Raw genomic sequence first — 57,671 nt, 5'->3', positions numbered from 1 at the left:
GCATCTGCATTTTTAATTTCAATTACTTTAACTTCAACTTTTAAATTTCTATCTTTAGCAATTTTTTGAACTGCTTTTGCGATATTAGTTACGTTTTTTCCTTCTTGACCAAGCACGATAGCTGGACGAGCAGTTCTGATTATTAAAGTAATATTTGAAGTTGTTCTTTCAATTTTAATTTTTGATACTGCTGCATCTTTTAATAATTTAAGAACTCCTTCACGGATTTTGATATCTTGATCTAATCATTTAACGTATTGATCTTTTTCAGCATATCAAGTGTCTTCTCAGTCTCTAACGATTCCTAAACGTAAAACATTAGGTGATACTTTTTGTCCCATATTCTATCTCGCCCTTCCTATTTTCTTTCATCACTAACAATAATTGTTATATGTGATGTTCTTTTTAAAATTTCATACGCTCTACCATGAGCTCTTGGTCTAAAACGTTTTAAAGTTGGTCCTTCATTAACAAAAATTGACTTAACAAATAATTTATCTGCGTCCATTCCATTGTTGTTAACTGCGTTTGCGATTGCTGAGTTTAATAATTTTAATACTGGCTCAGCTGATCTTTTATCTAAGTTGTATAATGTTGCAATTGCTGTTGCAACTGGTTTGTTTCTGATTGTATCTGCTACTAATCTAACTTTTCTAGGAGAGATACGAATCATATTTAAATAAGCTTTTGCTTCCATATTGTCATCCTACCTCTTCTATTTTTTACCTTTGTCGTCTCCGTGTCCACCGAATTTACGAGTTGGAGCAAATTCACCTAATTTGTGTCCAACCATATCTTCTGTTACATACACGGGAATAAATTCTTTACCATTGTATACTCCGAAAGTTTTACCGATGAATTCAGGGAAAATAGTTGATCTACGTGATCAAGTTTTTATAACTTCTCCATCTTTTGCAACTTCAGCTTTTTTAAATAAGTTTTCGTCTACAAATGGTCCTTTTTTTAATGATCTTGCCATGTCTTCTATTCTCCTTCCCTATTTCTTAGCATTACGCTTTCTTACGATAAGTTTTTCAGATGGTTTTTTAGTATTTCTTGTTTTTACACCAAGAGCTGTTTTACCTCATGGAGTAACAGGGTTTTTACGTCCAATTGGAGTACGTCCTTCCCCTCCCCCATGTGGGTGATCGTTCGGGTTCATAACTGATCCACGAACTGTTGGACGAATACCTCTTCAACGGTTACGTCCAGCTTTTCCTCAATTAACTAAGTTGTATTCTTCGTTTCCAACTTCCCCAATTGTTGCATAACAATCAGCTAGAACTTTTCTTACTTCTCCAGATGTTAAACGTAAAGTTACATATTTACCATCATCATCTTTCCCTAAGATTTGTACTGATGTTCCAGCACTTCTAGCCATTTGTCCACCTTTTCCAGGTTTTAATTCAACGTTGTGAACTAAAGTCCCTTCAGGAATGTTTTTTAATGGAGCGGCGTTTCCAATTTTAATATCTGCATTTTCAGAAGCTACAATTTTCATTCCAACTTTCATTCCTTTTGCAAATAAGATGTAACGTTTTTCTCCATCTAAGTAATTAATTAAACAAATAAATGCGTTTCTATTTGGATCATACTCTATTGTAGCGATTGTTCCAACAACATCTCTTTTATTACGTTTAAAGTCAATAATTCTGTATTTTTGTTTATGACCTCCGCCTTTGTGACGAGTAGTAATTAAACCACGGTTGTTACGTCCGGCTTTGGCATTTTTAGCTGCTAATAATGATTTTTCAGGAGTACTTGTTGTTAAAGTAGCCTTGTAATCAATAGTAGTCATATTTCTACGACCATTTGTCGTAGGTTTATATTTTTTGATTGCCATAATATCCCTTTCTATAGCTTAAATTTGTTTGATTTATAATAGTTTCGCCTATGGGCTAGGTTTTTTCTATAAATCGCTTAAAATGTCTAATGTTTCACCATCTTTTAAAGTGATGATTGCTTTTTTATAGTTGTTTGTTTTTCCAACAAATCTTCCCATTCTTTTTTCTTTTCCGTCGTAGTTCATTGTTCTTACTGATTCAACTTTAACTTCAAAGATTTCTTCGAATGTTTTTTTAATTTGAACTTTATTAGCTTTTCTGTCAACTAAGAAAGTATATACACCGTTTGCGTGACCTAAAAATGATTTTTCAGTTAACACAGGTTTTTTAATTACTTCTGTTAAATGCATTATGCGTATACCCCCTCAACTGCCATTGCAGCTTCTTCAGTCATAACTAATTTAGTTGCGTTTAAAATGTCAAATAAGTTTAATTTAATAGTTGGTAAAGTTTTTACCCCTTTAATGTTATTTGAAGATTTAATTACGAACTCTTCATTTTGTTTAGTAATGATTAATGTTTTTTGATCATCAATTTGTAAATTTTTCATTACGCTAATCATTTCTTTTGTTGATGGTTTAGCGAAATCGAATTTATCAACGATTACAAGATTTTGTTCATTAGCTTTAATTGATAATGCTGATTTAAATGCTAATGCTCTAACTTTTTTGTTTACTGATTTTTTATAGTTAATATCAGGTGTTGGACCAAAAGTAACCCCTCCACCTCTTCAGTGTGGTGCTCTAATTGATCCTTGACGTGCACGTCCAGTTCCTTTTTGTCTTCAAGGTTTTTTACCACCACCACGTACTTCAGCACGAGTTTTAGTTTTTTTAGTTCCTTGTCTTAATGCAGCTTGTTGAGCAATAACAGTATCATAAATAGCTTGTTGATGTGGAGTCACATTTCAAACACTATCGTTTAGTGAAATTGTTTTAACTTCTTGTCCTTGGACATTTAATACTTTTAATTCCATGATTTTCTCCTTATTACTCTTCTGTTGAAACTGCTTCTTCAACTACTGGTGCTTCAACTGGAGCTTCAGTAGCTACTGGTGCGTTTCTTACTAATAATTCTGCTGCTTGTGTGTTTGCTAGACCTTTAACATTAGATTTAATTGTTACAAAACCTTTGTTTGGTCCTGGAATTGAACCTTTAACTAACATAATGTTGTTATCGATTGCAATTACTTCTAAGTTTTGAACTGTACGTTTAACATGTCCCATGTGACCTGCCATTTTTTTAGATTTGAAGATACGGTTAATAATAGCTCCCATTGAACCTATACCACGGTGGTATCCTGACCCATGAGCCATTGGTCCTCTTGAGTAGTTATGTCTTTTGATTGCACCTGCAAATCCTTTTCCTTTTGAAATTCCTGTAACGTCAACGTATTGACCAGTTTCGAAAATGTCTGATGCTGAAATTGTTGTTCCAACTTCAAACCCTTCCATGTTTCTGATCTCTTTTACGAAGCGCTTAGGAACTGAGTTAGCTTTTTTAAATTGTCCTAATTCAGGTTTGTTTACTAAGTTTTCTCTTTTGTCGAATACTCCTAATTGAGTAGCAACATAACCGTTTGAGTCAAGAGTTTTAACTTGTAAGATAGTGTTTGGTTGAACTTCAACTACAGTAACTGGTACTAATTTTCCACTTTGTGTGAAAACTTGAGTCATTTCAACCTTACGTCCTAAGATTCCTTTCATCTTTTTATCCTCCTAATTGATAATCATGTATATTTCGTTACTTAAATTTTGTGTTTTTGTATTTTTTATAATTTGATTTCGATGTCTACACCACTTGGTAATTGAACTCTTTTTAAAACGTCCATTGTTGTTGGTGTTGGATTTAAAATCTCTAATAATCTTTTGTGTGTTCTCATTTCGAATTGTTCACGTGAGTCTTTGTACTTGTGAACAGCTCTTAAGATGGTAATCACTTGTTTATCTGTTGGTAGTGGGATTGGTCCTCTGACTTTTGCCCCAGTTCCTTCAGCAGCTTCAATAATTTTTGAAATGCTTTGATCAATAATTGCGTGATCATAGCCTTTTAATTTTATTCTCATTTTTTGTTCTGCCATTGTAACCTCCATTTTTTAATAAATATTTTTCATTCATCAACAACCCCTACCGGTGTGTTGTAAATGAGCACACAAAATACACATGCTAAAATATTATATTCTATGACCTATATAAAGTCAAACAAAATTCCCTAATTAATCTAAAATCCATAAATAAACAACATTTATTACGCATTTTGCTTTAACTATAACTATTAAATTAATTATCTTTAAAATAAATAAAAAAACGCTTGTTTTTAATAACTCGCGTTGTTTTCTTCACCATTTATAATTGCTACGCCACCACTTGTTCCCAAACGGTCTGCACCAGCTTCAATCATTTTTTTAGCATCTTCAAAAGTTCTAACTCCACCAGCTGCTTTAACTAGTGCTTTATCTTTGACAACTGATTTCATTAATTTTACATCATCAAAAGTAGCACCTGACTTTGAAAATCCTGTTGACGTTTTAACAAATTCCAATCCAGCTTGAACAGCTAACTCACATGCTTTAATGATTTCTTCTTTTGTTAATAGACAATTTTCCATAATGCATTTTACAACATGATCACCTGCAGATTTTTTAACAGCTTTCATATCTTCTAATACTAATTCATAATTCTTATCTTTTAATGCTCCAATATTTAAAACCATATCAATTTCGTCAGCTCCATCTTTAATTGCTTGTTCAACTTCAAAAGCTTTTGTTGCAGTTGTGCATGCTCCCAATGGAAAACCAACAACATTGGTAATTCCAACATTGCTCCCTTTTAATAATTCTTTACAAAAACTAGTTCAGTAAGAATTAACACATACTGTTGCAAAATCAAACTTTAGAGCTTCCTTACATAATTTTTCAATTTCAATTTTTGTTGCATCTTGTTTTAATAGAGTATGATCTATATATTTATTTAACTTCATTTGCTCTCCTATATATTCATTTTGGCTTTAAGCTCTTTAATAATCTCTTCAACTTTAATTTGTGCTTCTTTCACATTTTCACCCACACCAATAAAATAAATTTTTAATTTAGGTTCTGTTCCACTTGGTCGCACTGCAAATCAAGATTTATCTTCTAAATAAAATTTCAGTAGATCTTGTCCAGGCATATTGTGCATTCCATCAATGTAATCTTCAACTTTTATAACTTTAAGAGCTGCAATTTCACTAATTGGATTAGCTCTTAAAGATTTCATTAATGGTTCAATTTTTAATTTCTTTTCTTCTGGTCTAAAGTTTAGATTTAATGTATAAGTATAATAAGCTCCCATTTCTTTAAATAAATCTTCTAAATAATCAACAAGAGTTTTATTTTTCTTTTTATAATATCAAGCTGCTTCTGCTATCAAAATAGAAGCCTGGATTCCATCCTTATCTCTTGCTGAGTCATCAATAACATAACCATAACTTTCTTCATAAGCAAAAACAAAGTTTAATCCATTTTCAACTTCTTTTGCAATTTCTCTACCCATTCATTTGAAACCTGTTAATGTTTTGACAATATTTACACTATATTTTTCTTTAGCAATTCTATCTCCTAAATCGCTTGTTACAAAACTTGAATACAATGCTGGGTTTTTAGGCATTCTATTTAGGCGCTTTAAATTTGCTAATTTTCAATCAATTAAAATTGGTCCTGTTTGGTTTCCATCTAGTCTTATAAATTCTTTGTTATGTTTAATTGCCATACCAAAACGATCAGCATCAGGGTCATTCATGATTATAATGTCTGCATCATATTTATTTCCATACTCTAATGGAATTTTTCAAGCTGGATCAAATTCAGGATTTGGATTAACAACATTTTTAAAAGTTTCATCTTCAAAAGCATGTTCAGCCACTTCTATTACATCATACCCAGATTCACGTAATATTTGAGGTGTAAACTTAGTTCCTGTTCCATTAACTGCACTAAAAACAATTTTTAAATCTTTTTTTGATTCTTGTTCGTTTTTATAAAACTCCAAACTCTTAATCATTTCAACATAATTGTTAATTACATCCTGACTAACAATTTTTATTAAGTCTGTGTTTACTGTATATTCTCAATTTAAAATATCTGAAATTTCATCCATTCTTTTTGCAATTATTGCTGTTTGCTCATCTTGTAGTTGACATCCAAATGGATCATATATTTTATAACCATTATATTCTGATGGATTATGTGAAGCAGTTATTACTATACCACCAATGCAATTTAAAGCTTTTGTTGCATATGAAACAACTGGTGTTGGCATCATTTCATTTTCCTTAAATAAGTATGCTTTAATTCCAAAACTTGTTAGGACTTCTGCGACACATTGCGCAAAAGCTTTTGAATTATGACGATTGTCATGTCCAACAACAACACCATCATTTAATCTGCTTGGATAATTTTGTTTTAATAACTCTGCAAAAGCTATTGTTACTTTTTTAACAGTATATATATTAAAACGTCCAGGTCCAGCACCAAGAACTCCTCTAATTCCTGCAGTTCCAAATTCTAGTTCAATTCCTTCAAATGCCGAATGTAACTCTTCATCACTTGCACTTGCAAGTAATTGTTTTAATTCATTATCTAAACTTTTTGTACTAATTCACTCAGAATAAATTTTATTGCTTTTATTAAAAACCATTTTTAGCTCCTTATTTTAGTATTCTATTTATTATTATAATATAAAATATATTTATAACATTAATGGGTTTATACATTATTTTAATTGACCCTAATAAAGGAGCATAAATGAAATATAGTTTTAGCGAAATAATTGAAAAAAAGAAACATAAAATAGAGCTAACAAGTGAAGAAATTAAATGATTGATTAACAGTTATGTAAATAATCAAGTTACTGATTATCAAATGTCTGCATTTGCAATGGCCATTTACTTTAATGGAATGACTAAGGCAGAAACTCTTGCGCTAACTCAATCATATGTTGAATCTGGTTATGTTTATGATGTTAGCAATGTAAAAGGGCTAAAAGCAGATAAGCACTCAACTGGTGGGGTTGGAGATAAAACTAGTTTAGTTTATAGTCCACTTGTTGCAAGCTATGGAGTTAAGGTTTGTAAGCTTTCTGGTAGAGGGCTTGGAGTCACTGGAGGAACAATAGATAAATTAGAATCTTGTAAGGGTTGAACTAGTGAATTAACAAAAGAGGAATTTATCGACACAATTAATAAAGTTGGAATGAGTATTACTGGACAATCAAATGACATTGTTCCTGCTGATAAAAAAATGTATGCACTAAGAGATGTAACTGGAACAGTTGATTCTATTCCTTTAATTGCTGCTTCTATTATGAGTAAAAAGTTAGTTATTGATAGTGATAGTTTAATTCTTGACGTTAAAGTTGGTGCTGGTGCTTTCATGAAAGACATTAGTGTTGCAGAACAATTAGCAAATGAAATGATCCAAATAGGACATGGATATAAAAGAAAGGTTTCTATTTTACTAACTGATATGCAAAAACCACTAGGTAAAGCCATTGGAAACGCAATTGAAGTTAAAGAAGCCTGAGATACTTTAAACAATAATGGTCCTGATGATTTAAAAGAAGTTGTTTGTACAGCTGCTGGACTAACACTAACCGACTTAGGAATATTTGATAATCTTCAAGAAGCAATTAAAGATTGTTATAAAAAACTTGAAACAAAAGAATGTGCTCATTATTTAAAACAGTTTATTGAAGCCCAGCATGGTGATTTTAGTTTGATTGAAAATTATAATAACAACTTTACTACAAAGCACAAAATTGAAATTAAGGCTAACTCTAATGGATTTATTACAATTCAAGATGCAGAAATAATTGGTTTATTATCAATGGAGCTAGGTGCTGGAAGAAAAACAAAAGAAGATGAAATAGATTTTGCTGCGGGTATTTATTTAAATAAAAAAATAGGTGACACTGTAAAAATAGGTGACACTGTAATGACACTTTATACTAATTACAATATTAATGAAGAATGAATAAATAAAGCTCAAAGCAGTTATACAATATCAAATAATTTAAATAAAATTGAAAATATAATTAAAATAATTAGATAAAAAAATAGAGAATCAACAACTCTATTTTTATTTATTAAAAATTGGTTTTTTACTTGGTTCCCACTTATGAGTACCTGTAGAAAAATTTTCATAATATTTAACGTTTTTAACATTTCATTTACTTAAATCATGATTATATATTTCAGCGCTTTGAAACATTGATGTCATATCAATAACATTACTTACATTTCATTTGCTTAAATCAATATTAAAGTTAATTGCATAAGCAAATGTGAAACTCATATTAATAATATTTGAAGTATCTCATTTTGCAATGTTGTGATCACCTTCAAATTTTCTTGATTGATGAAACAGCTTAGCAAGCGATGTTATTTCCTTAGGTAAAAATCTTGTGACTTTGTTGACATCTGTTGGGAACTTTATTGCTGTAACTTCATCTTTAGCAGTTTGTGCTCCTATTTGATAAACTATAATATCTTTATCATTTACCTTATCATTAGGATTAGTAACATTTAAATTTCCAGATGCATTTTCAGTAATCATACTTTGATTTTTATTATTTTCACTTATTTTAAATTTATTAAATTCAATTTCTTTATTCCCGCCTTTAAGTGAAAAGCGGTTTTTATATTCATCCTTAACTTTTAAAGTTATTTTTACATTTTCTTGATTTTCAACAAGTGTGAAGTCTAAAGAATTATATTGTCTTTCAGTTAAATTTACTGCGGCTATTGACTTTGCTAAATCAATTAGTTTTTCTTTACTACTAACAAAAAACTCTAAATTTAAAAGTTTATCATATAAAGAATAAATTTTTGAAGTATCAATTTCGTCCATTAAAACAATTTTTTCTGAAGTTATCAAGAATTCTCCATTAAAATCAGGATCATCTCAATGGTGATCATCATGTAATTTTGTTGTAACAATAAAAGTTTGTTTATGATAAATTTTTGACTTTTGTTGTTTTTGTACAGTTATAATATCCAATCCATCAATATTTAAATTTTCAAGAATTTCAATTGCCTCGTCTTCAGTTAATTCTTTATTAATTTTGTTAGTTAAAAGTTTTTGAACATCGTCTTTATGTAAGATGTCTGTTTCACCAATTCTTGGAGCAAAAACTATAAAGTCTGTTTTTGTAATTGTATGGTTTTCTTCATCAATTACTACTTGCACATCAAAATATTTTGTTTCGAAACTATCTGTTTCGATTTCACTAATTGTTGCTTTAATTGATGTTAGACCATGATATGGAACACTTTCTAAAGCATTAATTGCTTCTGACTCTGTCATATCAACTGAAACAGTTTCATCTAAAACTATTTGCAAGTCATCTTCATCGATTGGGTCCTTTTCTCCAATTCTTGGAGCAACAATTTCAAAAACCTTACTTGTTATATAATAGTTTTCTTCATCAATAGTTATTTGAATAATAAAAGCAATTTCTTCAAATGCTCTTGATGATTTCTTATTAACTTCAACTGATTCTACACCATCAGGTTTCTCAACTGATTCTAATGCTTCAATTGCTTCCAACTCTGTCATATCTGATGTTACTGCATTATTTAAAACTTGCTTAAAGTTATCATAATCAATTTCATCTTTTTGACCAATTCTTTGTCCACTAACTACAAATGTATTTTTTGAAATTTCATAATTTGCTTCATCAATGAAAACTTTAACATTAAATTTCGTTTCTTCAAATACTTTTATATCTGGCGAATTAACAGAAGCTTCAAGCCTAGTTACACCTGTAAATATTACAGCTTCTAAGGCTTCAATTGCTTCTGACTCTGTCATATCACTTGCCACAGCTTTTTCTAATTCTGCTTGCAATAAAACTTCATCAATAGAATCTTTCTCTCCAATTCTTGGAGCAACAATTTCAAAAACCTTACTTGTTATATAATAGTTTTCTTCATCTATTGAAATATTAACGATAAAAATTTCTTTTTCAAAAGCTTTAGCTAACTTTTTTTCTGCCTTTATTGATTTTACACCATTAGGTTTCTCAACTGATTCTAATGCTTGAATTGCTTCTAACTCTGTCATATCACTTGCAACTGAATTAGTCAAAACTTGTTTAAGCCCATCATAATCAATTTCATCTTTTTGCCCAATTCTATTTCCTGTAATTAAAAATAGATTTTTTGATATTTCATAATTTTCATTATCAATAGAAACTTTAACATTAAATTTCGTTTCTTCAAATGCTCTTGAGGCACCAAAATTAACATAAGCTTCAAGCTTAGTTACACCAGTAAATGTTACAGCTTCTAACGCTTCAATTGCTTCTGACTCTGTCATATCATTTGCCACAGCTTTTTCTAATTCTGCTTGCAATAAAACTTCATCAATAGAATCTTTCTCTCCAATTCTTGGAGCAACAATTTCAAATTCATTACTTTTAATAAAAAAGTCTTTTTCATTTATTGTTATATCTACAATAAAAATCATTTCTTCAAATGCTTTTGTGTTTTTAACTGCTTTAATGGTTTTTACACCATCAGGTTTATTAACTGCTTCTAACGCATTAATTGCTTCTTGCTCGCTCATGTCTTTTGAAACAGCTTTTTCTAACTCAAACTTAAATCCATCATAATCGATTTCATCTTTTTGTCCAATTCTGTTTCCGGTAACTATGAATGTGTTTTTTGAAATTTTATAATTTATTTCGTCAATAAAAACTTTAACTTCAAATTTCTTTTCATTAAATGCTCTTGTTGAAATTGAACTAACCGATGCCTCAAACCTAGTTACACCAGTTAAACTTACAGATTCTAAAGACAAAATTGCTTCTGACTCTGTCATATCACCTGAAACAGCTTCTTCTAACATTGACTGCAATAAAATCTCATCAATAGATTCTTTGTCACCAATTCTTGGAGCAACAATTTCAAATTGAGTACTTATAATAAAATAATCATTTTCATTTATTGTTATGTCTACAATAAAAATCATTTCTTCAAAAGCTTTAGTTTCTTTTCTAGTTGCCTTTATTGTTTCTATACCATCAGGTTTTTCAATATTTTGTAGAGCTGCAATTGCTTCGCTTTCTTTCATTTCAAATGACACTGAATTAGTTAGTGTAGTTTTAAATCCTTCATAATCAATTTCATCTTTTTGACCAATTCTGCTTGCACAAACCAGAAATGTATTGTTTGAGATTGTATAATTTTCCTCATCAATTGAGATCTTAACATCAAATATATTTTCTTCAAAACCTCTTGTTAAATTTGTACTTACTGATGCCTCAACCTTAGTTACACCAGTAAATGTTACAGCTTCTAACGCTTCAATTGCTTCTGACTCTGTCATATCACTTGCCACAGCTTTTTCTAATTCTGCTTGCAATAAAACTTCATCAATAGAATCTTTCTCTCCAATTCTTGGAGCAACAATTTCAAATTCATTACTTTTAATAAAAAAATCTTTTTCATTTATTGTTATATCTACGATAAAAATCATTTCTTCAAATGCTTTTGTGTTTTTAACTGCTTTAATGGTTTTTACACCATCAGGTTTATTAACTGCTTCTAACGCATTAATTGCTTCTTGCTCGCTCATGTCTTTTGAAATAGCTTGTTCTAACTCAAAATTAAATCCATCATAATCGATTTCATCTTTTTGTCCAATTCGTTCTCCTATAATTAAAAAATCTGTTTTGGAAATTGTATATCCTTCATCTATTGAAACGCTTACATTAAAAGTTACAGAGTTAAAACTTTTTGTATTTTTTTCAACAATTGATGCTTCAAGTTTAGTTACGCCTATTATCGTAACTGACTCTAGTGCTTTAATTGCCTCTGACTCTGTCATGTCTTCTGAAACAGCTTCCCTTAATCTTTTTTCTAATTCTTTCTCATTTATTGACTTTTTTTCATCAATCTCCCCATTGCCACAAGCAACCAACATGCATCCACTCATTGTTGTTAAACTTATAGCACTTAAAATTGCTAATAGTTTTTTCATATACGCCTTTCCAAAATCGCCTTAAATAAAGTGATTTTAACTTTATATTATCAACTTTTAAAAAAATGTACAAAACTTCATATTATTAGGGTTTTTCAAATATACACATAAACAATTACATTAAAAAAGAACACAAACTTGTGCTCTTCTTTAAAAATATTAAATTCTAATTTATTTTAAAGATATTTTCACTTCAACATTATTTCTTAAAGCTTTTGAATAAGGGCAAACCAAGTCTGCTTCGTGAATTAATTTTTTAGCAACTTCAATTTCAGCGCCTTCAATTTCAACAATAATTTCAACAGATAAATTAAAGTTAAGTTCTCCATTATGATGTAATGCAACCTTCGCAGTTACATTTGTTGGAAATATTGTTTTATTTTTAGACATTACAGCTTGTAAAGCTCCATTAAAACATGAGCTATAACCTGCTGCAAATAATTGTTCTGGATTTGTTGTCCCTTCAATATTTGAAGTTGGAGTCGAAACTTTTAAATGAAATTTTTGATCAGGGGAAATGACTTCTCCAGTTCTTCCTCCAATATTCTTCATCTCTGCTTCGTAAATTTTACTCATAAAATTCTCCTTTATTTCTTATAAGATAATTATATTCTTATTTAGTCTAATAGCAAAGACAAATAAATTTTAAAAATAGGTTATCTTGAATATTATCAAGCTAACCTATTACTTTTTTCTTTATATAATTATTCAAATTTATCTGGTGTTAGCAGTTTAGCACCGCTTTCATTAACCAAATATAATCTTTCAGTAATTATTTTACATTCTGTTGCGTTAATTATTGCTAGTCCTCTATGTAAGTGAACTCAATGAGTTTGATTATTTGCTTTAAAATTCATATTACCAATTTTTAAAGCAGTTACGAAAGGTGACATATTTCCTAATACTCCAATATCTCCATCAATTGTTTTTAAATTGATAATATCAACTTTTTTATTATCAATAAACTTTCCATTGGGAGTTGTAATTATTAAATTAATTGCCATTAAATTCACCTACTTTTTATTTTTAACTTTAGTTTCATTATATGCTTGAATAACATCTTCAGCTGTTCCTTTGTATAAGAACAAGATTTCAGGAATATCATCCATTTCACCATCTAAAATCATTTTAAATGACCTAACAGTATCAGATACTTTAACATATTGTCCAGGACGACCTGTGAATTTTTCTCCTACAAAGAATGATTGTGACAAGAAGTTTCTTATCTTACGAGCTCTTTGAACGATTAATTTATCTTCAGCACTTAATTCATCCATACCTAAAATTGCAATGATTGATTGTAAATCTTGATATTTTTGTAAAGTTCCTTGAACTCCTAAAGCTACATTATAATGTTCTTCTCCAATAATTTCTGGATCTAACATTCTTGATGAAGATGACAAAGGATCAACTGCAGGATAAATCCCTAAACTCGCAATTGAACGATCAAGAACAATTTTGGCATCTAAGTGCGTAAATGTAGTTGCAGGCGCAGGGTCAGTTAAATCGTCAGCAGGGACATAAACAGCTTGAACTGATGTAATTGAACCTTTATTTGTTGAAGTAATACGTTCTTGCAATGAACCCATCTCTGTTGATAAAGTTGGCTGGTATCCAACAGCTGATGGCATACGCCCAAGTAAGGCACTAACTTCACTACCTGCTTGAGTGAATCTGAAAATATTATCAATAAATAACAACACGTCCATGTTTTTTTCATCTCTAAAATGTTCAGCAATTGTTAAACCTGTTAAGGCAACACGCATACGTGCTCCTGGGGGTTCATTCATTTGTCCAAATACTAAACTTGTTTTGTCTAAAACTCCTGCTTCAATAAATTCATGATAAAGATCATTCCCTTCACGGGTTCTTTCACCAACTCCCGCAAAAACTGAAACCCCACTATGAGCTTTAGCAATATTATTAATTAATTCTTGAATTAAAACAGTTTTACCAACTCCGGCTCCACCAAATAATCCAATTTTTCCACCTTTTGCAAAAGGAATCATTAAATCAATAACTTTAATTCCTGTTTCCAAAATTTCAGCATTAGTTATTAATTCTTCATAAGCTGGTGCATCACGGTGTATAGGCATTCTTTTACCTGTAAATTCTGGTTTTTCATCAATTGCGTGACCAGTAACATTAAACATACGTCCTAAAACTTCATCACCAACTGGCGCAAGAATTGGAGCATGAGTATTTTTTACAGATAACCCTTTTGATAATCCTTCAGTAGGACCCATCGCAATTGTTCTAACAACTTCATCACCCATGTGTTGCTCAACTTCTAAAATTAATTCAACTCCATTGTTATCTACAACTAAAGCATCATAGATCATAGGAATATTTTCTTCGCTAAATTTAACATCAACAACTGGCCCTAATACTTGGAATACAAAACCATTTGCTGAATTAACAGTATTTTTACTTATTGTTTTTTTTGCTGCCATATTTTTCTCCTATCCCATTAAAGCATTAGCACCAGAAACAATCTCTGATATTTCTTGTGTAATTGATGCTTGTCTTTCACGATTATATTGAATACTTAAATTGTATTCTAATTCTTTACCATTATTAGTTGCATTTTCCATAGCTAATCTTCTACTTGCTTGCTCACTAACTTGTGATTCAACAATTGTTCCAAAGATAACAGTGCTTAAATACAAAGTAACGGCGTTATTTAATACTTCTTCAGCGCTAGGCTCAAAACTATAGTAGCTGCTTGAAGCATCTTGTTTTCCCTCTTTGATAATTGGAAAAACTCTTAATGTTGTTGGTTCAAATGTTACGTTATTAATAAACTTTGTGTAAACAATTTGAATTTCATCAAATTCTCCACTTGAATAATAACTTAATAATTCGTTACCTATTTGTTTAGCTTGTGCTGGTGAGAAATCAATATCCACACTAGTACATTCTTTTTTAATTTTTATTTTTTTACTATTAAACGCTGAAACTGCTTTAGTTCCTATTGCATAAATTTGATCTTCTTTTTTGAAATTGCTTAATACTAATTTATTAACATTGGTATTATAACCACCACATAATCCTAAGTTTGAGTTAACAACTACTCACAAAGTTTTTTTAATATCATTAGTAGAATTTTTTAAATAAATTGATTCACTTGAATGCTTAATTATTTCGTTAAAAATTGAGTAAACTTCAGATACATACTCTTGAGTTTCAGTAACTTTTTTACCAATACGGCGTAACTTTGCACTGGCAACTAATTGCATAGCATTTGTTATTTTACCTATATCTCTTGTATTAGAAATTTCTGTTTTTAAATTACTTAAATTTGCCATTACTTACCTAATTTTTTAAATTCTTTTTCTTCACCAAAAATTGATGGATTATAGTTTTTTAAAGTAGAAGTGAATTTTACAACTAATTTTTCAATTTCTTTTTGAGCAGCATTTTCTAATTCAGCATTTCACTCTTGCAAATTAGTTAAATCTGATTTAACTTTTTTAGCATCTTTTTCATTGTTGAAGTATGTAATAATTTCAGCTTTAAAATCTCTAATGTTTTCCAAAGGAATTCATTTAATTAAATGAGATTTAATTGCAAATAAAATTATTGCTTCATCAATTTGACTTAAAGGTGTATATTGACGTTGAACTAACATTTGAATAATTCTTGCTCCATGATCTAAAGTTGCCTTTGTTGACTCATCTAAATCTGAACCAAATTTCGCAAATGCTTCCAATTCATAGTATTGTGCCAATTCTAATTTTAAAGTCCCTGAAACTTGTTTAACAGCTTTAATTTGTGCTGCTGAACCAACCCTAGAAACAGATGGACCAATATTAATAGCTGGTCTAATACCTGCCATAAATAAATCACTTGATAAGAATATTTGCCCATCAGTAATAGAAATAACGTTTGTTGGAATATAAGCTGAAATATCACTTGCTTGAGTTTCAATAATTGGTAACGCAGTAATTGATCCACCACCAAACTTTTCATTAACTCTAGCTGCTCTTTCTAAAAGACGAGAGTGTAAGTAGAATACATCTCCTGGATAAGCTTCACGACCCGGTGGTCTTCTTAGAAGTAAAGACATTTCACGGTAAGCAACTGCATGTTTAGACAAGTCATCATAAACAATTAAAACGTCTTCCCCATTTTCCATTCATTCTTCTCCAATAGTAACACCAGTATATGGTGCTAAGTATTGTAAAGGCGCTGAGTCACTTGCTCCTGCATTAACAACAGTTGTGTATTCCATTGCACCAAATTTTTTAAGTTTTTCAACAACTTGTGCAATCGTTGAATCTTTTTGCCCTATTGATACATAAATACATTTAACATTTTTACCTTTTTGATTGATAATTGTATCAATTGCTACAGCAGTTTTACCAGTTTGACGATCACCAATAATTAATTCACGTTGACCTTTCCCAATTGGAATAGATGCATCTATTCCTAGAATTCCTGTTTCTAGAGGTTGACTAACTGATTTACGTGCCATAACTCCAGTTGCAATTTTTTCAACTGGTTTAGCTTTTTTAGTTTTGATTGGTCCATTGTTATCAATTGCTTGACCTAATGCGTTAACAACTCTACCGATCATTGCGTCACCAACAGGTGTTTGAACAACTTTACCAGTACGCTTAACAATGTCACCTTCTTTGATAAGTTTGTAATCTCCAAGAATAACAGCACCAACTGCTCCTTCTTCAAGACTTAAGACCATACCATAAACATCATTAGGGAAAATTAACAATTCACCCATTAAAGCTTTATCTAATCCATAAATTAAAGAAACACCATCCCCAATAGTTACAACACTACCTTGCTCTGCTTCGATAATATCTTTACCATAGTTTTTTATTTGTTTTTCAATTACTTCAGAGATTTCTTTAATATTTAATGCCATTATATTAAACCTCCTATTTTTCTTTTAAAACTTGATATTTTAATTCATCAAGTTTACTTTTTAATGAGCCATCATAAACTTTGTTATGAACAACTACTTGAATACCTGCAATTAATTTTGGGTCTATTTTATTTACTAACTTAACCTCTTTATTAATTTTTTTAGACATTTTAGTTTCTATTTCTTTTATTTGAGTAGCTGAAATTTCTTCAGTTGATCAAACAACTCCATAAGTCATATTGTCTAATTCAACAAGTTTTCCTCTTAGTTTTTTCAAAATGTCTCTAGCATTAACAAATGCTTGCATATGAACTAGTATTTTGAAAGCATTCATGATATCTTGATCAATATTGAATTGAGCAAAAGTATCATCAATTATTTTTATTCGTTTTTCTTCATCATGCGCTGATTTAAAAGTAAGAATATTAACAAAGTCGCTTCTATCTTTAAGAACTTCAATAAGCACATGAGCTTGTTCTAACATTTTTTTAACTTTGTTTTCTTTTACAGCAATTTTTGTTAAAGCATTCGCTCAATTATCTATAACATTATCTTTTAAAACCATAACTATTTACTTAGGTTTTCAATAAACTCATCAACAATTTGTTTGTTTTTAGTTTTATTGATTTCTTTTTGTAAAATTTGTTCAGCAGCATCAAATGCAACATTAACAATTGTTGTTTTAATTTCTGCTTCGACTTTTGTTCTTTCTTGAGCTATATCTTTTTCTGCTTGACTTTTAATGATATCAGCATATTTATGTGCTTCATTAATGATGTGAGTTTTTTGAATATCAGCATCAACTTTTGAAGTTTGAATAATTAATGAAGATTCTGATTTAGCGTCTTGCAATAATGCTTCAGCTTTTTTAACACCAATATTTGCTTCTGTTTGCTTTTGCACAGCTTCGCTTAATAATTCATTTATTTTGTTTCTTCTATCTCTAATTGTTTTTCTAAAAGGTTTATACATCAATTTAGATAAAACTACTATTAAAACTATTGTAGCTAAAACGTGTGCAATAAAGTTTGGCAGGTTAGGAAATAAAGATGTTATGATTTCTGGAACTCCAGCTGTTTGTGTGAAAAATAACATTTATAACACACCCTCTTTCTCTTTATATTCTTAAGCTACGAAAATTAATAAAATTGCTACAACTAATGCGTAAATAGCACCTGATTCAGCAATCCCTGCTGCAATAATCATTGTTGATGTGATTTTTGGTGCCATTTCTGGATTTCTTCCAATTGCCATACATGCACCTTGTCCAACTGCACCTTGTCCGATTCCAGCTCCAGCAACACCAACAATAGCAACTCCAGCCCCTAATAATTTAAGACCATCTCCTGTTGTAGTATCTGCTAATAAAGGTAGAACACTTGATAATACGCTAAAGTATCCTACTAAAAAATTTGCCATGTAATCTGTAAATAACATAATTTTAAAATCTCCTTTTAATTTTGTAATTCTATTCTTTTTAATTTTTGAGTTTTTCTTGAACTATTTTTTTCCTCATTTTTGTAAGTTAACTCTTGTTCTTCTCCCATACCTTGTGCTCAATATGAAAGTGATAGCATTGTAAATACAACTGCCTGAATAACAGCATCAAACATATCAAAATACATATGTAAGAATGGAGTAATAGCACTTGTAAATATGTTTAAACCTGATCATCAATACGTATATTGAAGAGTTCAGGCTTCAGTTCCATTAGCTAAATTACCTAATGGATCTTTTGCATTTCACATACCAAATGTTGGTCAGTGTTTTTGTCCATCTGCAAATTCTAAAGTACCGTGTGCCCATCCACTTTGAAAACCAATGAATAAAGCATAAACTAAACCTAGAATAATTGATCCCCCTAAAAGGTTACCAAATAGACGGAAAGACATAGACAGTAATGGAGTAAATTGTGTAAATATTTCCATTGGATTTATATATCTTTTAAGATATGCTCATTTTTGATATCTAAACGCAAAATAATAAATTAACACAAATGTTACAAAAGCCATTGATAAAGTAACAGTATATGAAGATGAAGGTGATTCAAAACCTAGTAATGAAACTAATGAACCAACTACAATGTATAAACATATGTATAAGAAATAAGGAGTTAGCTTGCGATATTTTTTTCCCATTATTGAAACAACTAAATTTTCAACAGATGAGATAAACATATCAACAAGAACTATTAAACCTGATAATTCTTTGTCTTCTTCTTGTCCTCTGACTTTAACGTTATAAGTAATACAAATAGCACAAATTAGAATTGTGGTTATGATAATTGCACTAAACTGTGTAGTGAACTCTCATAGACCTTCAGTCATATTGTCCAATTTGAACCCTCCTTAAAATTTTTAATAAACATTTATATTTTGTATTTTGTGATTTATAAAAGGTAATAGTAGAATTGGACTAAGACCAATTAAAACACCGCAATAATCAAAAATAACATTGTTATTAAAAAAAGCAATAAATAACGGAGTAGCATAGATACCTAATCTTAATAAAAAGAAAAAGTAAAATAAAAAGTGATTTTCATTTTCCAACAAAAGCTTAACAGCTTTTTTACTAATAAAAATACCAAATAAAAACGAGGTAATTCCTAAAACTCAACCTGTTAGTCAACTATAATTAATAATTTTTAACGCGAATAACAAAATCATTGTTACTCCCGTTAAAAATGCGATCATTATTACAATTGACAGTGGCTTAGTTTTAAACCAATTTTTATATATACTTTTTAATTCCATATAAGTAGTTCTCCTTGCCTACTACGTTCTTTAATATTCTACTCCTATAAAAATAAAATGTAAAAGAAAATGAAAAAGTAAAAAAACTCCATTTTAAGGAGTTAGTTTAAAATAAAATTTCTAATTTATTTTGTACCGAAGATTCTATCTCCAGCATCTCCTAGACCTGGAATAATGTATCCATTTTCATTTAACTTTTCATCTTTTGATGCTGCATATATTTCTACATCAGGGTGTTTTGTTAAAACATTAGTAATACCTGGTTCAACAGCCACTAAGCAAACAAACTTAATGTGTTTTACTCCTCATTCTTTTACAATATCAATTGCCTTTATTGCGCTTCCTCCAGTTGCTAACATTGGGTCTACAATAATCACATAACTTTCAGCAATGCTTTCAGTTTTCTTAGCGAAATATTGATGAATTTCTAATGTTTCTTCATCTCTATATAAACCAATGTGAGCTACTCTTGATGTTGGAATTAACTTTTGAATTCCATCTAGCATACCAATTCCCGCTCTTAATATAGGAACTAATACAATAGGCTTATCAATTGTATAACCTATTGTTTTTGTCATTGGTGTTTCAATTTCAATTGGTGTCAATTCTAAATCTCTAAATGTTTCATAAACCATTAATTGAGCTATCTCATTTAGATTTTCTCTAAAGTCTTTTGATGATGTTTCTATTCTACGCATTCTTGATAATTTATCAATTATCAAAGGATGTTTAATTTCTGTAAATGCCATATTCATATTCCCCCTAATTGTCCAAATTATTAATATTATAAAGTATTAATATGATAAATGCTCATAAATTGGGAATGCCTTGCATAAACTTTGTACTTCTTTTGCAAGACTAGTTAAATTATTTTCAGATTGATTTTTTAAAGCACTAGCTATTATTCTTGCAACCTCAATGAATTCTTTTTCTTTAAATCCACGCGTTGTCATAGCAGCTGTTCCAACTCTTATACCACTTGTTACAAAAGGTTTTTCTTGATCAAAAGGTATCATATTTTTATTTGAAACAATTCCTATGCTTTCTAAAATTTTTTCTGCATCTTTTCCTGATACATTTAATGTATTTTTAACATCTAAATTAATTAAATGATTGTCAGTTCCATTTGCTATTAATCTCATTCCGTTTTCTGACAATGCAGTAGCAAATGCTTTTGAGTTCTCAACTACTTGTTTTGCATATACTTTAAATTCTGGAGTGTCTGCTTCATATAAAGCTTGAACTTTACCAGCAATTTGATTTTCTAAAGGTCCACCTTGTGTTCCTGGGAAAACTGCTGAATCAATTTTTTTAGCAAACTCAGCTTTTGATAAAATCATCCCTCCACGTGCACCTCTTAAAGTTTTGTGAGTTGTTGTAGTCACAACATCTGCATATTCCATTGGATTTGGATGTACACCACCAGCTACTAGACCAGCAATATGTGCCATATCAACCATTAATAAAGCTCCAACTTCATCTGCTATCTCTTTAAATTTTTTAAAATCAATAATTCTTGAGTAAGCACTTGCTCCAGCAACAATTAATTTTGGCTTATGCTCTAAAACAATTTTTCTTACTTCTTCAAAATCAATCTCTTCTGTTTCCTTATTAACTCCATAGAATTTAAAATCATAATTATTTCCTGAAAAATTGATTGGATAACCATGTGTTAAATGCCCACCTGCATCTAAACTCATTGAAACAATCTTATCTCCATTTTGTAGTAAGGCTCTATAAACTGCTTCATTAGCTTGACTACCTGAATGAGGTTGAAGATTTGCATGACCTGCATTAAATATTTTTTTAGCTAATTCAATACCTTGTTTTTCAATTTCATCAACAAACTCACATCCACCATAATATCTTTTACCTGGATATCCTTCTGCATACTTATTAGTTAATATACTTCCTGATAATTGCAAAACAGCATCACTAACATAGTTTTCACTAGCTATTAATTCAATATGATTTTGTTGTCTTTCAAGTTCCTTATTTAAAAATTCTAAAATGCTTTTATTTATTGTATTCATCCAATGTACCTACTCTTTCCTGATGTCTTCCACCTTCAAATTTTGTATTTAAAAAAGTATCAACTAACAATATTGCTTTTTCACTTGCTATTAATCTTGCCCCTGTTGCTAAAATATTAGCATTATTATGTTGTCTTGTTAATTCTGCAGTTTGAACTTCATAAACAAGACCTGCTCTTGCTCCTTGAACTTTATTAGCAGCAATGCTAATACCAATTCCAGTACCACATAAAGCTATACCTTTACTATCTTTTTCTGCAACAACAGCTTCAGCCAAAGTAATTCCAATATTTGCATAATTACATGATTGACCATCATTATTCCCTAAATCAACCACTTCATATCCTTTGCTTATTAAATGATTTTTAATTGCATTTTTCATTTCAATTGCTGTGTGATCATTTGCTATAAATATTTTTCCCATAAAACCTCCACATATTTCTTTTTATAATTTTAACTTATTAAGTGAGATAATGATTATATAAGAAGGTGGAAATATGAATAATTACGAAATTAATAAAAATAAATTTTATATATTACTACAGCAAGGATATAAAATTATTGATGTTCGTGGAAAGCATGAAGATAAAATGACTGGCTTGAGTCACCCTGACGCAATAAATATACCTTATCCAGGAATAATTCAAAAAGCTGAGCAATTTTTTCCAGACAAAAATGAGAAATTGATAATTGTTTGCAATTATGGTTCAAGAAGTGGTTTAACTGCTAAAACTTATAGACAAAAAGGCTATGTTAATACTTTTGTTCTTTTAGGTGGCTTGTTTGGTTTAAATTAAAAAAATAAAAAAGCAGGTGTTAAACCTGCTTTGTTTTTTTTCTTAATGGGGCGCCGAACGGGAATTGAACCCGCGAATGTCAGAGCCACAACCTGATGTGTTAACCACTTCACCACCGGCGCCATAAAAGATAACGTTTTTATTATCTAAAAATTACCTTGATTTGTCAATTAAAATTCTACTTTTTAATAAATATTTGATAAACCTCATTTTTTGATTTATTAACTTTTGCTCCAATAATTTCACATGCTTGTTTTAATTTATATCCTTGTTTAATTTGTTCTTCAATTAACTTAACTATTTTCTCATTGGTTACAAATGTGTTTTCAACTATTTGTGAATCAATTACTATTACAAATTCGCCTTTTAAAATAAATTCTTCGCTTTGTACAAATTGATTTAATTCAGATATAGGGCCTTGCATAAATTGCTCATTTAGTTTTGTTAATTCTCTCCCAATTAGTACACTTTGTTCTGCATTAAGAATAGTACTTAATTTTTCTACTGTATCTTGTATTCTATGGACTGATTCATAAAAACTTATTATCGCTTTGCTATTTTTCCCTAACAAATCTTTTAGTTCATTCATTTTTGAATTTCCACTTTTATGTTCTAAAAAACCATAAAAGTAATTTTCTTTAGCTCGATAACCACTTGCAACTATTGCATGAATATATGCTGGACCTACATTTACACTAGTCACATTGCAATCAGTTGCTTGTAAAATTTTGTTTATAAATGTTGCACCTGGATCGCTAATAGCTGGACATCCAGCATCGCTTACTATAGCAATGTCTTGATTATCTTTTAAAAGTAAACTTAATTCTTTTACTCTATCAGTTTCATTGAACTTGTGCAATGATATTAGCTTTTTACTTATTTGATATTTCTGCAAAAAAGTTTGACTTGTTCTTGTGTCCTCACAACAAATGACATCTACTTTCTTTAATACTTCTAAAGCTCTAAAACTAATATCTTCTAAATTACCAATAGGTGTGCCTACCAAGTATACAGTTGGTTTATTATTTTTAAATGTCGATTGATTTCGCATATAACTCCTTTAAAACAAAATTACCCAAAAGGGTAATTTATTAATTAACTTCTTTAATTTGAATTGAGTAAGGATTGTTTATATCTTTTACTTCTACAGATTCTCCAACTTTTTTACCCATAATTGCTTTTGCAATTGGAGATTCATTAGAAATTAAACCTTTAAAAGGATCTGCCTCTACAGCTCCTACAATTTTAACTTCTCTTTCTGTTTTAGTATTTAACATGATGAATTTTACTTTTGATCCAACTTTAATTGCACCATCAGTAGCTGAAGAATTTTCAATTAATTTAGCCTTGCTAATCATTGTTTCAAGTTCTTTAATTCTTGCTTCAACTTCTGCTTGGCGATTACGTGCAGCATCATAGTCAGCATTTTCACTTAAGTCTCCTTGATTACGTGCTTCAACTAATTCTTCAATAACTTGTGGACGAACTACTTCTAATAAATGTTTTAATTCGTGCTTTAGTTCCTCAATTCCTTCTTGAGTTAAAATAATTTCTTTTGCCATGTTTTTCTCCTAATTTATTAACTTTTTAATTATATAATATTTGTTAAATAATTGTATCTATTTTCTATTCTTTAAATAGTTTTTAAGGTTATCAAGTGCATTTTTATTTTTCAATATTTTAAATAATGCTTCATCACTTGCTGCTTCAATTTCACTTATTGTATTATATTGTTTAAATAAATCTTGAATTCTTTTTTTTCCTAAACTTTCTACTTGTTCAAGCTCTGATTTTAAAAATGAGTTATTTTGCTTTTTTCTAAATCCTGATTTTGCATATTCATCAACTCTAATTTGAAGACTACTTAATCAATTAAATAATTTTGGGTATTTTTTAATTTCTACTTGTTGCTCATTAACATCTAACATCATTGAAGTTCTATGATATTCATCTTTCACTAACCCTATAATTTGAATCTGATTCAACGCTAAGGCTGAACATATCTCTTTTGCCGCATGAATTTGAATAATTCCACCATCCATAATAATTAAATCTGGAAGCATCCTTTTTTCCATTAAAGCTTTTTGAAATCTTCTATATAGCATTTCCTTCATTCGATCATAATCTGAAGTAAATTTACTTTCAATGTTATATTTTCTAAATTCATTTCTCACAGGTTTCCCATTTATATAAACAATACAACTGCCAACAATAAATTCATTTCCTATATTTGAGATATCAAACATTTCTATTCTATATGGTTCTTTGTTCAATTTAGCAAGTACTTGTAATTCACTTAATATTTCATTTTCATTTCCCACATTTGTTGTTGTTGAAATTTTTGATTTTCTAATAGTTTCTTTTGCATTTTCTAAAGCTATTTGATAAATTATTTTTTCATCTTCTTTAATCGGATGTGTAGTTATCTTTTTATACTTATCATTTAAATCAAATAATTCAATTTCTTTATCAACAATTATTTTATTTGGCAAAATATTTTTATCATATATTTGGTTCATGAATGAGTCAATTAAATCAGTAATGTCTTGTTCAAAATATAATTGAGTATGTTCATCTTTAAATAATAATTTACCTGCTCTATAAAATAAATTTACTATTGCAATTTTTTCATCCTCTATAAAATAACTTATTACGTCAACATCTGTTTGACTTTTGAATTCAACATTTTGCTTTGTAGTTGCAAAATCCAAACTAATAATTTGTTCTTTTATTCTTTGAGCTTCTTCAAATTGTAAATTTTCAGCAGCTTTTTTCATTTGAGTAGTCAAAATGTTTTTTACTTCATTTATATTACCCTTAAAAAAATTATCCACTCTTTTAATTTGTTCTTGATAATATTCTTTGTCCACTTCTTTAAAACATGCCCCACTGCATTGACCAATAAAATAATGCAAGCAAGGATTTTTTAAATCTCCTTTACATCTTCTAAGAGGAAAAAGTCTTTGTAGTGTAATTAAAGTTTCTCTTGCATTAGATCCTATTGGCAATGGACCAAAACTTCTTAATGCTTTCTTATCTAACTTTCTAACATATCTATAAGTTGGATTTTTTTCATTTGTAATAATTATGTATGGATATGCTTTGTCATCATTTAATAAAACGTTATATTTTGGTCTATATTTTTTAATTAAATTTTCTTCTAATAACAATGACTCTTTTTCATTGGAAACAACAAAGTATTCTAAATCGACTATCTCTCTAACCAATCTTGTTGTTTTAAGATTTTGGGCTCGGTCAAAATATGAAGAAACTCTTTTTTTAAGATTTTTAGCTTTACCCACATAAATTATATGTTTATCTTTATTTAAATATAAATAACAGCCTGGTTTATTTGGTAAATTACTTACTTTAGTTTTTAAATCCATATTTTCACCCTTTTCTATTATTTTAAAAAATAAAAACCCTAATTAAAAGGGTCTTTTACTTTTTAACTAAAACTTCTCTTGGTCTTGAACCATTTTTAGGTCCAACAATACCCTCATCTTCTAGTTGATTTAAAATATTTGTGGCTCTAGCATCAGCAATTCTAAATTTACCTTTTATAGATGAAGACGAAGCATCTTGTTTTTCAATTACAAATTCTTTTACCAATGAATATAATTCATCAGTTGTTCCTACAGATTTTAAATTTTCTTGATCAAATGCTTCAGCATACATTGCTTGTTGTTGAGCAATTGTGAAATCAACAATTTCTTCAATTTCCTCGTCACTTAAGTAAGCTCCTTGTGCTCTCATTAAGTCTCCACCACCTGGAGGCATAAATAACATATCACCGCGACCTAATAAGTTTTCAGCACCTATTGAATCTAAAATTGTTCTTGAGTCAATTCCTGTTGTTACAGCAAATGCAATTCTAGTTGGAATATTAGTTTTAATTGTTCCAGTAATAACATCTGTTGAAGGTCTTTGTGTAGCTACAATTAAATGAATACCTGCTGCACGAGCCATTTGAGTAATTCTCATAATTGATTCTTCTACTTGTTTTTTATCACCTGTCATCATTAAATCAGCAAGTTCATCAATAATAATAACCTGGAAAGGCATTTTTTTAGAACCTGAAACTTTTCTATTATATCCGTCAATGTTTCTAACACCAAGATCCATAAATAGTTCATAACGTCTTTCCATTTCAGCAACTACCATTTTTAGAGCATTAGCTGCTTGTTTCATATCTGAAATAACGGGTGCTAACATGTGAGGAATTCTTGAATAAACTGAAAGCTCAACTTTTTTAGGGTCAATCATTAAGAATTTAACTTCATTTGGTTTAGCTCTTAACAAAATTGAACAAATCAATGCATTAATCATAACTGACTTACCTGATCCAGTTGAACCAGCAACAAGTAAATGTGGCATTTTATTTAATTGAGCAGTTAAAGGCTCACCTAAAACATTTTTACCCAATACAAATAACAATTTTTCATTATCTTGTTCTTTTGGGATTGATTCAATAATTTCACGCATTGAAACCATTTCTGAACTTGCATTAGCCAATTCAATTCCAATTAAATTTTTACCTGGGATTGGCGCTTCTAAACGCATGTTTTGAGTAGCTAAAGCAAGTTTTAAATCATTTTCCAAATTAGTTATGCTATTTACCTTAACCCCTGGTTCAGCTTGAATTTCAAATTTCATAACACTTGGCCCAATTATTGAATTTATTACTTTTGCTTTAACTCCAAATTGGCTAAAAGTTTCGTCAATAGCTAAAGCCTTTAAGGCTGCATTTTCTTTATTAGCTCTTTCTTTGTTGTAGTCTTTTTCCATAACAGCTAAAACATCTACTGGTGGCAATTTATAATTTTTATTAATAGTTATTTCAGTTTCTTCAACAATAGGTTCGGGTTGTAAATAAACTTGTTGTTCTTGAATAATAGGTTCAACAATAGGTGTAGCTATTTTTTCAGTAATTTGTTCTTCCTGAATGATTACTTCTTCTTTTGGTAAATCATATTTTTGCTCATATTTGCTTAAAGCATCCAATGCTTGTAGTGTTTCACTTTTTGCTTTTTCAGGTTGTGAATCATATATAGCATCAAAGAAAGTATCATCTCCTTCAATTAATGTTATTGATTGTTGTTCAACAATAACATTAGGCTCTTGTTTAACTAATTCACTATTTTGTGTTATTGGTCTTAAATTCGGATTTTTAACAACAGTTTGAACTTGATTGCTGTTATCTGTTATTCTTCTTGAAACAAATTTTGGACGGTGAGGGTCAAGTGGCTCTTCTTCTCTAAAACTTCTGCTTGCTTGAATCCTAGAATCTTGTTTAGCTTCACTTTGTATAAAAGGTTCAATTACTTCTTCTGGTAAGGAACATTCTATTTTATTTTCTTGTTGAATTTGGTCTAATAATTCTTTATCTTCTTTTTTAACGTATGAAGGTAATTGAATTGTTAAATCTGAAGTTTGAATTTCTTGTTCCTCATCAAAATCTTCATTTCCAAATACATTAATTGAATCTCATCCGTTTTTTTCAGCTTTTGAATCCACTGATGCTTCTTGAATAATTTGCTTTGCTGTTTTTGGATTTGGATTTCTTTTTGATTTTAAAGTCAAAATTCTTAAAGCTTTACCTTTTCTTTTTGTTTTAGGTTTAAACAAGAATAAAGGGTCACCTGTAAATATTCACATGCCATTTATAAACATTAGGAAAACAAGTAGTATATACGAACCAACAATTGATAGATAAGAAGTTGAGGCAACTAATAAAGTTCCTGTTAATCCTCCACCACTATATAAATTAAAATATCCATCAGCTCCAGTTTTTAAGAAATAGTCTATTACTTGTGTGTAATACTCGCCAGAAAAAATAGAATGGTTATATCATTCAGAAGCATATGTACTAAACATTTGGCCAAAGAAATCACTTTGTCATAATTTATTTAATTTCTCATTTTCTGATGCTATTATTTGTGTAAATAAAATTAAAGATATTAATCAACAAGATAAAATGAATGTTGAAATAACCATTAATAAAAATCTTTTTTTAAATTTAAATCTAATCCCTGAAAATATACATAAATCAACAATAAAAAGAATAATATAAATGAAGTATTTAAATCAACCAAATAAGAAATTGAAAATAACATCATCAAAAAATTGTCCAATAACAGTTATTCTACCTAATGAAAATACGGAGATGAACAAAATAACCAAACCCGTAACCATTCAAGAAATTGAATCACTTCTTCTTTTTTGTTTAGTTGTAACAAAAGCTGCTGTTTTTTCTTCATTTCATTCGTAATTAGCTAAAAACTTTTCTTCTTTTTTATTTTCCATTATTTCACCCTTTGCAATATTATAATTATACCAATTTTATTAAATATAAAAAATGTAATAGCAAATACTATTACACTTATAGTCGTTTATTTTTTAACTACACTATTAGAAGTCAGATCATATGTATATAGTCTTGTATACTCAACTTTTTGGCCTACAGCGTCAACACCAAGGTTAAATTGCTTTTCTGCCGCTAAGTATTCTTCTTTAGTTCATAATGATTCAATCATTTTAACACCAAATAATCTATTATTTGAACTACCTGCAATATAATTTGATCTTGTGAAAGGATCAATATATGAAAGCATAATAGTTTTAATTGGAGTTTTATTATATAGTGGAGTTGTTAATCCATAGTTATATAAAGCATTTGATTCAGCTTGACCAAGTAGATTTAATCTTTTTGTTAAATCTCCTTCAAGTCTTGCTTGCTCAGCAATAACACCATATTTAAAAGTTGCAGTAGCTAATTCATCATAAGCTGTTTTATAAGATGAAAATGCTGAATTCATTTCTGCTCCACTTTCGCTAACTTTTGAAATAACTGAAGACATTTTTGTATAAACATCATATGCTCCACCAAAAGTTAAAGTTTGTAAGAAGTTATATGGATCAGTATAGTCAGGTCCTCAACCACTTACATAAATATCAAATTCGCCAGCTCTTGATTTAGCTTTATAATCTTCAATATCATTTGTATCAACAGCTTTAAGTCTTATTGGACTTTGTGTTCCATTAATTTGACCATTATTAACTGAAATATTAAATTGATCAATTATATATCTAACTCTAGGATTTAAAGTCATTCTTGAATCCCCATTTAATAATCATTCAATTTCAATTTGTTCGCCTGTATTAATTATTTTTTTACTTTCAAGATCTTTTCTAACTGCTTTACCTAAAATTTCACCTTTTTTATACTCATGTTGTTTATCAATGTTTTTTTGTGCTGAAGCATCATTTGGATATTTGTTAATATCTTTAATTGTGGCTAATGCTTCATTTGCAAATTCTTTTAATAAATCTTCATAACCTGTTTTAAGATTTCCGTTTAGATCAGTAAAGATACTAATAGCCATTAAATCATTTTGATAAAATGCATCATTACCATCAGTTAATGATCCAAAGTGTTCTTCATAAAATTCTTTCATTAAATCTTCATCTGATTTATCATCCAATGCATTAACCAAAACATCAAATCTTGTTTGACTATTTTCAACAGAATTTGTACTGTTTGTATCTTCTAAAAGAGGATTTTCAATACCATACATTTTATTGTATTCTCCACCTATGTTTTGAATTGTATAGTCTTTTGTACTAACTCCATTTATTTCTGCAGCTGCTTCAACATTTGATTCTGTATCTTCATTAACTGCAAGTCTTGGAAGAGTAAAAGTGTTTCTTAATAATGTTGAATTTCTAGTTTTAACATTATTATTCCCGTCTCATGCAAGTGACTCTTTTGTGTTAGAATCATTATCTAATTTCCCTGCTACATAAGCTGGGTACTGAGTTCTTTGCATAAAATAATTTAAGTAAAATCTTACTGATTTCTGAGCAAGTGCTAATGATGATTTTCTTATTTCTGTATTACTATTTAATCTTCCATAGTTATAGAATGTTGTAAAAGTATATTGACTAGGAATTGTTGATGTTGCATGTGTTCCTGTAAAAGCAAATGATTGCTCATCAGAATTGTAGTCATCACCTACATATTTTTTTCAACCCATGTCATCATTTGGTGAAATGGCAACTTCTGTTGCATCTCCACCTTCAAATCATAATCTATTTGAATCAACAGAACTACCTCTTATTAAAGTGTATGTTGCTTTTTCAATGTATGTTCTATCTGCTTGGAAATAGTTAGGGTTTTTAACTAATACTGTGTTTGATGTTGGTTGATGAGATTGCACATAGTAAGCTCCACTATATCACATTTCACTTGCATTTGGTTCATATTTTTTAGAAAAATTATATCAACCTCTACCCTCATGTTCAACTGCAAAAAATGGAAGTGGTTTCATTGAGCCATAACCAACTGCAGATTGGAAAAATGATGTTGATGGAGAATCTAAAGTATATCTAATATTATATTCGTGACTACCAATAGTTTTTGAAGTTTCAGAAACCGACATCATCCCACCATTTTCAGCACTATCAATAACAAGGTTATTAAATTTATCATTTGCATAGTACTTTTGCATTTCAATAATAGCTTCTTCAAAAGCTGGAATGGGTTTATATTTAGTTGCTCCAGATGCATCTTTTATTTCATGGTCTCTAAGATTAACATCAAAAATTGATTTTAATTTTTGAGCTTCTGAAGAATTTTCTTCTTTTCCAGATCAAAGGTTAACTAACATTACTAGAATATCAAAATATTTAGTTGAAACAGCCTCTTTTCCAATATTAGAAGTTCCACCTTCACTTGTTGTTCTTCCAAAGTATTTAGAATCATGGTTAGCTTGATCATAAGTAGAAATATCAGTTAAAAAATTGCTTAAATCATTTCCATATTTAAATAAACTATTTGTTGGTTCTGCTCCATCAGCAGATGAATTTGGGTTAAAAGTAAATCTAAATGCATTATAAAAGTCCATTGCTTTTACATCTTCTGTTCCAAGTATTTTACCGTTTCTTACTTTTGTTCACTTAGGTATTCCTGTTGTTCCTTGCGGTTTATCTCTTAAATGAAAGTAGTAGTTTTTACCTTCTTCATCATGTCCTCATCAGTCAGCCATTTGGCCTTCAAAAGTTGTTGAATTTGAAGAAGGTGTTATTAGTCCATCATATAAATTTTCAAGAACTAATGAATCAGAAGATTGGTTACTTGAACCTGGAGATCATGTATTAATTGCTGATTGTAAAAAACCTTTATACTCTTTTGTATTAACTTTTCTAGCCATTAATTTTTCTTTAGATATTCCACATGAAACTAAAGTTGAACTTGCAGTTCCAATTAAAGTTGTTGCGGCAATTATACTAAGTAGTTTTCTCATAATTAAGCCCCCTTCTGTGTAACTTTTTTATTTTTTTTCTTTTGATTTTTAATTTCTAATGCTTCTCTTTCATTTGCCAAAATGAAGTGACCTTTTTCAATTTCTCTTCATTTAGGAGAATCTGTAATATAGTCAAAATGCTCTGCTTCAGGATCATATTTAATGCTTTTTTTCTTTTTCTCTAATTCTGGGTCTGGTAAAGGCACAGCTGATAATAGAGATTTTGTATAGGGATGCAATGGATTATTAAATAATTCATCAGCATCAGCTAATTCAACTATATCTCCTCTATAAATAACTGCAATTCTATTAGCAATAAATCTAACAACACTTAAATCATGGGCAATAAAAATATATGTTAAGTCAAATTCTAATTGAAATTTAGATAGTAAGTTAATAACTTGCGCTCTAATTGAAACATCAAGTGCTGAAATTGGTTCATCACACACAACAAATGAAGGTTTCATAATTAGTGCTCTAGCAATACCAATACGCTGACGTTGACCACCAGAAAATTCATGAGGATAACGTGATAAGTGTTCCGGTAGCATTCCAACAGTTGTCAATAACTGTAAAATTAAAAATTGTTTTACTTTATTATATTTAATATTTTCTAAAGTAATCATTCCAATTTTGTCTGGATTATTTAATTCAAATCATTCAATGTATGTTTGGGCCGCAAATTCATTTTTGTATAATTCAGGAAAATTATCTAAGCCTTCTGCAATAATTTCTTCAACTGGCATTCTGTCATTCAACGATGAAGCTGGATCTTGAAAAATCATTTGCATTTGTTTTTTTAATTCATGTTTTTCTGAACTTGTTGGTAATTTGTATTTAGGAGAACTTTCTAAAGTTTTTTGAATGTTTTCCATTGTCATTAATTCTTTTATTTGTTCTAATTCAATTAATTTTTGCTCATCAGTTGTTTTAGAAAATTTTTCATTAATTCATTTAGACCATTCTTTTTTACTTGAGCCTTTTGAAACTAAAGCTGAACTTAATTTTTGAGCTTGTTTTAACTCAGAAATCATTGGTGAAACTAATTTGTGTTCAGAAATTAAAGCTTCTAATAATTTTCCTAAGTCAAAGAAGAATCTTTTAACTGATTTATATTTGCCTTTTCTAACATCATTTCTAACTTTTTCAATTTCTTGAATTGTTAAATACATTTTAGATTCAGATTTTCTAATTTTTAAAGTTAATTTATTAGTTCTTGTATGTAATTCAGTTACTTTTTTTAGTAAATCAACATTTATAATTTCATCTTTTTTTAACATTTTTAATAATGCTAGTGATTTATCTTGAAGCTTATAAAGTTTTAAAATTCTTTTAATAATTTCTTTAACAGCATCTTCAACTAACTTAAGTTTTGGGTCTTTTGACTTTGAAACTAATTTATGATCTTTTAAATCTAAACCTTCTTCGATTTTTCTAATTTTATTATCAGAATATTCTACTGTTTCTTTTGATTTTAAATCATAGTATTTACCTTCAATATATTTAAAATAAACACGTTTGTAATCTTCTGCATAAATTTCTAAAGCTTTAGTAATAGCTGTTTGATTAAGTTTCATAACTTTAACATGGTGTTCCATTTTTTCATTCATTTTAATTAGGTTAGGTGTTTTACCAAAAGCTAAAGTATCTTGATAGTAAATTGTTCCATCATTAATTGGTTCAATTCCCATTAATGCTTTACCAATTGTTGACTTACCTGAACCAGATTCACCAACTAATCCAAAAGTTTCTCCTTTATAAATATCAAAAGATACTTCTTTAACAGCTGAAACTTTGTTTTTACCATGACCATACTCAATTAATAGATCACGTACTTTTAAAAGTGATTGTTTAGCCATACTATTCACCTACCTTCGCTTCGCTTACTGCTTCTTTTAAATTATCTAACATTTTAGGTTTTTGAACTTTAGGTGCTCTTGGGTCTAACAATCATGTTCTGGCTCCATGAGTTTTACTAATTTCAAACATCGGTGGGTTATACTCGAAATCAATTGCTAAAGCATATTTATTTCTTGGTGCAAATGCATCACCTTTAATTTTATTAAATAAACTTGGTGGTGTTCCAGTAATAGCAAATAACTCTTCACCTTTTGTACCTAATTGAGGTAATGATGATAATAATGCTCATGTATATGGATGTCTTGAATCAAAGAAAATATCTTTAACTGTTCCATATTCAATAATTTGTCCAGCATATAATACTGCAACACGATCTGCGACGTTAGCAACTACACCTAAATCGTGAGTAATAAAGATTACAGTTAAATTAAACTCTTTTTTAAGTTCTTTAATTAATTCTAAAATTTGAGCTTGAATTGTAACATCAAGTGCAGTTGTAGGTTCATCACAAATAAGAACCTTTGGTTTACATGCTAGTGCAATAGCAATAACAATACGTTGTCTCATTCCTCCAGAATATTTTCCTGGAATATCATGATAACGCTTTTCAGCATTTGGAATCCCCACTTTATTCATTAATTCAATTGCTTGTTCTTTTGCAGCATGTCTAGAAACTTTATTGTGTAATCTAATTGCTTCTGAAATTTGAAATCCTACGCTTAATAAAGGGTTTAATGAAGTCATCGGATCTTGGAAAATTGTTGCAATTGTTCCCCCTCTAACTTGCTTTAACTTTTTAATAGCTTCTTTTTTATTTAATCAACTTAGTCTGGTTTGAAATTTTCAAGCAACTAATAAAGCATTAACTTCATGTTCTTCAACTTTTTCAGCATTTTTTAATTTATCTAAAACATGTTTTAAATTTAATTCAAAGTCTGTTAAAAATTCTTGTTCTGATAAAATTCTTAATGCTGCTAAAATGTTTCTACCTTTAATTAAAGATAAATCTATTTTTTTTGAAGTTATTTCTTTCATTATTGGTGTTAAACGTAAAACTGTTCTTTTTCTTAATCTTGAAAATGTTGATAATTCAAAATATGCATCATGAATAATTTCACTTTCTTCTTTAATTTTTAACAGTGTTTCATCAGTATCAACACCTTTTACTCCTAAACGAGCGTTTAAAGCTTCCAAGCGAATTTTTGCATTTTTTATTGTTTTGTAATTGCTTTTTTTAATTTTTCTTCTTACATCATTTGTTAATGAACCTTTGTGATAATTAACTAAATTAACATCTTCTCTAATAGCTGTTTCGGAGTTATTTTTTGATTCTTCAGTTGGATAATACATAATTGTTCCATTTGAAATATAACCATTACTTTCTAGCATATTAGTCAATGTTTTAGTTAAAACTGATTTACCTGATCCAGATTCTCCAACAATAGCAATTGTTTCTCCATCATAAATATCAAAAGAAACGTTTCTAATAGCTGTTAACATTCTTCCACGAACGTTGAATTTAACAACAACGTCTTGAAGAGAAATAATTTTTTCTTTATTTATTGCCATAAAGTCGTTCTCCTATCTATGATTTTTTGGATCTAATGAGTCAGCAAATACTCTTGCAGCTAAGAAGAATACAACTGAAACTGTCATAATAACTCCCATTGGAGCAATTAACAAGTTTGGATAAATTTGTCATTTAGTTTCGTTCATAACTTGATTTAAAATTTGACCTAATGAAGTTTGTCCTTCTGGTATAAAATCAAATGCTAAATATGCAAGTGATGCTTCAATTGAAATTGCAGTTGGAATTGCAAATGCAGCAGTTTGAACAATCACGGGTAAAATCTTTGGCATAATGTTTTTGTTTATAATTCTGTATGAACTTGAACCTAAACTTACTGAGGCAGTATTATAGTCAGTATTTTTTACTAACATAACTTGAACCCTAACCATTTGAGCAATACCTACTCATGCTTGAAGAGAAATAGCAAAAACAATTACTCAATAACCTTTACTATTAAACAAGAAAACCATTAATAATAACAGAATAAATTGAGGAACAATTGTAATAATACTTGCTACTTGAATAAAAATTAAATCTGATTTTCTAAAGTAACCCCAAATTGAACCTAAAACAACTCCAACAACAACTTGAATAAATGCAATTAAGAAAGCAAACATTAAGGTTGTTCTTGTTCCAGCTCAAACTCTTGAAAACAGATCTTCACCATTCATACCAATTCCAAAAATATGTTCTCATGATGGCAGTTGAGGATCAACTAATGTACTTGATGTGTTTTTATAATTTGTAACTTCAGGAACAATAAAAGCTAAAAGTAAAATTGCAACCAATATAAACAATGAAATCATAAAAGTTGGAGAAGTTACTAATAGTTTGAATACTGATTTTCAATAACTATATGGTTTTGAACTAAGTCTTTCACTTTCACTTGTTTGTTCTTGAACAATTTCAAACATTGCCTGATCAATTTCATCAAAATTTATTTTATTTTCTTTTTCAAATTTTTCTTTATCGATATTTGTCATATTTTATTATTCCTTTCTATCTTCCACTCAATTTTACTCTTGGGTCCATTAAAACCATGAATAAATCTGAAACTAATGATGCAGCAATTTTAACTAATGATGCAAATGTAATAAATGCTAAAATAACGAATGAATCTCTATTATTAACTCCTGCAATAATCAATTGTGACATACCTGGTATGTTTCATTGTTTTTCAGTTAAAATTGAGGCACCAAATAATGTAATTGCTAAATCTAGAGGCAGTTCACGTAAAATTCTTACACCTGCATTTCTAAAAATATGAATGTAGAAAACTTTTGTTTCACCTAAACCTTTTGCATATGCAAATTTTGTATAATCAGCAGTCATTTCATCAACAACATAACGTCTAGTCATGATTATAGTTGTTGGCGCCATTAATAAAATTAAAGCAACAACTGGTCAAAATCTTGTTCAAAATGATCCTGATGTAAAAATTGCTGAATGACCAAATACTAAAATTGAAGTTAAATAAACAGCAATAACAATAACAAGTGATGGAACTGCTAATAAGAAAGTTGAAGTTCCATTAATTGCAGCATCAGTTGTTTTACCTTTTCTTTTTGCTGCTTCAATTCCTAGTGGTATACCAATTAAGTAAGAGAAAATAACAGCAATACTTCCAATTGCAAATGAATATGGAATAGCAGAAGCAAACAATGTTGTTACTTCTGTTGAACCTGGCATTCCTAAAGCACTAGCTTTAACAACTCCAAGATTAACTCAGACAGTTTTATATGAAGCTATAATTGTAATTTGTGACATTAAATCTGCTCCGTAAATTGAAACCATTCCTTCATAAGTTAATCCATTCTCAATGGCTGAATTAATTCAACCTGCTTCAATAGAAGGAAGAGTTTCTGGGAATAAAACTTTTTGATCTACTAATACTTTTTTAGGAATAAAAGGTATTATATTTTTAAAATATCTTAACAATCTTTCAATTGCTGAACCATTTACACCAAAAAGTTCAAGTCTTGTTTGTAAGTAAGCATCATATTTAGGCCCTGATGTACCAATACCCATTTTCCCTAGTTCACTTACATCTGGTAAATATGACGAATCATCAGTTACAAAGTTAACTAAAAAGAAAACTATAGCAATACTTATGATTAAAGTTAATAAACCATAAAATATTCTTTTAAAAGAATATCCAATTAATGGATGTCTTCTGAAATATTTCGAAGTCTCTTCTTTTAGTTCTTCAAACTTATAAGAAGCTGTTCTTAAAAATGTTGGTTGTGCATAAATTAACTCTTCATTTAGGTCTAAATCTAGTAAATCTAAATTAAAGTTTTTTAAAGTGCTGTTGTTTTTTGTCTTATTCACGGTAATAACCTCCTTATATATAATATTTTTAATATGATAAACTAAAAGAGTATAGATGTCAATTGAAAGGAGAAATTATGGCTAAAAATGAATTAAAAAACCTTAAAAAATTAAGAAAAGAAGGTTTAGACAAGCATTATGAAAATGTAAATAAAGAATTAAATAGTGATATATATGCAGCGGAAAACTACACAAAGTTAAAAAATTGAAGAGAAAACAAAAAATTGTCTTGATATAGTTGAATAGCAATCATAGGTGTTACTTTACTTGGAATTGGGTTAAGTTTTGGTTTAGGTTATGCATTAAAAGATAGTGCAAGCGCAACAGGGCAAATTGAATCAGACTTTATGAAAGCAACTGCATTTGTAGCAACTGGTTATTTATTTTTATTAATATTAATCATATTTATAATTAACTATATTAGAAATAAAAAAGCTATTAATCACTTCAATGACAAGAGATTAAGATATCAAAAAACTTATTCAAAAGAAGAAGCAATTATATTAAAATGAAGAAATACAATAACTTTAAGTTTAATGCTAATTATTATTTTTACAATTGTTATGTATTGTATATAAAGTAAAAAACGGATTAATTAATTTGATCCGTTTTTATTATTGTTATTATTAGTTTTTGAATTATTGTTTCTATAGATATTCTTATTGTTTCTTGGTTTAAAGACATAGTCTTTACCATCATATTCATTTACAATAACAAGCACAATTGGTTGTTTGCCTGATTCTTGCTTAATTAAATTTTTGACTTTATTTGCAATATCTTTTTTAACTTCATTAACATCATATTTATTTGGAGATTCTTTAAATAAGCTTTGACCTTGTTGTAATAATGATTCTATTTCTTTTTGAATAATTTTGAAAATAGGATTTTCTTCTTTTATATAAAGAACTCCACGCATTTGTGTATCTATCATTGAAATTAATTCTTTATTTCTAGAATCAATAGTTGCTCCAATTATCATAACACCATCAGTTGCTAATAATTTTCTTTCATTCAATACTATTGCACCCACATCGCCAACTCCAGCTTGATCAACATAAGAATTACCTATTTCAATTTTCTTATCTGTAATTGAAATACTTGATTTTGAGATATTTACAACTTGTCCGTTATCAACAATAATTATATTTCTTTCATTAACACCAGCTTCAATTGCTGCCTTTTCAGCTTTTAGAGAATCTTTAAATAAAGACTTTACAGGAATAAAATATTTTGGGTTTAACATACTTGTGAAAACTTTAATGTCTTCATATGAAGCGTGCATTGTTCAAATGTTTCTATCACTTAAAGCTATTAATCTAGCATCAGTTCTAGCTAGTTCATCTAAAATTTGGGCATGTCTTTTTTCAACCCCAGGAGCTGGAGGTGTTGCTAAAATAATTAAATCTTTTTCACTAAATTCAACTACTTCATCATTTCCTGTGGCAATTTTAGCTAGTTTAGAATATAAAACATCACCGGTGCCTGAAATTATTAATAATCCGTTTTCTGATTTCATATACTCATCAACAGTTATTATATCTTCTGGAGCTATTTGTAAGTTCTCATTAATTAAATTAGATTTTAAGATTTCTGTCATTGTTCTTCCATAAACTGCTATTTTACGATTATTTTCCTTTGCCGCCATGCAAATTTCACCTAATTTAAAAATATCTTCTTCAAAAATTCCAATTGCTATTTTAGTTTTCTTTTCCTTAAATGAAGTAGAAATAAAACTTTCAATTTTATGATTTGGTACAGTAAATCCATTTCTTGAAGCATATTCACTGTCGGCTATTAAAGCTAAGACACCTTTTCTACCAATTTCATTGATGTGGTTAAAGTCTGTTGAAAAATATGATTGCTCTTTTCCATCAATGATGTAATCACCAGCATAAACAATAGTCCCTTCTTCAGTATGGAAAGCATAACCATATGACTGAGGTGATGCTGAAGTTGTTCTAAATACTTCAACTTTAACTTTTCCAAAATCAATAATTTGTTTATCTTTAACAACTTTAAAATTTTGATCTTTTGTGTTTTTAATGCGCATTCTTGAAATTTTAATTTTTCCTACAAGTTGAGTAATTTCATTACAATAAACTGGTACGTCCATTGTTTTTAAAATGAAAGGAACAGCGCCCATATTGTAACTTGCTGAGTTTGTTAAAAAGATTCCTTTAATTTTATTTTTATTATTTTTTAAATAATCTAGTTTTGGTGTAACAATATCTACACCTAAAATTCCTTTATCAGGATATTTAACACCGGCATCTAAAATGAATAGGTTATCGTCTATGTCTAAAACAAAAAGATTTTTACCTCTTTCATCTTGTCCACCAAGTGCCATAAATTTAATTTTTGACATTTAGTTTTCTCCTTATTATTTTTTAAATTAATATAATATTCACTAATCGCGATTAACGTTAGATTAGATCAGTTTTGCTTTTAAATATTTTAACATAATAAAAAATGACTAACGTCATTTAATTTAAATATTAATATTCCTTAACTGGTTCAACATCACTAAAAGCAATTTCAAGATTTGTATATCTACCAAACATTTCAATAAGTACAACAGCAACACCTTTTTCAAAGTCCATTGAACTTACTTCTCCTTCTTCACCAGCATTAATTCCTTCTTTAACTCTAACAAAATCACCAACTACAAATGGAGCTGTAAATAATGGCTTTTTAACTACTGCCTCATTTTCAGGTTTAATTTGTTCTTTTATAACCTCTGTTTTTGGAACTAACATTTCAATAACTTCATCAACTGTTAGTGGAAATGGTTTTGCCCCACGTCCTGATGAACCAATAAATCCTGTCACTCCTGGAGTGTTACGAACAACAAATCATGATTCTTCTGACATTACCATATTTATAAACAAGTAACCTGGAAATAAGTTTTTTTCCTTTTCTTTACCTGTTTTTGATAAAACTAATCCTTTTGAAATTTTAATATCAAAAACTTGGTCTTCCATTTTTTCTGCTTTAATTTTGTTTTTTAAGTCATTTAAAACTTTTTCCTCATGTCCTGTTTGTGAATTAACAACAAATCATTGACCTTTTGATGATAAAATGTCAGCTTCTAATTTTAATATTTCTTCTTTGTTCATATTTTCTCCTCTTAGTATGCTTGAATTAATTTAAACAGTGCTTCTATTCCTAATCCTATACAAAAGAATAACACTGCAAAAAATATCATAAACAGCAAAACAATTATATATTTCTTTTTCAAGTTATCTCAACCTGATCATTTAATTTTGCTTATTTCCTTAACAATTTTAATTGGTAATTCTTTAATTGTTAATTTTATATTTTTCTTTTCTTTTTGTTTTTTAACTTTGATTGATTTTTTTGTTTCTTTTGAAATTTTAATTTTTTGCTTTTTGCTTTTGCTTGACTCTTCTAAATTAATTTCAGAGTCAGTAATTTTAACTTCGTTTTCTAATAAAAGTTCATTATTTTTTTTCTTTGCCATTATCTTGTTTCCTTATGTAGAGTGTGTTTATTACACATTGAGCAAAATTTTTTAATTTCCAAACGTTCTTTTTGAGTTAAGCTGCTTTTGTTTATTGAATAGTTTCTACTTAAACAATCTTCACAAACTAAAATTATTTTTTTTGTAGATTTTGATTTTTGCATATTAACCCTCCAATCAAGTTTTATCTAATTAAAAAGGAGGGCTACCTCCTAATAACTATGTTAATTATACATTTATTATTTTAGTTTTCCAATATAATTGGCAACATGATAAAGAATTAAAGATGTGGCAACACTAGCATTGTATGAATCAATTGTATTTGAAGAAGGTATAAAAACATTCATATCGCTATTTTTCATAACCAATTCGCTCACACCTTTATGTTCATTTCCAATAATTATTGCTGTCTTATTTGCAAAATCAACTTTTCGCATATCAATTGAATCAGAATTTAAATGTGTTGAATAAATTCAAAAACCATTTTTTTGTAAATCTTTAATTGCGTTACTTATATTTGTAACTTTGCTTATTTTCATATCATAAACAGTGCCAGCTGAAGTTTTAACAACAGTTGAATTTACTAAAACTTGTTTGTGATCTAATATAAGAATGCTATCTACCCCTAAAAGACTAGCACTCCTTATAATTGCACCAAAATTATAGGGATCTTGAATTTGATCTAAAATTAAAACTAATCCACTTTCCAAATCCTTTAATTCATTAAGTGATTCACCAAAAGGTTTATAATTGAATTCTTTAACTTCTGCAACAACACCTTGATGATTAGCTTCGATACCAATTAAACTTTGAATCTCTTTGTTATCAGTATGAATTATTTTAAAAAAATGTTGATCTATATCAATTTTAAAGTCACTTGAAATTCAAACTCTTTTAACTAAATTTGGATGCTTTTTAATGAATTCATTAACAGCATGCCTGCCATAAATTAAATCTAAATTTTCCATTTTATAAAACCTCCATTTTAATTAATTCATTTCTTAATAAATCTGCATTTTCAAAATCTTTTTGAGTTACTTTTTCTTTTCAATCTTTGTATAATTTCTCTTCTTCTTGTGTAACTACTGTTTTAATACTGCATGAAATTCCTAACGTACTTAAGATATAGTTAAGAGAGTTAATTTTCAAACTTAACAATGAAAAGTCTTTTGACAAAATAATTTTATTAATATCTTTCAAAATTTCTTCTATTAAAGTGAGTACTCTTGATGTATTTAAGTCATCACTCATATATTGATTAAATTGTTCAATATAAGAAAAATCTATTTGCTTATCTAATTTTAAAGATTCAATTATTAAATTTTGTTTAATTTTTTTTGAAAGGTTATTTAATTTTGTAATAAATTTTTTGCCTTGTTCAATTAAATCATCTGAAATATTTAGCGGTTGCTTATAGTGTGTTGTTAAAAAAACTCATCTTAAAATGTCAGCTTGATAATTTTCTAAAAAATTGGTTAAAGTCATTGCATTTCCAATTGATTTACTCATTTTTTCACCATCAATTGTCAAGTGACCATTATGCATTCATATATTCGCTAATTCTTTATTGTTTTTTGCTACATATTGAATTCTTTCATTTTCATGATGTGGGAATTGCAAGTCAATTCCTCCAGAATGAATATCAATTGTTTCGCCGTCAAAGTATTCATCAATAAGAAGCGCACATTCTGTATGTCAACCTGGTCTACCTTTTCCGAAACTAGAATCGAACTTAATCCCTAAGTTTGTTTTTTTTCAAACAGAAAAATCTAAAGAGTTTTTCTTTTTAAGGTCTATCTCAACTCTATTTCCTGAAATTAAATCATCAATTTTTTTATTAGACAATTTGCCATACTCTTTTTGATATTTTGAAATATCAAAATAAACATCACCATCAATATTATAAGCTGCTTCTTTTTTAACTAAAATGTTAATAAAATTATTCATCTCATTAATCTTTTCACTTATAGGTATAAGCTTATTTGGCATTCTTATATTAAGCTTATTTAAATTATCTAAAAAGGCACTTAAATATTTATTTGTTATTTCCTTTTCAGTAGTATTTTCAGAAATTGCTTTTTGAATGATCTTGTCATCTATGTCAGTTATATTTTGTAGAAAATTTACTTTAATTCCATTTGTCTCAAGAAATCTAATTAAAGTATCCATTAAAAGAATTGGTCTTGCATTACCAATATGAATGAAGTCATAAATCGTTGGACCGCATGAATAAATGTTGATAGCTTTTTTATTAATATGCTTTTTATTTTGTGATAAAGTATCAAATAGTTTCATAAAAGTCCTTTCTTTTATATTTTATTTGTTTTTAATTAAAGGTCTAAGCACATAATAAACAGTTGATAATAAAATTGTATTAAAAATTATTTTGACCGGTATTTGTACAACCCTCAAGGCAACCATGCTTATATAACCATCACTACTATTTGATGTAAGCAAACTTGAATCTCCTCAAGATGCCACTAAAACAGTAATTAAAATTTCTGTAACTATGCATATTAAAAATGTCGGTAAAATTATCTGCAATCATCTTTGTTTTTTTAATAATATGAAGATTCCACAAATCGCATAACATAATCCTAACATTGCGCACATCATAAAAATAAATATTGTTGGGATCAATTCTTTTTTAACAGCTAAACCAAATAATTTTACTTTTCCATCTTCTGCTGGTAAATATTGTAATGTGTTATATAAGAATATTGTCGCAAGCAGAATAAATACAGTTATAACTAAAACTGTCACTCACTGTTGTTTAGACTTTAACTTAAATGCAAATGAAGAAGTACCAGCTCAAAATCCAAATCCGATAGCTACTATGAAATATGCGGGGTGTATAAATGATGGAATAAATAGCATAGTAAGTAATTCTGTAATTAAACCTACTATTAACCCAATTATTGGTCCAAAAATCATTCCTGTTATTTTGATCATTATTCCTTCAAAAGCAACTCTAATTGGAGGGAAAACCGTTATTGGGGCAACTAAAGAAATAACAACTGTTACTGAAACAGAACATGCAATCATTATTCCCATATAAGTAATATTTTTAGTATTAAAAGTTGGAGAAATAAATAATTCACCTTTTTTAACTAAATATTTTTTGTAAAAAAATGAGCCTAATCAAAATAATATTAAGCATATAAAAGTCAACAAACTTGAAGCGTATGCTAAATGATTTTCTGACATCAGCCATTGTAAAAAATAATTCATCATATCCCCTTTCAAGTAAAATACTTATATATATTATACTTATATTAATTTGTTTTTGCATTTTTAAACAAAAAACGTATTGTGCTAATAAAAAATGATGTAGATAAATACACCATTAATTACTATTTTCTTGCTTTTCTTGTTTTACTATTTTTAAAGATTCTATTTTAAAATCATTAAATTTTTTATTTGTTGGTGTCATATTTTTGTCTGGTCTTTCTGTAAAAGCTTTCCCATCTTCTTGAAAACCTAAAATATTTTTTGAATTAAATTGATATCCAGCAAATCTTCAACCTACGTAAGGTTTTCTATCCTTTGTATTTATTAGATTTTGATTTTTATCAATTTCTGTTGTAAATCCCAATACTGGTTTAAATGCAGCGTTTAAACCAGAAACTTCAACATCAAGAATGTAATCATTACCCCTTGCCTCACCTGTTCTCAAATCTCTGTCATCATTATATGTAATTTGCATTTTTACATTTTGCATTGGAATTAAAGCATAACCGTATGCATAAGGAGTATAAGTGTAAGATGTTACATTATTATTTTTATCTTTGTTTTCTTTTTGAACATATTCAAATTCAATACCTTGTTCGCTATCATTTGAAGATGAATCTTGTGAATTCAATATTTCACCTTGTTCATGTTTTTTATTTTCTTCTGATTGTTCTGTTACTTGATTAATAGTAATATTATTATTTAAATTTGAAATTGTTTCGTCTAAACCATTTACTTCTGAAATGAATAATTGAGAATATGGATCAACACCAAAGTTTGTACCTAATATAGTTTCTTCATATTTATCATTATCTATCGCTCATTGGTTTTTATAAATTTCATTTGAAACATAATTTTTGTCTTCTCCAGATGTTCAAGTTTTTTTTGTATTTTCATCATAAGTTCCGCTATTATCTTCTGATTCAAATAAGTTAACTTTTCCATTATAAACTGATAAATTTGTGTCAATTTTTACATCAGTAATTCCTTGATTTTTTGAACTATCAAACATTTGATTAATATAATTAATAGTATCATCATCCAATCGCTTATCTGCACCATTTTGACTTCATTGACTATATCCTAAAATTGAAGCAACTTGTGTTACATTTTCATAGTAAGCTTTTACTTCAGCTTCATTTTTACTACTAATTCCTGCTGTTCTGAATTGCCCATCAGCATAAATACCTTTATCTTTAGTATCATCATTTGTATATAAGTACTGTCAAACTCTTTGAGAGTTTTTAGTTACATTTAAATTTGCATTGTAAAATAAAGAATTAATTATGTCTGAAACAATAGTTGAACCAAAAGCTCCATAAGCACCATCTAAAGCTTTTTTCACATCTTCTTCTTTATTTTCGTAATTTTGGTTCTGTTCATACTCTCCTGTAATTTCATTAAATTCGTACTTTAAAGACTCTAATGTTTTTCAATTGTTAAAGCTAATGTCAAATGGATTTGTTAAAACTTTACATGAAACTAAACTACTTGTTGCTGAAGAAGCTACTGTTAACGCTGTAATAATAGATAATAATTTTTTCATAAATCCTCCTTATGAGTTTATCTTGAATAATTATAACAAAAAAATGGGATTTATCCCACTTTAATTACCCTTTATCCATGAATTTACCATGGCCTTTATCAAACAAAATATTTATTGTTCCTGTTGCACCATTTCTATGTTTAGAAAGAATTAAATCTGTTGAACTAACTTGATCAACAATTTTGTTTTCTTCTTCATTAGGGTCCTTATGTTTATAATAATCATCACGATATAAAAACATAATAATATCTGCATCTTGTTCAATAGCCCCTGAGTCACGTAAGTCTGACATAATCGGTCTTTTATCTTCACGCTTTTCAACACTTCTTGATAATTGAGATAAGCAAACTATTGGAATCTTTAATTCCCTTGCAACTCTTTTAAGTTGTCTTGAAATATTTGAAATTTCATTTTGTCTATCACCATTACTATTGGTTGAACTAATTAATTGTAAATAGTCAACAACACAAAATTTAACATCATGATCTCTTTTTAATTTGTATAACTTTGATTGTATTTGTTGTACTGTTATTCCAGGAGTATCATCAATATAAATTGGCAATTGAGAAACAATTTCTTTTGAAGCTAGTAAATTACTTCATTCTGCCTTTGAAATATTTTTACCAGTTCTCAATTTGCGAGAATCAATTTTTGAAACCATTGTCATGATTCTTTGAGTTAATTGTTCTGCTGGCATTTCTAATGAAAAAACTGCTACACCATTTTTATGCCTTGCTGCATTATATGCCAAGTTAAGTGCAAAAGCTGTTTTCCCCATACTTGGTCTAGCTGCAAGGATAATTAAATCACCTTCTTGTAAACCTGAAGTAATTTCGTCTAACTCATATAAGTCAGTAGGAATACCAGTAAGAGATTCACTTCTTTTTTCTAACTCTTGAATTTTTTTAATTAATAATTCAGTTGAAGAATGAATACTCTTAACATCATTTTTTTGTGCATTTAAATCGATCTTTAAAAGTTCTTTTTGCATTTCATTCATTGATGTTTCAATATCCATTTGTTCTTCTTTTCTTAAATTTTGAACACGTCTTAAAGCTGCATCAAACTTTCTAGAAGCACTGGCATAAAAAATTTCTTCAATAAAATTTTCAATACCTTCATCTGAAAAGAAATCTAGTGCAATGTCTTGCAGTCTTTCGATTCCGCCAATTTTTTCTAAATTACCTTTTTTCTCAAGTTGATTAGCAACTGAATTAATTGTTACTTCTTTACTTTCTGATTGAAGATCAATAATAGCTTGAAAAACTGTTTTATATGTTGAGTCTAAAAAATCATCAGCAACTAATCCTGTAATGATATCAGGTAATGCATTTGGTGAATGCATAGCAATTGCCAATACCATTTTTTCAATAGCATATAAATTGTTTTCGCTCATATCTTTTCTACTCATTTTACACACCTTGAATTTCTACTTTTAATTTTGCTTCAACACCATAGCCAAGTTTAATAACTAAATAATGTAGGCCAATTTGATTAAGATTTTTAAAACTAACAAACTTTCTTTTATCTAAATCTAGTTTATATGATTTTTTTAGTTGATCTACAACATCTTGATTAGAAATTGAGTGAAATGCTTTTCCTTCATTAATTTGTAGTTTGAATTTTAAAGTTATTTCTTCTAATAAAGTTTTAAGTTGTTTAGTTTCAGCAATAGCCAAATCATTCTCTTGCTGCTCAACAATTTTTCTATTTTTTACAGAGTTAACACTACCTTCAGTAGCGATTTTTACTAGTCCTTTTGGAATTAAAAAGTTTCTTGCATATCCGTCACTTACTTCCTTAATCTCATCTTTTTTTCCTTGACCTTTAACATCTTTTAAAAATATCACTTTCATATGACAGCCTCCTAAATTTTAACTTAATTATTATTATAAAGAAGTTTAATTTAATTAATATATTTCTAAATATTTTCATTTTAAAAAAACATGTTAAAATACAAAAAAACCACCTTGAAGATGGTTTAGGATTGATTAGTCAATTACGTATGGTAATAAAGCCATTTGACGTGCTCTTTTAATTGCAACAGCCAACTGTCTTTGATGTTTAGGAGATGTTCCAGTAATTCTTCTTGGTAAGATTTGTCCATTTCCTGAAATGAATTTTTTTAATAATTCAACATCTTTGTAATCGATGTAGTTAATTTTGTTTTTAGCAAAAAAGTTAACTTTTTTTCTTTTTTTAACGAATTTTTTCATTGCCATAATTTTGTAGCCTTTCTAAATTTATATTAATCTCATAAAATTGATTCATCTTCACTTAAAATAATTTCATCTTCTTGAACATTGTTTGATGTTATTGAAGATGTTCTATTTTGAATAGGTGAATCTAAGTTTATATTTGAATTTGTTTCATCTGAAGCATTTGATCCTCTAGTTTTAGCAGATTCTAAAAAGTTTACACGGTCGGCAGTAATAGTTACAATAGTTTCATATTTTCCTTCATTTTGTGAAGTTCTCACATTAACTCTTCCAGAAACTGAAATTAGACTTCCTTTTGATAAAAATCTAGCCATGTTTTCAGCAGTGTTGTTAAATGCAAAACAAGGAATGAAATTTGTGATTTCTTTTTGTCCAGAATATTCACTAACAGCTAATGTAAAAGAAACAAATTTTCCTTGTCCATTATTTGTATTTCTTAGTTCAACGTCTTTTGTAATTCTTCCTATTAAACAAACTTGGTTCATAGTTTACTGCTCCTTTTAAAGTTCAATGAACTTTTTATTTTATATTTCTTATTTTGATTATATAACTATTTAGCTAATGCAGCACGAACTTTTCTCATGTATTCGATTAGTTCTTTTTTAGTTAAATCTCTTAAGTTAACTTCTTGTAATTTTTTTGGTAAGTTTTTTTCGATTGCAACACTTCTTAATTTATTTGAGTATTTTTGTAACTCATATCTTTCTTCATCAATGTTGTGTGATCCATCAACTTTAGCTCTTTCAGCTGCTGACATTTTTGTTAGTTTTTGTGCAGCTTCTTTTTTATTTTCAGCTTTAGATTCGTTTTCTTCAACTTCATCAGAATTATCTTCAATAGTTTCAGCTAAGTGTGCTTTGTATTTTGCTTCCATTTTTGAAACGAAGTCATGTGCTTCTTCATGAGAAACTTCTTCTTCAACTTTTTTAGCAGCTTTAACTGGTTTAACAGTTTCTTTTACTTCAACAGTTGTTTCTGTAGCAGGTTTTTCAAAAGGTTTTCTTTCACCTGGTTTGCTAAATTCTTTTTTAACAAAAGGTTTTTTAAAATCTCTTTTTGCTCTTCTTTCTTCTTCAAACTTAGTCATATCAGTTTTTGATAATTTAACTGATTGTTCATAACCTTGTTCATTTTCTGTGTTGATAATTAATGTTCTTACAACACTTTTTTCAATGTTTGCAATTCTTTCGAATTCTTTAATAGCTTCAGCTGTTGCTTCAACTATAACAACAAAATAGTGTCCTTTTTTCTTATGGTTAATTTTGTAAGCAAATTCGATTAATCCCAAATCGTTTTTTTCAATAACTTTTCCATCCTTAGAAATGATATCAATCATTCTTGATGATAAAGCGTTAACATCTTGTGTATCTTGGTCTAAGATAAACATAGCTTCATATTTTCTTAACATTTTTAATGTCCTCCTTTTGGTCTTTGGGCCTTTGGGCCAAGGAGTTAATCCCGTGTACATTAACTCGCTTAAAATATTATACAAGAAAGCCTCTTTAAAATCTACTTTAAGCTTAAAAATACCTCAATTATGCAAAAAAAGTTTAAAGGTGTATAATCATTTTTATGAAAAAGAATATTACGACAGAAACTAAAATACTAATAATTATTGAAATAATAAGTGCTTTATGTGGATTAATTGGTGTTATTTTAGGTATATTAAGTTTACTAAGTTTGAATCCAAATGTTTGAGGTGGAAAAGCAGACGAACATGCTTCTTTCATTTTCACTACATTAACAGTAGGATTTGATACTTTAAGCACACTAACAGCAATTTTAGCTTTCAAGTTTGGAGGAAGAATTTTGAAAATAAAATCTGAAAGAGGAATTAAAATTTCAGTTGCTGAAAGATTTGCTAATCGTTTAGATTTATATAGTTTTTTCTTCGGGTTATGTGGGCTAATATTAAGTATTCTAAGTTTACTATTTTTATTTGATTTTATGAATACTAATCCAGGATCTGAAATTGCTACAATTTTTTCAATAATTTTTGATTCCATGAGTGCAATGATTGTTGTATGAGTTGTTAAAATAATGCTGAAGATTAATGTTGAAGAACACAAAAATAAAAAGTAAGAAAATTAACTTATTTGCTTACTTTTTATTTTTGTTTATCTATAATTTATTTATGGAAAAAAGTAAAAATTATTATGGGAGTTTGTCTTCAACAGTTTATGATGAGTCAAAACCCCCAGGTACAAGCATTGATGGTGATATAGATTTTTACATTAAGGAGTTAATGCCACGAGATGGATTAGTGCTTGAAGCAGGAGTCGGAAATGGAAGAATGGCTATACCACTTTTAAGAAGAGGGATTGAAGTTTTTGCAATAGACAATTCTAAGGAGATGTTAAGTTTATATAAAAATAATCTTATCAAATATAATATGGAATCTGAATATCTTGAAGCCGATCTTTCTAGCTTTGAAGTAAATAAAAAATTTGAAACAATTATTATGCCTAATGGAAGTTTTTGTTTATTAAACCGAAAAGATATATTTAAGATTTTAAAAAATTTCAAGCTTCACTTAACTGAAAATGGAAGAATTTATATTGATCTAATTTTTCCAACAAGTTTTAGTGCTGGCAAAATTCATGAATTTAATTTTAAAACATCTAATTCCGAAATTATTCAAATCAAAAATAAAGCGATTTCAATAAATTGATTGGAGCAGAAAACCTATTCGGAAATAGAATATAAGTTAAATGAGCAAAATGAAAATCAACATTTTACATTATGATGATATGGTGTTGAAGAATTTACAAAAATTCTTGAAGACTTGGAATTTAAAAATATTCATCACATTGTGAACTACAATAATTTAAAACAATTAAACCTAAAAACTTTAACCTTTATTTTTGAAAAGTAAAAAAATGTATTAAACATGAGTTGATTCCCATTTTAATACATTTTTATTTATTGTATTTGTTCATTATATTTGAAAATGACATATCAAGTGTTCAATCATTTACAAAATTTGAAACTTCATTTGTAGACATAATAATATTTTCAAATTCTTCAGGTCTAAATTTTGAAAGAACTCAGTCTACTATTTTTCATCCTTGTTCAGGTTGACCAATACCTATTCTGTATCTATTGAATTCTTGTGTTCCCAAGTATTGAATAATTGATTTGATTCCATTATGTCCTCCTGCAGAACCACTTTTTTTAAATTGATTTTTACCTACAGGGAAATCCTTCTCATCATGCAAAATAATTAAATCCTTAATCCCTATTTTATAATAATGCATAATTGCTTGAACAGCTATTCCTGAATTATTCATATAAGTCTGAGGTTTAACAAATAAAACTTTTTCGTTGTTTACAGTAGAAAAATAAATAATTGAATTAAGTTCAGTTCTTTGTTGAATAAAACCATATTTGTTTATTAATTGATCAAGTGCTATTCACCCTGCATTATGCCTTGTTATTTCATATTGCAAACCATAATTTCCTAGTCCTACTATTAACTTCATTGTTTTCCTCTTTACTTGCTAAATTTTTTAATAATTGTTTGAGCTCTATCTCAAATCTGTTGCTTTTTATTATTGTAAACTTCTGTTAATGATTCATGACTAATTGAAGAATCAATCATTTCTGCTAATAAAGGGGCAACTGAAATTATCTTTAATCCTTTAAACTTTTTCTCTTCAGCTATTTGAATTGTATTTGTTACTACAACTTCTTGCACAACTTCTTCACTAATTGCAGAAACCATTCTTTCTTTTGCTGGTCCATTAAATAAACCATGACATGCAAAAATATGAACATCTTTAGCGCCTTGTTCTTTAAGTGCCTTAGCAGCGTTGATAATAGTTCCACCTGTATCAATCATATCATCGATAATAAAACAGTGCTTTTCCTTAATATCTCCAAGAACAAATTCCACCTCTGCTTTGTTGGGTTCTGGTCTTCTTTTACCAATAACTGCAATACCATTTGTTAAACCACAAGTATATGACTCAACTTTATGAACTCTTGTCATTCCCCCATAATCTGGTGAAACTAATATACACTCATTTGGATCTCATCCTTTTGCTTCAATAGTGTCAATTATTTGACTAGCTAATGTTTGAGCTGTATAGAAATTATCCATTGGAACATCAAAGAATCCCATTGATTGCGGTGAGTGAATGTCAACTGTCATTACTCTATCTGCACCTGCTTTTGTTAATAAATCAGCAACAAGCTTTGATGTAATTGGTTGTCTTCCCTTTGCCTTACGGTCTTGTCTAGCATAACCATAATAAGGAATAACGACATTAATTTTTTCAGCACTTCCACGTTTAAAAGCATCAATTGCAATAAGCAATTCCATGATGCTATCATTAACTGGAGTTGAAGTTGATTGAATCACATAAATTTCTTTTCCTCTCACTGAATCTAAAGATTCAATTAAGATTTCACCATCAGCAAATTTTAATGTTTTTACTTCTTTTCTTTTTACACCTAATATATCACATATCTCTTGAGCTAATTCAATCCCTTGTGTTAACCCAAAAATATGCACATTTTCTTTTCTTGAAAGCATTTAAATATTTCCCCTTTTGTTCTTATAATATCAATTATTTTTTTAAAGTTCTTGAATAAATCTTGTCAACATTTCTAATAAAGTAATTTATGTTAAAAATTTCTTCAATTTTACTCATATCTTTTACATATTTATTTAATCCGTTTCTAATTAAACTCTCTTTAAAATCAACTTTTGAATTCATTGTTTCAAATGTGCATTTTTGAATAAAGTCGTAAACTTCTTCTCTTGATTCATCACAATTAATTAAAATGTAATTTAGCATTGGCTGACTATAAAAAACATTAAATTGACTATTTATGTGTTCTAACATTTTTTCTTCATCAATTACTAACTCTTCTAATGTTTCTTTCAATCTATTTAGTGAATAAACTAAAACATTATAAATATCACTTAAAATGATTCTTTCATTTGAACTATGTGAAATGTCTCTCTCATGTCATAACACATTGTTTTCAAAAGCAACGTTTGTGAATGAACGCAAATACCTTGAAAGTCCTGTTATATTTTCAGAACTAATAGGATTTTTTTTATGTGGCATTGAACTTGAACCTTTTTGATTGGGTTTAAATCCTTCATGTCATTCTTGTACTTCACTTCTTTGAAATAATCTTATTTCAGTTGCTATTTTTTCCAAAGTAGAGGCAATATTAGCAAACACACTGATAAGGAACGCATGTCTATCTCTTTGTGTTACTTGAGTTGATATATTATCAATTCCCAATCCCATTTCATTTGCAACTATTTCCTCAATTTCAAACTCCATGTTTGCATAATTTCCCATTGAGCCTGATATTTTTGCTACTTCAATTTGTTTTCTTGCTAAATAAAATCTTTCAAGTTGTCTATTTAATTCATCAAATCACAACAAAAATTTTAAGCCCAAAGATGTTGGTTCACCATAAATGCCATGTGATCTTCCCATAGTTAAAGTATTTTTGTATTTTAAAGCTTTATCTTTTAAAACGGCTTTTAATTCTACTAATGATGCAACAACTATTCTATTTGATAATTGAATTAACTTATTTTGAGCTGTGTCAACAACATCAGTTGAAGTTAATCCTAAATGAATTCATTTTTTCTCTTTACCTAAAGTTTCAGAAATAGCTCTTGTAAATGCAACAACATCATGACGCGTTTCTTTTTCGATTTCTAACATTCTTTGAATATTAATTGATGCATTTTGACTTATTAAATTATATTCATCTTGTGATACTATACCCATTTTCATTCAAGCATAACTGACTTTTTTCTCTACATCTAATCAAATATTTAATTTATTTTCATCATTTCAAATATCTTCTATTTTTTTAACTGTATATCTATTTATCATTTTTACACCTTGTTTAATGATTACATTATTTCTTTCATAATTACTGTTTGAAGTCTATCTGGTCCAACTGAAAAACCTGATATTTCAATTTCGCATAATTCAGCTATTTTATTTAAATATGCTTGAGCATTTATAGGTAATTCAGTAAAAGATTTGACACTTGTTATATCTTGTTTTCAACCTGGCATTGTAATATATTTAGCTTCACATTTTTCATGTTTAGAGCTTGTTGGTGGCATAAAATCAATTTCTTTATTATCTAAAATATATCTTTCACAAATCATAATTTCATCCATACCTGATAAAACATCTAATAAAGTTATGAATAAATAATCAAGACCCGAAGTTCTAATTGCATGTCTTAATGCAACCAAATCAATTCAACCAACTCTTCTAGGTCTTTTTGTATTTGATCCATATTCATGTCCTCTTTCTCTAATTCCATCACCTACATTATTTACAAGCTCAGTTGGAAAAGCACCAGCACCAACTCTTGTTGAATAAGCTTTAACTACACCAAGAGTATTTTTAATTAATTTATGAGAAATTCCTGTTCCTGTTGAAGCATTATTTGCAGAAGTGTTTGAACTTGTTACATATGGATATGTACCATGATCAATATCTAAAAGTGCACCTTGAGCACCTTCAAATAATACTTTTTTGCCTTCTTTAATTGCTCTTTCAACAAATATTCCAGTATCCGTGATAAAACTCTTAATTACTTTATAATCATTCATTAGTTGAGCAAATGTTTCTTCAAAACTAATTGATTCAACATTAAACATATTTTTCAAAAATTTCATTTCATATTCAAAAATTTCTTTAAATGTTTCTTTAAAATTTGTCTCTTCAATATCTGCGATTCTAATCCCTAATCTTGATGCTTTATCTTGATAAGTTGGTCCAATTCCTCTTTTTGTCGTTCCAATTTTTCTAGCACCTCTTGCCTCTTCTTGAGCTCCATCAATTAAAATGTGATAAGGCATAATTAACTGAGCACGATCAGAAATTAAAAGCTTTCCTAGTTCCACTCCACTGGCTTTAATAGTATTTAACTCTGTAACTAGATTCTTTAAGTTAACTACACATCCATTACCAATTACACTAGTGACATTGGGATTAAAAATTCCTGAAGGTATAATTGTGACCTTATGTTTTTGACCATTAAAGTTAATTATGTGTCCAGCGTTATCTCCACCAGCAAATCTAACAACTACATCTGCTTTTTGGGCAAAATAGTCAGTCATTTTTCCTTTTCCTTCGTCTCCTCATTGAGCTCCTACAACAACTAATGAATTTATTTCTTTCATAAAATCCTTTCTAAAACAAAAAATAACCTCTTTGCTTTTCGGCAAATTTAGGTTATTTTTACATTATTTGAGTTATTTTGTTGGTTAGTCTATTTAGTTTTATTGACTTAATTAAAACCTTCATTTTAATAACTCCTCTGTTTTACTTACTAAATTATTATATATAAAATCATAATAATTTCAAACTTTAGTTCAATTTTAAGTTACTTTTGTCATTCTTTAATTGTTCTATTTCATTTTGCTGCTCAATAACAACATTATTTAATTTTCTTAACGCATTATCAAAGAATAAAATTAAGTTAGATTGAAGTACTGATAGTGAAACGATTTTATCTTTTCTTTCTTCATCAGGCATTTCAGTTTTTTGTAAAAATTCCATTTGCTTATTGTACTCATTCATACCAGCTTGTAAACTTTGTAAAATATTTGGTAATGCAATTTTATTAAAATCTAACTCTGTAAAAATATCTGGTCTTGCTAAATCTTCTTCTTTTGAATAATCATTTGTTTCAAATTCAAATGACTCAGATTTAAAGAATACATTATAAACTTCAATTAATTTTTGAATATTTTCCAATCTGATTGGAGTTGAAAGATTTGTTCCGTTAATTTCAATTGGTTTAATGTTTTTTGTATCAGTTATTCCTAAATTCCCTTTAAAAATTGCATAAACATCGTCGTGAGTTAATTCTTTATTTTGTAAATCTACAATAACAGTTGCTGATTTCTCTTTTGGCAATCCAAAACCTAATAACCTATTTGGTTGATTAATATCTGGTCTTAAAACCAAGAATACGATATCTCCACTTAAAAGCGGATTCATTTGTACATCTACTAAGTTTTTAGCATCATAAAATGTTCAAGTATTGATTTTCATATTGTTTCCTCATTTATTTCTTTCTAATATTATAACTTAAAGCTCTAATAATTTTTTAATGCTTCAAAGATTGTTTTAACAATATAACCTTGGCCTTTAAGGCCAACCCTAACAACTCTTGAACAATCAATGTGTAAGAATTTTTTATCCTCTGCAAAGAACGTCAAGAATGCTGCTGCAGTTGAACCACCAGGTCCTTTATTACACGAATTAGTTAAGTCAGCCAAAATTGAATCATTTTGAACTTGTTCTTTATGATCTTCAAAAATAGGTAATCTTCAAAATCTTTCTGTAGTGTATTTAGAAGCATTTTCAAGATTTTCTCACATTTCATCAAATTCTGTAAATACACCTGATGCAGATTCCCCAAGAGCCATAGCAGTTGCTCCTGTTAGGGTTGCAATATCATAAATTTTATCAGCATTTTTTTCTTTAATAGCATATGTTATACCATCAGCCAAAATTAATCTTCCTTCTGCATCAGTATTGTTAACTTCAACAGTTAAACCATTTTTTGATTTTAAGACTGACTCTGGTAAAGTTGCTTTTGTTCCTATTAAATTATCAGTAAAAAGACCTATGGCTACAAAGTTAACTTTTGCCTTTGCTTCGGCTAAAGCCATTGCTATAGACACAACAATCGCAGCACCAGTCATATCAAATTTCATTCCCTCAATAAACGTTGAAGGTTTTAAATCATAACCTCCAGTGTCAAAGCAAATCCCTTTTCCAACTAATGCAATTTTTTCACCACCTGGATTATTATTGTATTCTAAAACAACAACGTTTGCTTCATGATTTGATCCAGCATTCACAGCTAAAACTAAGTTCATATTTAAATTTTTTAATTCTCTATTTTTTAAAACTGAAACTTTTAATCCTTCGATGTTTATTGCATCTTTTGATATTTTTTCACCATAAAAATTACTTGTTCCAATATTTGGCGGAAAATCTTGTAAGTCCCTTGCATAATTTACATATTTATTTTTAATAAGGTTTTCTTTATATAAATCATCATATTCTTCCGCTTCAATATTAAATACAAAATTATTTATTTTATTCTCTTTTTTATAAGTAATTTTTTCATGAGTCTCAAATGAAATTATTTCAAATATAACATTAAAAAGTACTTCAGGTGAGATTTCAGGTAAGGCAAGTTTAAAAGTATCAAAATTTATTGTTGTATCACCCTTTGAATTTTTAATAAATTCTGACATTCCTAATTTAACTTGTCTTAAATTTGACATAGAATCTTTTTTTATAACTAAGTAGAAAGTATTTTCTTCGCTAATAAAACTAACTTTTCCAGGTTCAAAATCAACTTGCTTATTTGATGATTCATTGTTTATAGCTACAAGCTTATACTTTAAGTTTTTATTATTAATTGTTATCATGCAAATTCTCATTTCTATTTAAAAAAATCATAAGCTTTAATACTTATGATTAAAAAAATTAATTATTTTAAAACTTCAAATAATGTTTTAATTAAAATACCTTGTCCACGACCATCAATATCTGCTGTTCCAGCAATATCAAAGTGAATAAATTGTTTTTCTTCTGCAAATTCATTTAAGAATGCTGCCGCAGTTGAACTTCCTTCATAACCTTTAACAGCATTTGAAAGATCTCCTAAGATTGCTCCTGCCTTCACTCTTTCTAAATGTTCTTCATAGATTGGTAAACGTCACATTCTTTCTCTAGTTTTTAGTGAAGCTGCTTCAAAAGTATGTCATAATTCATC

Annotated in this window: 58 protein-coding genes and 1 tRNA gene (2 of these 59 running past the window's edge); 5 read left to right on the top strand and 54 right to left on the bottom strand. The window is 28.6% G+C overall.

All coding sequences use genetic code 4. The features are described from left to right. The 10 genes from rpsC to CK556_RS00675 form a co-directional block, all read right to left on the bottom strand. A protein-coding gene (gene rpsC, locus CK556_RS00720) for a 30S ribosomal protein S3 (protein WP_027875732.1) crosses the window boundary here: on the bottom strand, positions 1 to 341 show its 5' end (the start). The gene continues 385 nt to the left of window position 1, outside the view; only the first 341 of its 726 coding nucleotides appear in the window; the start codon lies at positions 339 to 341; the stop codon falls past the left edge of the window. A 17-nt stretch (positions 342 to 358) separates the two neighbouring features. Further along, positions 359 to 697 (bottom strand): 50S ribosomal protein L22, encoded by a 339-nt coding sequence (rplV, locus tag CK556_RS00715; RefSeq protein WP_027875733.1) that lies wholly within the window; start codon positions 695 to 697, stop codon positions 359 to 361. An 18-nt stretch (positions 698 to 715) separates the two neighbouring features. Then, positions 716 to 979 (bottom strand): 30S ribosomal protein S19, encoded by a 264-nt coding sequence (rpsS, locus tag CK556_RS00710; RefSeq protein ID WP_011183024.1) that lies wholly within the window; start codon positions 977 to 979, stop codon positions 716 to 718. Positions 980 to 997: 18 nt separating this feature from the next. Continuing rightward, complete coding sequence (gene rplB, locus CK556_RS00705) at positions 998 to 1,843, bottom strand: 50S ribosomal protein L2 (RefSeq protein ID WP_027875734.1); 846 nt, start codon at positions 1,841 to 1,843, stop codon at positions 998 to 1,000. Positions 1,844 to 1,909: 66 nt separating this feature from the next. Beyond that, complete coding sequence (gene rplW, locus CK556_RS00700) at positions 1,910 to 2,194, bottom strand: 50S ribosomal protein L23 (RefSeq protein WP_027875735.1); 285 nt, start codon at positions 2,192 to 2,194, stop codon at positions 1,910 to 1,912. Continuing rightward, positions 2,194 to 2,820 (bottom strand): 50S ribosomal protein L4, encoded by a 627-nt coding sequence (gene rplD, locus CK556_RS00695; RefSeq protein ID WP_027875736.1) that lies wholly within the window; start codon positions 2,818 to 2,820, stop codon positions 2,194 to 2,196. The genes rplW and rplD overlap by 1 nt, the downstream gene beginning before the upstream one ends. Before the next feature lie 13 nt (positions 2,821 to 2,833). Next, positions 2,834 to 3,550: a 50S ribosomal protein L3 gene (rplC, locus tag CK556_RS00690; RefSeq protein ID WP_027875737.1), complete on the bottom strand. Its 717-nt coding sequence runs from the start codon at positions 3,548 to 3,550 to the stop codon at positions 2,834 to 2,836. Between the two features lie 65 nt (positions 3,551 to 3,615). Then, positions 3,616 to 3,924 carry a 30S ribosomal protein S10 gene (gene rpsJ, locus CK556_RS00685; protein WP_027875738.1) on the bottom strand — a complete coding sequence of 103 codons (309 nt, stop codon included), beginning with the start codon at positions 3,922 to 3,924 and terminating at the stop codon, positions 3,616 to 3,618. A gap of 236 nt (positions 3,925 to 4,160) precedes the next feature. After that, on the bottom strand, positions 4,161 to 4,823 hold the full coding sequence (deoC, locus tag CK556_RS00680) for a deoxyribose-phosphate aldolase (protein ID WP_027875739.1): 663 nt from the start codon (positions 4,821 to 4,823) through the stop codon (positions 4,161 to 4,163). A gap of 8 nt (positions 4,824 to 4,831) precedes the next feature. Continuing rightward, the gene (locus CK556_RS00675; protein WP_027875740.1) at positions 4,832 to 6,517 is read right to left on the bottom strand and encodes a phospho-sugar mutase; all 1,686 of its coding nucleotides are present in this window, start codon (positions 6,515 to 6,517) and stop codon (positions 4,832 to 4,834) included. A 107-nt stretch (positions 6,518 to 6,624) separates the two neighbouring features. On the opposite strand from CK556_RS00675, the gene CK556_RS00670 reads away from it, so the two are divergent. Beyond that, the gene (locus CK556_RS00670; protein WP_027875741.1) at positions 6,625 to 7,929 is read left to right on the top strand and encodes a thymidine phosphorylase; all 1,305 of its coding nucleotides are present in this window, start codon (positions 6,625 to 6,627) and stop codon (positions 7,927 to 7,929) included. A gap of 27 nt (positions 7,930 to 7,956) precedes the next feature. Here CK556_RS00670 and CK556_RS00665 read toward each other — a convergent pair whose 3' ends face one another. The 14 genes from CK556_RS00665 to CK556_RS00600 all read right to left on the bottom strand — a co-directional run bounded on the left by CK556_RS00665 (position 7,957) and on the right by CK556_RS00600 (position 21,957). Further along, the gene (locus tag CK556_RS00665; protein WP_095761504.1) at positions 7,957 to 11,862 is read right to left on the bottom strand and encodes a BspA family leucine-rich repeat surface protein; all 3,906 of its coding nucleotides are present in this window, start codon (positions 11,860 to 11,862) and stop codon (positions 7,957 to 7,959) included. A 171-nt stretch (positions 11,863 to 12,033) separates the two neighbouring features. After that, on the bottom strand, positions 12,034 to 12,438 hold the full coding sequence (locus CK556_RS00660; protein WP_027875743.1) for an organic hydroperoxide resistance protein: 405 nt from the start codon (positions 12,436 to 12,438) through the stop codon (positions 12,034 to 12,036). A 128-nt stretch (positions 12,439 to 12,566) separates the two neighbouring features. Beyond that, complete coding sequence (locus CK556_RS00655) at positions 12,567 to 12,866, bottom strand: ATP synthase F1 subunit epsilon (protein ID WP_027875744.1); 300 nt, start codon at positions 12,864 to 12,866, stop codon at positions 12,567 to 12,569. Between the two features lie 9 nt (positions 12,867 to 12,875). Continuing rightward, positions 12,876 to 14,315, bottom strand: a complete 1,440-nt coding sequence (gene atpD / locus CK556_RS00650) for a F0F1 ATP synthase subunit beta (protein ID WP_036246775.1) — start codon at positions 14,313 to 14,315, stop codon at positions 12,876 to 12,878. A gap of 9 nt (positions 14,316 to 14,324) precedes the next feature. Beyond that, entirely contained in the window at positions 14,325 to 15,170 is an 846-nt protein-coding gene (gene atpG, locus CK556_RS00645; protein ID WP_027875746.1) for an ATP synthase F1 subunit gamma, read from the bottom strand. Continuing rightward, positions 15,170 to 16,747, bottom strand: coding sequence for a F0F1 ATP synthase subunit alpha (atpA, locus tag CK556_RS00640; RefSeq protein WP_027875747.1), 1,578 nt, complete (start codon positions 16,745 to 16,747; stop codon positions 15,170 to 15,172). Before atpA ends, atpG begins: the two co-directional genes overlap by 1 nt. Positions 16,748 to 16,760: 13 nt before the next feature. Next, entirely contained in the window at positions 16,761 to 17,312 is a 552-nt protein-coding gene (locus tag CK556_RS00635) for a F0F1 ATP synthase subunit delta (RefSeq protein ID WP_027875748.1), read from the bottom strand. A gap of 2 nt (positions 17,313 to 17,314) precedes the next feature. Then, positions 17,315 to 17,842, bottom strand: coding sequence for a F0F1 ATP synthase subunit B (atpF, locus tag CK556_RS00630; protein WP_027875749.1), 528 nt, complete (start codon positions 17,840 to 17,842; stop codon positions 17,315 to 17,317). A 30-nt stretch (positions 17,843 to 17,872) separates the two neighbouring features. Next, complete coding sequence (gene atpE / locus CK556_RS00625; protein ID WP_027875750.1) at positions 17,873 to 18,184, bottom strand: ATP synthase F0 subunit C; 312 nt, start codon at positions 18,182 to 18,184, stop codon at positions 17,873 to 17,875. Between the two features lie 17 nt (positions 18,185 to 18,201). Next, positions 18,202 to 19,074 carry a F0F1 ATP synthase subunit A gene (locus tag CK556_RS00620; RefSeq protein WP_036246778.1) on the bottom strand — a complete coding sequence of 291 codons (873 nt, stop codon included), beginning with the start codon at positions 19,072 to 19,074 and terminating at the stop codon, positions 18,202 to 18,204. 30 nt (positions 19,075 to 19,104) lie between these two features. After that, the gene (locus tag CK556_RS00615) at positions 19,105 to 19,500 is read right to left on the bottom strand and encodes an MG406 family protein (RefSeq protein WP_051412773.1); all 396 of its coding nucleotides are present in this window, start codon (positions 19,498 to 19,500) and stop codon (positions 19,105 to 19,107) included. 125 nt (positions 19,501 to 19,625) lie between these two features. After that, positions 19,626 to 20,249: a uracil phosphoribosyltransferase gene (gene upp / locus CK556_RS00610; protein WP_027875752.1), complete on the bottom strand. Its 624-nt coding sequence runs from the start codon at positions 20,247 to 20,249 to the stop codon at positions 19,626 to 19,628. A 45-nt stretch (positions 20,250 to 20,294) separates the two neighbouring features. Continuing rightward, on the bottom strand, positions 20,295 to 21,533 hold the full coding sequence (locus CK556_RS00605) for a serine hydroxymethyltransferase (RefSeq protein WP_027875753.1): 1,239 nt from the start codon (positions 21,531 to 21,533) through the stop codon (positions 20,295 to 20,297). Then, positions 21,517 to 21,957, bottom strand: coding sequence for an RpiB/LacA/LacB family sugar-phosphate isomerase (locus CK556_RS00600; protein WP_027875754.1), 441 nt, complete (start codon positions 21,955 to 21,957; stop codon positions 21,517 to 21,519). Before CK556_RS00600 ends, CK556_RS00605 begins: the two co-directional genes overlap by 17 nt. Before the next feature lie 73 nt (positions 21,958 to 22,030). On the opposite strand from CK556_RS00600, the gene CK556_RS00595 reads away from it, so the two are divergent. After that, a complete protein-coding gene (locus CK556_RS00595; protein WP_027875755.1) occupies positions 22,031 to 22,330 on the top strand; it encodes a rhodanese-like domain-containing protein in 300 nt (99 codons plus the stop codon). Positions 22,331 to 22,376: 46 nt separating this feature from the next. On the opposite strand, the gene CK556_RS00590 is transcribed toward CK556_RS00595, so the two are convergent. From CK556_RS00590 to oppB, 10 genes are all read right to left on the bottom strand, one after another. After that, positions 22,377 to 22,452: transfer RNA gene (locus CK556_RS00590), tRNA-His, on the bottom strand. A 56-nt stretch (positions 22,453 to 22,508) separates the two neighbouring features. Next, positions 22,509 to 23,381 (bottom strand): 16S rRNA (cytidine(1402)-2'-O)-methyltransferase, encoded by an 873-nt coding sequence (gene rsmI / locus CK556_RS00585; RefSeq protein WP_027875756.1) that lies wholly within the window; start codon positions 23,379 to 23,381, stop codon positions 22,509 to 22,511. Positions 23,382 to 23,421: 40 nt separating this feature from the next. Then, on the bottom strand, positions 23,422 to 23,892 hold the full coding sequence (gene greA, locus CK556_RS00580; protein WP_027875757.1) for a transcription elongation factor GreA: 471 nt from the start codon (positions 23,890 to 23,892) through the stop codon (positions 23,422 to 23,424). A gap of 57 nt (positions 23,893 to 23,949) precedes the next feature. After that, a complete protein-coding gene (uvrC, locus tag CK556_RS00575; protein ID WP_027875758.1) occupies positions 23,950 to 25,716 on the bottom strand; it encodes an excinuclease ABC subunit UvrC in 1,767 nt (588 codons plus the stop codon). 55 nt (positions 25,717 to 25,771) lie between these two features. Beyond that, positions 25,772 to 28,636 (bottom strand): DNA translocase FtsK, encoded by a 2,865-nt coding sequence (locus CK556_RS00570; RefSeq protein WP_036246781.1) that lies wholly within the window; start codon positions 28,634 to 28,636, stop codon positions 25,772 to 25,774. A gap of 86 nt (positions 28,637 to 28,722) precedes the next feature. Continuing rightward, positions 28,723 to 31,635, bottom strand: coding sequence for an oligopeptide ABC transporter substrate-binding protein OppA (gene oppA / locus CK556_RS00565; protein ID WP_027875759.1), 2,913 nt, complete (start codon positions 31,633 to 31,635; stop codon positions 28,723 to 28,725). A gap of 2 nt (positions 31,636 to 31,637) precedes the next feature. Continuing rightward, positions 31,638 to 33,494 (bottom strand): ATP-binding cassette domain-containing protein, encoded by a 1,857-nt coding sequence (locus CK556_RS04060; protein WP_027875760.1) that lies wholly within the window; start codon positions 33,492 to 33,494, stop codon positions 31,638 to 31,640. A gap of 1 nt (position 33,495) precedes the next feature. Continuing rightward, the gene (locus CK556_RS04055; RefSeq protein ID WP_084545427.1) at positions 33,496 to 35,064 is read right to left on the bottom strand and encodes an oligopeptide/dipeptide ABC transporter ATP-binding protein; all 1,569 of its coding nucleotides are present in this window, start codon (positions 35,062 to 35,064) and stop codon (positions 33,496 to 33,498) included. 12 nt (positions 35,065 to 35,076) lie between these two features. Continuing rightward, positions 35,077 to 36,048, bottom strand: a complete 972-nt coding sequence (oppC, locus tag CK556_RS00550) for an oligopeptide ABC transporter permease OppC (protein ID WP_027875762.1) — start codon at positions 36,046 to 36,048, stop codon at positions 35,077 to 35,079. A 16-nt stretch (positions 36,049 to 36,064) separates the two neighbouring features. Continuing rightward, entirely contained in the window at positions 36,065 to 37,396 is a 1,332-nt protein-coding gene (gene oppB / locus CK556_RS00545) for an oligopeptide ABC transporter permease OppB (protein ID WP_027875763.1), read from the bottom strand. Positions 37,397 to 37,473: 77 nt separating this feature from the next. Here oppB and CK556_RS00540 point away from each other — a divergent pair, with 77 nt between their 5' ends. Then, positions 37,474 to 37,974 carry a hypothetical protein gene (locus tag CK556_RS00540; RefSeq protein ID WP_027875764.1) on the top strand — a complete coding sequence of 167 codons (501 nt, stop codon included), beginning with the start codon at positions 37,474 to 37,476 and terminating at the stop codon, positions 37,972 to 37,974. 17 nt (positions 37,975 to 37,991) lie between these two features. On the opposite strand, the gene CK556_RS00535 is transcribed toward CK556_RS00540, so the two are convergent. The 13 genes from CK556_RS00535 to rpsF all read right to left on the bottom strand — a co-directional run bounded on the left by CK556_RS00535 (position 37,992) and on the right by rpsF (position 49,281). After that, positions 37,992 to 39,761 (bottom strand): ribonuclease J, encoded by a 1,770-nt coding sequence (locus tag CK556_RS00535; protein ID WP_027875765.1) that lies wholly within the window; start codon positions 39,759 to 39,761, stop codon positions 37,992 to 37,994. Between the two features lie 130 nt (positions 39,762 to 39,891). Continuing rightward, complete coding sequence (gene nusG, locus CK556_RS00530; protein ID WP_027875766.1) at positions 39,892 to 40,512, bottom strand: transcription termination/antitermination protein NusG; 621 nt, start codon at positions 40,510 to 40,512, stop codon at positions 39,892 to 39,894. 11 nt (positions 40,513 to 40,523) lie between these two features. After that, positions 40,524 to 40,877 carry a preprotein translocase subunit SecE gene (gene secE, locus CK556_RS00525; RefSeq protein ID WP_051412774.1) on the bottom strand — a complete coding sequence of 118 codons (354 nt, stop codon included), beginning with the start codon at positions 40,875 to 40,877 and terminating at the stop codon, positions 40,524 to 40,526. Beyond that, positions 40,877 to 41,041, bottom strand: a complete 165-nt coding sequence (gene rpmG / locus CK556_RS00520) for a 50S ribosomal protein L33 (RefSeq protein ID WP_027875768.1) — start codon at positions 41,039 to 41,041, stop codon at positions 40,877 to 40,879. Before rpmG ends, secE begins: the two co-directional genes overlap by 1 nt. A gap of 75 nt (positions 41,042 to 41,116) precedes the next feature. Beyond that, positions 41,117 to 41,845, bottom strand: a complete 729-nt coding sequence (gene rlmB / locus CK556_RS00515; RefSeq protein WP_027875769.1) for a 23S rRNA (guanosine(2251)-2'-O)-methyltransferase RlmB — start codon at positions 41,843 to 41,845, stop codon at positions 41,117 to 41,119. Between the two features lies 1 nt (position 41,846). Then, the gene (gene cysS / locus CK556_RS00510; RefSeq protein WP_027875770.1) at positions 41,847 to 43,172 is read right to left on the bottom strand and encodes a cysteine--tRNA ligase; all 1,326 of its coding nucleotides are present in this window, start codon (positions 43,170 to 43,172) and stop codon (positions 41,847 to 41,849) included. A 21-nt stretch (positions 43,173 to 43,193) separates the two neighbouring features. Then, positions 43,194 to 44,108, bottom strand: a complete 915-nt coding sequence (locus CK556_RS00505) for an ECF transporter S component (RefSeq protein WP_027875771.1) — start codon at positions 44,106 to 44,108, stop codon at positions 43,194 to 43,196. A gap of 115 nt (positions 44,109 to 44,223) precedes the next feature. Then, positions 44,224 to 45,654 (bottom strand): hypothetical protein, encoded by a 1,431-nt coding sequence (locus tag CK556_RS00500; RefSeq protein WP_027875772.1) that lies wholly within the window; start codon positions 45,652 to 45,654, stop codon positions 44,224 to 44,226. A 64-nt stretch (positions 45,655 to 45,718) separates the two neighbouring features. Continuing rightward, positions 45,719 to 47,065: a replicative DNA helicase gene (gene dnaB, locus CK556_RS00495; RefSeq protein ID WP_036246787.1), complete on the bottom strand. Its 1,347-nt coding sequence runs from the start codon at positions 47,063 to 47,065 to the stop codon at positions 45,719 to 45,721. A gap of 1 nt (position 47,066) precedes the next feature. Continuing rightward, the gene (gene rplI / locus CK556_RS00490) at positions 47,067 to 47,510 is read right to left on the bottom strand and encodes a 50S ribosomal protein L9 (protein WP_027875774.1); all 444 of its coding nucleotides are present in this window, start codon (positions 47,508 to 47,510) and stop codon (positions 47,067 to 47,069) included. A gap of 135 nt (positions 47,511 to 47,645) precedes the next feature. Next, positions 47,646 to 47,876, bottom strand: coding sequence for a 30S ribosomal protein S18 (gene rpsR / locus CK556_RS00485; protein WP_011182979.1), 231 nt, complete (start codon positions 47,874 to 47,876; stop codon positions 47,646 to 47,648). A gap of 26 nt (positions 47,877 to 47,902) precedes the next feature. After that, the gene (locus CK556_RS00480; protein ID WP_027875775.1) at positions 47,903 to 48,358 is read right to left on the bottom strand and encodes a single-stranded DNA-binding protein; all 456 of its coding nucleotides are present in this window, start codon (positions 48,356 to 48,358) and stop codon (positions 47,903 to 47,905) included. Positions 48,359 to 48,423: 65 nt separating this feature from the next. After that, positions 48,424 to 49,281: a 30S ribosomal protein S6 gene (gene rpsF / locus CK556_RS00475; protein WP_084545428.1), complete on the bottom strand. Its 858-nt coding sequence runs from the start codon at positions 49,279 to 49,281 to the stop codon at positions 48,424 to 48,426. Positions 49,282 to 49,445: 164 nt separating this feature from the next. Here rpsF and CK556_RS00470 point away from each other — a divergent pair, with 164 nt between their 5' ends. Together CK556_RS00470 and CK556_RS00465 are read left to right on the top strand one after the other, a co-directional pair. After that, positions 49,446 to 49,955, top strand: coding sequence for a hypothetical protein (locus CK556_RS00470; RefSeq protein ID WP_027875776.1), 510 nt, complete (start codon positions 49,446 to 49,448; stop codon positions 49,953 to 49,955). 52 nt (positions 49,956 to 50,007) lie between these two features. Continuing rightward, a complete protein-coding gene (locus tag CK556_RS00465; protein ID WP_169728217.1) occupies positions 50,008 to 50,748 on the top strand; it encodes a class I SAM-dependent methyltransferase in 741 nt (246 codons plus the stop codon). Positions 50,749 to 50,791: 43 nt separating this feature from the next. Here CK556_RS00465 and pth read toward each other — a convergent pair whose 3' ends face one another. From pth to CK556_RS00430, 7 genes are all read right to left on the bottom strand, one after another. Further along, the gene (pth, locus tag CK556_RS00460; protein WP_027875777.1) at positions 50,792 to 51,355 is read right to left on the bottom strand and encodes an aminoacyl-tRNA hydrolase; all 564 of its coding nucleotides are present in this window, start codon (positions 51,353 to 51,355) and stop codon (positions 50,792 to 50,794) included. 11 nt (positions 51,356 to 51,366) lie between these two features. Further along, on the bottom strand, positions 51,367 to 52,410 hold the full coding sequence (locus tag CK556_RS00455) for a ribose-phosphate diphosphokinase (protein ID WP_027875778.1): 1,044 nt from the start codon (positions 52,408 to 52,410) through the stop codon (positions 51,367 to 51,369). A 34-nt stretch (positions 52,411 to 52,444) separates the two neighbouring features. Further along, positions 52,445 to 53,743, bottom strand: coding sequence for an adenylosuccinate lyase (gene purB, locus CK556_RS00450; protein ID WP_027875779.1), 1,299 nt, complete (start codon positions 53,741 to 53,743; stop codon positions 52,445 to 52,447). A 20-nt stretch (positions 53,744 to 53,763) separates the two neighbouring features. After that, positions 53,764 to 55,053 carry an adenylosuccinate synthase gene (locus CK556_RS00445; RefSeq protein WP_036246789.1) on the bottom strand — a complete coding sequence of 430 codons (1,290 nt, stop codon included), beginning with the start codon at positions 55,051 to 55,053 and terminating at the stop codon, positions 53,764 to 53,766. A 187-nt stretch (positions 55,054 to 55,240) separates the two neighbouring features. Further along, positions 55,241 to 55,930 (bottom strand): hypothetical protein, encoded by a 690-nt coding sequence (locus CK556_RS00440; RefSeq protein WP_027875781.1) that lies wholly within the window; start codon positions 55,928 to 55,930, stop codon positions 55,241 to 55,243. A gap of 44 nt (positions 55,931 to 55,974) precedes the next feature. Then, on the bottom strand, positions 55,975 to 57,324 hold the full coding sequence (locus CK556_RS00435; protein ID WP_027875782.1) for a M17 family metallopeptidase: 1,350 nt from the start codon (positions 57,322 to 57,324) through the stop codon (positions 55,975 to 55,977). 62 nt (positions 57,325 to 57,386) lie between these two features. After that, on the bottom strand, positions 57,387 to 57,671 hold the 3' portion of the coding sequence (locus tag CK556_RS00430) for a M17 family metallopeptidase (protein WP_027875783.1). 1,059 nt of this gene lie beyond the right edge of the window; the window shows 285 of its 1,344 coding nt (coding positions 1,060-1,344); its start codon lies beyond the right edge, outside the window; the stop codon is at positions 57,387 to 57,389.

Source organism: Mesoplasma chauliocola (assembly GCF_002290085.1).
GTDB classification, from domain to species: Bacteria; Bacillota_I; Bacilli_A; order Mycoplasmatales; family Mycoplasmataceae; genus Mesoplasma; species Mesoplasma chauliocola.
This window is presented reverse-complemented; position numbering and strand designations above follow the sequence as displayed.